This is a genomic window from Streptomyces sp. NPDC044984, assembly GCF_040646935.1.
Taxonomy (GTDB): domain Bacteria; phylum Actinomycetota; class Actinomycetes; order Streptomycetales; family Streptomycetaceae; genus Streptomyces.
Genome location: NZ_JBEZBE010000044.1, coordinates 1 through 55,338 on the forward strand (window position 1 = coordinate 1; position 55,338 = coordinate 55,338).

Genomic DNA, 55,338 nt, shown 5'->3' on the forward strand with positions numbered 1-55,338 from the left:
GGGCCAGGCGGCCGCGTAACCGATGATCCGTCCGTCCTCCTCGGCGACGCGCAGCTGATCGGCGAAGCACGGATCCGTGCGGCACCGCTCCCGTGTGTGCGGAGACCGTGTCAGCTGGGGTTCGTCTCGATGACGGCGACCCGGTCGGTCTTGCTGATCAGCGCCTGGCGGAGGGCCCCGTAGACGTCCTGGGGGGTGACCGGCGTCTTCTTGCCGTTGCCCCGGGTGATGAGGACGCCGTCGAACGCCTGGCCGTAGAGCTCCTCCAGGGCCTTCAGGTCGGGCTTGTCGACCAGCTTGCCGTTGACGGCCTGCACTCCGAGGAACTTCCACAGCGAGTTCTCGGGGCTCATCGGCACCGAGTGCGCCGCGTCGGTCTGCACGGTCACGTTGGCCGACATCGCAGGCTCGGCGAACTCCTTCATCATCCGGTCGACCTCGGCCTTGGTGACCTTCGGCTGCTGGTCGGCCGTCGGGACGTTCACCGCGGCGGACTTCCCGGTCTCGACCTGGGTGCGGTACGCCTCCGTCACCACGTCGGTCGCCTTGGCGACGTCTATGCCCTGACCGCCCTTGGGGTAGACCGGGACGGCCTTGCCGGACTTGAAGGTGATCGAGCCCTCGGTCACCGAGCCGGAGCCGCCGGCCGCGTCCTCCAGCGCGGCGTGCAGCTTCTCCTCGTCGACGGGCATGACCGGCTCGACGACGCGCTGGTTGCCGATGAGGGAGCCGATGACGTTGACCGGGTGGTAGTCGCTGCCGGTGGCCGCGTCGACGGTGGCGTCGGTGTCGAACTGCAGGCCCGCGTTGTCCGGCTCCAGCTCGACGCTCCTGCCGTCGACCGACAGCTTCAGCGGCTGGTTCAGCCGGTCGTCGAGCGCCGCGTCGAGCTTCTTGACGGCCTCGTCGCGGGTGCCGCCGCCGATGTCGACGCCGAGCACGGTGGTGCCCTTCGGGACGTCGGAGCGGTTCATCAGCAGTCCGGCGCCGTAGGCGACGCCGGCGAGGAAGACCACGCAGCCGCAGAGCAGGACGAGCTTGTTGCGCCCCTTCTTCTTCGCCGGCTTCGAGGAGCTCGCCGGGGGCGGGGAGGCCGGGTCGGGCAGCTTCGGGGGCGTGTGCGGCCGCGGGCCGTCGGCCGGGGCGCCGGGAGCGGTGAAGTCCGCGCCCGGTGGGACGACCGGGATGCCGCTGGTGACGGTGTGCCCGGAGACGTTGTCGTGGCGGGGACCGTAGCCCGGGGTGCCGGGCTGGGCGGGCCGCTGCGGGGTGAGGATCGCGGTGTCGTCGCTCAGACCGCCGCCGGGGACACCTGGAGCGCCGGGGGCGCCGGGATCGCCGCCCTGGTCGGCGAAGTCGGCGGGGGCGCCCTGGGCCGTCCGCTGGGCACCGGGGCGCGCGGGGGCGCCCTGCGCCGCCTGGGCACCGGGGCGGACCGGAAGGGCGGGGAGGCCCGGGCCACCGGGAGCACCGGGGCCCTTGCCCGCCTGGCGAGCGACCGGGCTCGAACCGGTCGCCGGTCCGGTGGTCGGGCCCGAGGGACCACGCTGCCCCTGCGGGCCACGCTGACCGGGCTGACCGGGCTGGGAAGCCCGGCCCGGCCGCCTGTCGCGGCCGCCCGGGGCCTCGTCCGTGAAGAACGGCAGGTCGTCGCGGCGCGGCTCGTCATCGTGCCCGGCGCCCGGACGCGTACCGGCACCCGCCGGCCCGGCGGCCAGCGCTTCGGTCACGTCGAAGGAGCCGGTGCCGCCACCGTGCCCGGGGGCCACGGGCCCGCCGGTCGCACCGGTGGGCCCGGAACCCTGCGCGCCACCGGGACGGGGAGCGCCCGGCGCGCCCGTGGAGCCGCCGGCGCCACCGGGACGCCCGGCGCCCGGCCGCACGCCACCGGACGCACCGGCGGGGGCGGAGGGAGCCTGCGGGGCGCCGCCCGCGGCGGGACCCGAACCGCTCGGCGCGCCCGCGCCGTTGGCGGATCCGCCACCCGGGCCGCCCTTGCCCCCGCCTGACTTGCGCGGCGCGAACCAGTCGCTGGCCGGCTTCTCCTCGGCCGTCGGCCGGTCGGGCTGGGCGGAAGGCTCGACCGCGTCGGCGGACGGGGCCGGGGCCGGCTCCGACGCCTCGGCATCGGCGGTGCCCTTGCTCTCCGCGTCCGTGACGGGCTTGCGCACGACGACCGGCGGAATGGGCCGCGATCCGGGGATGTTGATGCGGATCCGCGTCGTCAGTGTGGTCTCGGTCTTGCGTTCCTCCGGCCGCGCGGCCGAACGGCCCGCGTCCGTACCCTCGTCCGGAATCGCCGGAATCCCGTAGGGCGGCGTGCCCGACGGGTAGGCGGCTCCGCCGCGCCCGTTGGGCCCGGAGGACGGAGTGTCAGTTTCACGACTCAAGGCAGGTTCTCCCGGTTGGCTCCGCCGCCCGTCACGACCTCACGGTGGGAGTCCTCCCAGCTCGGGCGAAGCCGAGGGTTCGAGGGAGGCTCGGCGGCGCGCACCACCTTACTGGCCCTGTCCGGCCCGCATCCCAGTACCGCCGGGGAAACCCACACCGGACCCGCACGCCCATGACACGGCGAAGTGGTACGTCACTTGCCAAGTCGGACGGGAGGGCCGTCCGGTTGCCGTCCGGGAGCGAGGGTGGCACAGATCACAGCCACGGCGATGCCGCCGAGGAGGAAGAGATAGGAGCCGCCGGCGGCGGCGAACAGGAAGTCGCCCTCCGGCCGGCTGGCGGTGAGCAGGATGACGACGAGCATCCAGCCGCCGGCGGCCCAGACGCCCCCGGCCCGGCTGCGGAGCACACGGGTGGCCCCCAGGACCAGCCCGGCCTCACCGGCGAGGGCGAGCAGCAGACCGCCGGGGAACCACGCGGGCTGCACCAGCACCCCGGCCGCACCGATCACGGCGCCGAGCAGGAGCAGTCCCAGGCAGGCGGCGGCCCGTCCGGCGGAGGGCGGTCGCAGCGGCTGGGCGAGCGCGGAGGACGACCGGTCGCTCACGGCGCCTCCCCGATCCCGGCGAACAGGTCGCTCTCCCGCTGTTCCGGACGTGTGCCGCGTACCAACTCGTAGTACTCGGTGGTGAAGAGCGGCTGGGCGAGCTCGTTGGAGAGCACGAAGTACGGTTCGGCCACGGTGATCTGGGTGGCGTGCGCCCGCATCGCGGCGGCCTTGGCGGCGGCGTACGCGGTGCCGTCGATCGCGGTGGTGACCTGCTCGTCGTCGACGACGCCCGGTACGTCGCCGAGGGCGGCCGCCTTCTCGAAGGGCAGGCCGGGCAGGTCGCCGTCGAGGCGGGCGAAGGACTCCTCGGCGACGGACCGGGGCACGCGGTTCCAGTAGACCTTGGGGATGTCCCAGCCCTGCCCGGCGGCGAGTTCCACGGCGCGCATGGCGACGCGGTGGGCCTGGATGTGGTCGGGGTGGCCGTAGCCGCCGTTGTCGTCGTACGTGACGAGAACCTGCGGCCGCACCTCCAGGATCACCTCGACGAGCAGCCCGGCGGCCTGTTCGACGTCGGCCTGCCAGAAGCAGCCGGGGTCGTCGTTGTCGGGCAGTCCCGTCATCCCGGAGTCGCAGTACCGCCCGGCCCCGCCGAGCAGCCGGAAGTCCTCGACCCCGAGCGCCCGCATCGCATCCTTCAGCTCCCCGAGCCGGTGCCCGCCGAGCGCGGCCCCGCTCAGGTGGGCCAGCCCGGGCGGAATGACCTCGCCCCGCTCACCGAGCGTGCAGGTGACCAGCGTCACACGGGCGCCTTCGGCGGCGTACCGGGCCATGGTCGCGCCGTTGTTGATCGACTCGTCGTCCGGGTGTGCGTGCACCAGCAGCAGACGCCGGTCGGGCAGTTCCGTCATGGGTTCCACCCTATGAGGCCGCGTGCTCGTCCCGGTAACGCGGAAGGCCGTCCGTGGGGCGGACGTCGCTGAATGCCGAACACGGCAGCGGTGCCGAGTCCGGCACCGTCCGGAATGCCGGTGCGGCTCCCCGGCACCCGCCCCGTGACCTCACCGAGCGCGGTCGCCGGTCGGCCCGCCCTCCTCAGCCGGCTCACAGGCGGTACCGGGCAGGGTCATGGATTCCGGTGCCAGGCTGCCCTTCCGGTCGGCAACGGCGGCCCGCTCCCGGGTCCCGATGCGGACCTCACGGACCAGTCACCCACTGACGGAAGGCGCCCGATGCGCAAGCCGAAAGCCCATCAGACACCCCGTGGCCCCGCCTACCAGGGGCGCCTGCTACCGCACCCCGAGGAAGAGGTCGTCGACCAGGGACTCGGCTTCGATCTGGGCACCCTCTCCCGCAGGCGGGCCCTGTCCCTCCTCGGCGGGGTCGGCGGCATGGCGGCGCTGGCGGCGTGCGGCTCGGGCTCCGGCAGTACCGCCACGGGCAAGGCCACCGCCTCCGCGTCATCGTCGTCCGGCCTCGCCGAGATCCCCGACGAGACCAACGGCCCCTACCCCGCGGACGGCACCAACGGGATCAACGTCCTGGACAAGGACGGAATCGTCCGCCAGGACATCCGCTCGAGCTTCGGCGACTCGACGACGACCGCCCCGGGCATCCCCCCTCACCCTCGAATTCACGGTGCTGGACGTCGTCGAGGACGGCCGGCCGCTCGCCGGCGCGGCCGTCTACGCCTGGCAGTGCGACCGGGACGGCAACTACTCCCTGTACTCCAGCGGAATCGAGGACGAGAACTACCTGCGCGGCGTGCAGGTCGCCGACAGTGACGGCCGGGTCGCGTTCGTCAGCGTCTTCCCCGCCTGCTACCCGGGCCGCTGGCCGCACGTGCACTTCGAGGTCTACCCCGGCCTCGACTCGATCACCGACTACGACAGGCGCCTGTCGACGTCCCAGATGGCCTTCCCGAAGAACGTCTGCGACACCGTCTTCGCCACCGGCGGATACGAGTCCTCCGTCGAGAACCTCTCGAAGCTGACCCTCAGGACCGACAACGTCTTCGGCGACGACGGCGGGGTCCACCAGCTCGCCACCATGAGCGGATCGGTGAAGGCCGGCTACACGGCGAAGCTGACCGTTCCCATCGACACCGGCACCGAGCCCACCGGCGGCGACGCGCCCGGCGGCGGCCGGCCGCCCGGCTCCGCTCCCTCGGGCGGCCCGGAATCACCGGCGTCCGGCAGCTGACCGGGAGCGGCCGCCCGGCGCAGCACCTCCTCGTGCGGCCGGTGGGCGGCCCTCAGCTCGCCTTCGCCCCCGCCGCGCGGGCCGGCTTCCCGGCACCCCCGTCAGACGTCCCGGAGGCGCCGGAACGGCCGGTCCGCCTCCAGGGCGAACGCCAGCTCCAGCAGCGTGCGTTCCGCGCCCGGGCGGCCGGAGACCATGACGCCGATCGGGAGGCCGTCCGGCGTCGCGCTCGCGGCCGGTACGGAGATCGCCGGGGTGCCGACGACGTTGTTGACCGGGGTGAACGCCACGTAGGCGAGGAGCCGTTCGATCAGTGTGGCGTACGGGACCGTCGGGCTGAGGTGGCCGAGCGGTGGGGTGGTGTGGGCGAGGACCGGGGAGAGGATGACGTCCAGGCCCCGGAAGCCCGCCGCGTACGCCTCGCGCGTGCGCTTCAGTCTGCGCAGGACGCCGGGCGTGGTCCGCCACTTGCTCACGTACATCTCGCGCAGGCCCCGGCTCAGCCCGTCCATGCGACGGCGGTCGAAGTCCGCGCCCAACGTCCTGCCGGTGACGCCGATCAGGAACGACAGCAGGCCCCAGTAGGTGAGGAAGTCGTCCGTGAAGTGCGGGTCGATGGGCAGTTCCACCGGTTCCACGGTGTGACCGAGCCGCTCCAGGCGCCGGGCCGTCTCCGTCACCGCCGCGCGGGTGTCCGCGTCGGAGCGGACGCCGTTCGGGGAGTCCAGCAGGAGTCCGACGCGCAGGCGTCGGTCCGAGGGGCCCTCGACGAGGCCGACGGGCGGGAGCTTCGGGTTCCGCCAGTGCCGTTCCGCTGCCGCGAGGAACGCCGCGCTGTCGCGCACCGAGCGGCTGACCACGCCGTCGGTGACGAGGTCGATGGGGAGTTGGCGGCCCTGCGCGTTCGCCACCATCCGGCCGCGGGTGGGCTTCAGGCCGACGAGGCCGCAGCAGGCGGCGGGGATGCGGATCGAGCCGCCGCCGTCGTTGGCGTGCGCGATCGGCACCGCTCCGGCGGCGACGAGCGCCGCGCTGCCGCCGGACGAGCCGCCCGCCGAGTGGTCCGTGTGCCACGGGTTGCGGACGGGTTCGGCGTCCTCGTACTCCGTGGTGGGGCTGAACCCGAACTCGGGCAGCCGGGTCTTGCCGAGCACCGTGACGCCGGTGCTCAGGAACTGGCGGGTGAACGGGGCGTGCCGCCGGGCGGCGCGGGGCGCGAACGCGACGCTGCCGTGGCCCGTCGGCAGCCCCTGGTAGTCGGTGTTGTCCTTGACGAAGGTCGGCACCCCGGCCAGGAGGCCACCGGGCCCGGAGCCGTGCGCCGGGACGTCGAGGTGCACCTGGACCGCGTTGAGCCGGGACTCGACGGCCCTGACCCGGGCCGCCGCGTCGCGGGCGGCCTCGGCGGCACCCACCTCGCCCCGGCGGATCGCCCGGGCGAGGCCCACGGCGTCGTGGTCGCCGAGGGCGTCGTCCCGGAAGGCGTGGACCCTGGTCCGTTCCTCGAAAGTCGTCACCGGCGGCTCCGCCCCTGAACTCGTGGATGGTTGCCCGCCATCATTCCTTACCGACGAGTAACACGCGAGGGGTCGGCAGCCAGTTCCCAGTCGATCTCCCACACCCGCACGGTCCCGGCCGAGTCGCCGCAGACGACGTGGCGGCCGTCGGGGGTCGGTACGGCCACCAGCGGGCCGTCCCCCTTCGCGCCGGGCAGGGGGGAGCACCGGCCCGTGCGGACGTCCCACACCTCGATCCCTCCCCGGCTGTCGCACACCGCGAAGCGGCCGTCCGCCGTGAGGCGGGCGCCGGAGGAGGAGTAGCCGTCGAAGGTCCTCAGGCACTCTCCGGTCCTCGTGTCCCAGAGGCGCCGGGTGCGTTCCCGGTGGTCGCCGCCCGAGAGGGCGTGGCGGCCGTCCGGGCTGAGCCACACCGACGTCACGGCGCGGGTGTGGCCCGTCATGACGCGCAGGCACCGGCCGCTGTCGAGGTCCCACAGGCGGACGGCCCTGTCGTCGCCCCCGGTGACGGCGAGCCGGCCGTCCCCGGCGGTCCACACCGCGTTGACGGAGAGTTCCAGGCCGTCGAACGCGCGCAGCGGCCGGTCGTCCTCGACATCCCACAGCCGCAGCCTCCGGCCCGTACCGCCGATGAGCGCGCGGCGGCCGTCGGGGAGCAGCCGGGCCGACGAGCCGTAGGCCTCCTGGTCCAGCACCCGCAGGCACGTCCCGGAGGCCACGTCCCACAGGCGGGCGGTCCGGTCCCGGCCGAGCGACAGCAGGCGGCTCCCGTCGGGGCTGAGGCTGACCTCCTCCACCAGGTGCGCATGGCCCGCCAGCACGCCGACGCACCGCGCGCCCGCGAGGTCCCACAGCCTGACGGTGCGGTCGCCGCTCGCGGACGCGGCGAGCCGGCCGTCCGCGGAGAGGTCGATCCGGGTGATGTACCCGGTGTGGCCGGTGAGTTCGTGGGCCGGCCAGCCCGTGCGCAGGCCCACGCGCGTGGTGCGGTCCGCCAGCCGCCGCCAGTGGGCGAGGAGCCGCGGGGCGCGTTCGTGGCCGGGGACGGAACGGGCGAGGGCGAGCCGGTCGAGTGCGCGTGCCGTGTCACCGTCGGCCAGAGCCCGTTCCGCCTCGGCGACGAGGGCGTCGACCCGCTCGCCGAGGCCGGACAGTTCGACCGGGGGACGGGGACGGCTGAGGTGCGGAGGCGCCGTGTACCCGCCGGGCAGCGCCCACCGCCGCAGCGTGTTGTCCTGCGCGGCGGACAGACCGTGCCGGGCGTCGGGGGAGAACCGCACGGCGGTCACCGGACCGCCGTGCCCCTTGAACGTGCGCAGGCACCGGCCCGTGTCCAGGTCCCAGTAACGCACCGCGTGGTCGTCCCAGCCGGACAGCGCGAAGCGGCCGTCCGCGCTCATCGCCAGCGACCGGACGGAGCGCCGGGGCCCGTGGAGCGTGCGCAGCAGTCGGCCCGAGTCCACGTCCCACAGGTGGATCGTGCCGGTGCCGTGCCCGCTCAGCGCGCGGCGGCCGTCCGCGGCGAAGCAGACCGCCCACACGAACGAGGAGTCGCCGCCGTGCAGGAGGCGTACGGAGGCGTCGGTCAGGGAGACGAGCTGGAGTGTGCCGCCGGTGCCGCCGGCCAGCGCCCAGCGGCCGTCCGGGGCGGCCTCGAGCGCGTGCACCGGCTCGTCGGCCCGGCCCGACCGGTTGACGGACCGCAGCGTGCCGCCGCCGAGGGTGACCCCGACGACCGTCCCCTGGTTCGTCCCGAACAGGACCGCCCGTCCGGCCGGGGTCAGCCGCACCGGCGCCACCGTGAATCCGCCCTCCGCGGGCGGGGGGAAGTCGGCCGCGTACAGGCACCGTCCGTCGGTCAGGTCCCAGAACCGGACGTCGCGGTCCGCGCCGACGGACACGGCGACCCGCCCGTCGCGGCTCACGTCCACCGCCCGCACCGGCTTCCCGTGGGCCCGGACGACGCGCAGGCACGCGCCGTCGGAGGCGGACCACAGCCGCACGGTGCCGTCCCAGCTCCCGGTCAGCACGGTCGCCGCCCGTGGACCGAACCGGATCCGGATCTCCTTCGCGACGCGGTCCCGGTCGGTCATCCGCTCGCGCGGGTACGACTGCCAGGGCACCGGCGTCACCTCGACGCAGCGCGCGTCCACCACGCGTCCCGACCCGATCGCCCGGAGCGCGTCGGCCGCGTCCGGGTCGCCGGGCCGCTGCTCCAGCAGCGCGCGGGCGGCCGGCATGTCACCGCGTTCCAGGTGGACCTGGGTCAGCAGGCGGCCGGCGACGACGGCGGCGGGCACGGCGTTCGCGGCGTTCGCGGCGACGGCGGCAGCGGCAGCGGTGGTCCGGGCGGCCTCCAGGGTGGCGACCAGGTGCTCGTCGGTGATCTCGCCCCGTCGCCAGCGCAGCAGACCGGCGTTGTAGTGGGCGGCCGGATGGTGCGGGTCGGCGGCCGTCGCCCGCCCGAACGCCTCCTCCGCCTCGGCCGGGCGTCCGAGGTCGAGCAGCGACAGGGCACGGTTGTTCAGTTCGTCGGCGCGCAGCTCGGCCGGGACCGGCACGGGGCGGGGGTAGGGACGGCCGGTCAGCCGCTCGTACGACGCCACCAGCCCGGCGGCGACCTCGGCCGCCGAACCGGGCCGGTCGGCCGGGTCCGCCGCCAGGCACCGGGCGAGCAACGCCGCGACGTCCTCCGGTGGCCGGAGTACGCATCCGCCCGACACCCGCAGGCCGGCCAGGGTCTCCCCGGCGACCGGGCCCGCGAACCACGTGACGTCGCCGACGAACATCTCCAGGACGGACACGGCGAAGCTGTAGAGGTCGCTGCCCGGCCCGACCCGATGCCCCAGGAACTGCTCGGGGGACGCGTAGGCCGGTGTCATACCGAGACGGGTGACCAGCGTGCTCGCGGGGGGCACCCCGCCGGTCCCGGCCTCCTCCGTCGGCCGTTCCCCCTCGCTCTCCCCCGCCGCCCGCGCCGCGGGCACGCCCCGGCCGGCGCCCTGACCTGTGGTGCGCCGCCCGCCGCGCCACGACCGCGCCAGCCCGAAGTCCGTCACCTTCGCGACACCGTCCCCGACGAGGATGTTCGCCGGTTTGACGTCCTGGTGCACCAGGCCCCTGCGGTGCGCGTGCTCCAGGCCCCGCGCGCACTGCACGGCCAGGTCGAGGACCCGGGCCAGCGCCTCGCGCGGCGCCCCCTCGTACAGGCTCCGGTCGGCGATCCGGTCCCGCAGGCTGCCGCCGGACACGTACTCGGCGAACACCCTCGGCACCCCGTCCAGCGTGCGGACGTAGTGGCAGGCGCAGACGTTCGGATGCAGGCCCAGCGAGACCCACTCCTCGGCCTCGGCGACGAACCGCGCCCGCTTGTCCGCGTCCCGGTACACGTCGGGCCGCGGGCTCTTCACGGCGAGGTCGATGTCCCACTCCAGGTGGCGCACCCGGTGGACGAGCCCCATGGCCCCCTGCCCGTGCACCCAGGTGACCTGGTACCGCCCGTCCACGACGTCCCCGACGCGCCACTCCCCCACTGCCTCCCCCTTCCCGCGGCCCGCCCCTCCGGGCCGGCGGTGTCACGGCGTCCGGCCGCGACGGAGGGCAGGACGGAGCGGACACGCGCCCCCTCGGGCGGCGCCGGTCCGAAGCTTACGGAGCCCGATGCGGGGAAGCCGGAGGGGAGGACGGACGGGACGTGGACTCCGGCTGGGTCCCGGGACGTGCCTCGGGACCCGGCCGGAAGACGGGGCAGCCGCTCAGAAGTTGATGCTGCCGATCATCCCCGCGATGTTCGTCGTCAGCTCGCTGATGGTCGGGGCGATCGTCGACGAGGCGAGGTAGAAGCCGAGCAGCATGCACACCACGGCGTGCCCTGCCTTCAGGCCCGATTTCTTGATCAGCAGGAAGACGATGATCGCCAGCAGCACCACCGCCGAAATCGAGAGTGCCACGGCGGTTCACCTCCAAAGGTCCCAGGGCGCGGGGTAGGGGGACGTAGGAACATGGGGGCAGGTAAAGCGACACAGCAGCCAGCAGGTTCATACCCACTATGCGCTAACGATCATAACTATCCGTACGTGCGCATCGGTCGGCGCACGGCCGCACAAGGGGGCGCATGGCCAATATGGTCATGGCATGACGACCGAGGCTGACTCCTTCCCCCGACGGCACGCCCGTACCCTGCGCTTCACGCTCGGCGCGCCGCGTTCGTTCAGCGTGGCTCCCGACGGCTCGCGCGTCGTGTTCCTGCGCTCCGGTTCCGGTACGGACCGGGCCAATTCGCTGTGGGTCCTCGACACGGAAGGGGGCGGGGAGCGCGTGGCGGCCGACCCGCGCGCCCTCCTGGGCGGGGCCTCGGAGAACCTCTCCGCCGAGGAGCGCGCGCGGCGCGAGCGGAGCCGCGAAGGCGGCGCCGGCATCGTCGGCTACGCCACCGACGCAGCCGTCGAGTTGGCGTCTTTCGCCTTGTCAGGGCGGCTTTTCACAGCCGACCTGCGGGCCGGGACGGCACGTGAACTGCCCGTGCCGGGGCCGGTGATCGACCCGCGCCCGTCGCCGGACGGACGGTACGTCGCCTACGTCTCCCGGGGCGCGCTGCGCGTCGTGGGGGCCGAGGGGGCGGACGAACGGGCGCTGGTGACCCCGGAGTCGGAGGGCGTCACCTACGGCCTGGCCGAGTTCGTCGCGGCCGAGGAGATGGGCCGCTCGCGGGGCTTCTGGTGGGCTCCGGAGTCGGACCGGCTGCTGGTGGCGCGCGCGGACGACACGCCGGTACGGCGCTGGTGGATCTCCGACCCGGCGCATCCGGAGCGGGAGCCGCAGCGGGTGGCGTACCCGGCGGCGGGCACCCCGAACGCGGACGTCCGGCTGTTCGTGATCGGCCTCGACGGAGCCCGCACCGAGGTCTCCTGGGACCGTGCGCGCTACCCGTACCTGGCACATGTGCACTGGTCAGCGGCGGGTGCCCCGCTGCTGCTCGTCCAGGCGCGCGACCAGCGCGCCGCGCTGATCCTGGCCGTGGACCCGGCCTCCGGGGCGACCCGGATGGTGCACGCCGACGAAGATCCGATTTGGCTGGAACTTTTCCCCGGGGTGCCGTGCTGGAGCCCTTCCGGGCAGCTGGTGCGGATCGCGGACGAGGGGGGCGCGCGACGACTCGCCGTCGGTGAACGACCGCTCACCGGAGCTCAGTTGCACATCCGCGCCGTACTGGACGTCTCCGACGACGACGTGCTGGTCTCGGCCTCGGCCGGCGAGGAGGCGGCCGACCCCGAGATCGGCGAGGTGCACGTCTACCGGGTGAACGAACTCGGCGTGGAGCGCCTCTCGCGGGAGCCCGGTGTGCACTCGGCGGTGCGCGCCGGGGGCGTGACCGTACTCGTCTCCGCGACCCCGGACCGGCCAGGTTCGCGGGTCCAGGTGCTGCGTGACGGGAAACCGACGGCGACTGTCCCCTCGTACGCCGAAGACCCCGGTATGTCCCCCCGCGTGACGCTGACACAGGGGGGCGCACGCCGAATTCCGTGCGCCGTGCTTATGCCCCGGGACTACGCCGGTGACACCCCCCTGCCGGTGCTCATGGACCCCTATGGCGGCCCGCACGGACAGCGGGTGCTCGCCGCCCACAACCCGCATCTGACCTCGCAGTGGTTCGCCGACCAGGGGTTCGCCGTGATCGTCGCGGACGGACGCGGGACGCCGGGCCGCTCGCCGGCCTGGGAGAAGTCCGTCCGGGACGACATCGCCGCCGTCGTCGTCCAGGACCAGGTCGACGCCCTCCAGGCGCTCGCCGCCGACTTCCCGCTCGACCTGGACCGGGTCGCCGTCCGGGGCTGGTCCTTCGGCGGTTACCTGGCGGCCCTCGCGGTGCTGCGCCGCCCCGACGTCTTCCACGCGGCCGTGGTGGGCGCCCCGGTCACCGACCTGCGCCTGTACGACACCCACTACCAGGAGCGCTACACCGGCCACCCGGACGAGCAGCCGGAGGTCTACCGCCGCAACTCGGTGATCGACGACGCGGGCCTGGTCGACGCCGCCGGACCGCACCGCCCGATGATGATCATCCACGGCCTCGCGGACGACAACGTGGTGGTCGCCCACTCGCTGCGCCTCTCCTCCGCACTGCTGGCGGCCGGCCGCCCGCACGAGGTGCTGCCCCTGTCCGGCGTCACCCACATGACCCCGCAGGAGGAGGTCGCCGAGAACCTGCTCCGGCTCCAGCTCGGCTTCCTCAAGCGCTCCCTGGGGCTCACGAACGGGGACGAACGGCGTTAACACACAGGCAACTCCACGGAAGCGGTTCCGATATACGGACACGGCACGCTGATCAGCGTACGGCCGTGCGGGTGCCGTAAGCGGGCCGGGATGCGCCATGTCATCCCGGCCCGCCGCCGTGCCCCTCCACGGGGACCGGCACCACGGCCTTCTCCGCCGCGAAGTGACAGGCCGAGTCGTGCGCCGCCGGACCTCCCGCCGCGCCGAACCCGGCCGGCACCGCGAGCGCCGGCACCTCCCGCGCGCAGCGCTCCCGCGCCTTCCAGCAGCGGGTGCGGAAGCGGCAGCCGGAGGGGACGTCAGCCGGGGACGGGACGTCACCGCTGAGGACGATCCGCTCGCGGTGCTCGCGGGCCGCCGGGTCCGGTACGGGCACGGCGGAGAGCAGGGCCTGGGTGTACGGGTGCGTGGGGTGCTCGTAGATCTCGGTGTCCGTGCCGGTCTCCACGATCCGCCCCAGGTACATCACCCCGACCCGGTCGGAGAGGTGCCGGACGATTGACAGGTCGTGCGCGATGAACACGTACGCCAGGCCGAACTCGGACTGCAGCCGGTCCATCAGGTTGACGACCTGGGCCCGCACCGACACGTCCAGCGCGGAGACCGGTTCGTCGGCGACGATCACCTCGGGGCGCAGCGCCAGGCCCCGTGCGATGCCGATGCGCTGGCGCTGGCCGCCGGAGAACTGGTGCGGATAGCGGTTGATGTGTTCGGGGTTGAGACCGACCACGTCCAGCAGTTCCCGCACCCTCCGGCGCCGGTCGCCCTTGGGGGCCGCCTCGGGGTGGATGTCGTACGGCTCCCCGATGATGTCCCCCACCGTCATGCGGGGGTTGAGGGAGGTGTACGGGTCCTGGAACACCATCTGGATGTTGCGGCGCACGGCCTTGAGCGCACGGCCCGACAGGCGGGTGATGTCCTCGCCCCGGTAGCGGATCGAACCGGCCGTCGGGCGTTCGAGGTTGACCAGCATCCTCGCGACCGTGGACTTGCCGCAGCCGGACTCCCCGACGATGCCCAGCGTCTCGCCCCGGCCGAGGCGGAAGTCCACGCCGTCGACCGCGCGCACGGCGCCGACCTGCTTGCGGAACACGACGCCCCGCGTCAGCGGGTAGTGCTTGACCAGGCCGCTGACCTCCAGGACGCTCTCAGCCATCCAGGCACTCCCTCCAGAAGTGGCAGGCGCTCCCCCGCGTCGCCGAGACCTCGTACGGCGGTGGCTCGTCGGTGCGGCAGACGTCGCGGGCCAGCGGGCAGCGGGGGTGGAAGGCGCAGCCCGGCGGGAGGTGCGTGAGGCTGGGCGGCAAGCCCTCGATGGCGTGGAGCGCCCGGCCCTTGAGGTCCAGGCGCGGGACGGAGTCCAGCAGACCGCGCGTGTAAGGGTGCGCCGGGGCCTTGTAGAGGTCGTGCACCGGCGCCGACTCGACGATCCGGCCCGCGTACATCACGGCGATGCGGTCGGCGACGTCGGCGACCACGCCCAGGTCGTGGGTGATGAGGATCAGGCCCGTGCGCAGCTCGCGCCGGAGCTCCGCGAGCAGCTCCATGATCTGGGCCTGGACGGTGACGTCGAGGGCGGTGGTCGGTTCGTCGGCGATGATCAGGGCGGGTTCCAGGGCCAGCGCCATCGCGATCATGATGCGCTGGCGCATGCCGCCGGAGAACTGGTGCGGGTACTGCCCGGCCCGCTCCCGGGCGGCGGGGATGCGCACCCGGTCCATCAGCTCGACGGCCCTGGCCCGCGCGTCCCTGCGCGACATGCCCCGGTGCACGGTGAACATCTCGGCGAGCTGGTCGCCGACGGAGAGCACGGGGTTCAGGGAGGACAGCGCGTCCTGGAAGACCATCGCCATCTCGGCGCCCCGGACCCTGCGCCGCTCCTCCTCCTTCAGCTTCAGCAGGTCCCGCCCCCGGAACACGACCTCGCCGCCGGTGATCCGGCCGGGCGGGGTGTCGAGGATGCCCATGACCGCCTGCGCGGTCACCGACTTCCCGGAGCCGGACTCGCCGAGCACGGCCAGCGTCTCGCCCGCGTCCACGCCGTAGCTGACGCCGTTGACGGCCTTCGCGACCCCGTCCCGGGTGTGGAACTCCACGCGCAGGTCCCGCACTTCGAGCAGCACGGCGGCTCACCTCAGCTTCGGGTCGAGGGCGTCGCGCACCGCGTCGCCGAGCATGATGAACGCCAGGACGGTGACCGCGAGGGCCCCGGAGGGCCACAGCAGCGCGTGCGGGGCGTTGCGGACGTACGGGGAGGCGGCGGAGATGTCGATGCCCCAGGAGACGCTGGGCGGCTTCAGGCCGACGCCGAGGTAGGACAGGGTGGCCTCCAGCGCGATGTACGTGCCGAGCGCGATGGTCGCGACGACGATGACGGGCGCGACGGCGTTGGGCGCGATGTGCCGGAGCATCAGCCGCGCGGGGGAGGCGCCGAGCGCCCGCGCTGCCTGGACGTAGTCGTTCTGCTTGGCGGTGATGACGGAGCCGCGGGCGATGCGGGAGATCTGCGGCCAGCCGAGCAGCACGATGAAGCCGATGACCGGCCAGACGGTGTCGCTGGTGATGACGGAGAGCAGCACCAGTCCGCCGAGGACGACCGGGATGGCGAAGAAGACGTCGGTGATCCGGGACAGGACCGCGTCCCAGACGCCGCCGAAGAAGCCGGCCAGGGCGCCGAGCAGGCCGCCGAGGACGGTGACGCCCAGGGTGGCGAGGACGCCGACGGCGACGGACGTACGGGCGCCGTAGACGGTGCGGGTGTAGACGTCGCAGCCCTGGCCGTCGAAGCCGAAGGGATGGCCGGCCCGGGAGCCCTCCTGGGCCCTGGACAGGTCGCACGCGAGGGGGCTGCCGGAGGTGATCGCCGACGGCCACAGGGAGATGAGGACCAGGAAGAGGACGACCAGGGCGGAGACGAGGAAGACGGGGTCGCGGCGCAGGTCGCGCCAGGCGTCGGACCACAGGGAGCGGGGCCGGTCCGGCGGCCGGGGGCCGTCCGGGCCCGCCGGCCGCTTCCCCGGGAGCCCGGCCTCCTCGACGCCCAGGCCGATGGTGCCGCCGCCCGCGCCGGCTCCCGCGACGGCGGGCTCGGGTTCGTAGTGCTGCTCAGGCATAGCGGATCCTCGGGTCGAGGACGGCGTAGAGGAGGTCGACGACGAGGTTGGCGACCAGGAACACCAGCACGAGCACGGTGACGAAGCCGACGACGGTCTGGGTGTTCTGCCGCAGGACGCCCTGGTAGAGCTGGTAGCCGACGCCGTGGATGTTGAAGATCCGCTCGGTGACGATCGCACCGCCCATGAGGAAGCCGACGTCGGCGCCGATGAAGGTGACCACGGGGATGAGGGAGTTGCGCAGCAGGTGCCGCACGACCACCCGGCGGTGGGGCAGGCCCTTGGCGACGGCGGTGCGGACGTAGTCGGAGCGCCGGTTCTCGGCGATGGAGGTGCGGGTCAGCCGGGTGACGTACGCCAGCGAGACCGAGGCCAGCACCAGGCCGGGCAGGAGCAGCTCACCGAAGGGCGCCTCGGAGGAGACCGAGGGCCGGATCCAGCCCCACTCCACGCCGAGCAGCAGCTGGAGCAGCAGACCGGTGACGAAGGTGGGCACGGAGACGACGACGAGGGTGAGCAGCAGGACGCCGGTGTCGACGGGACGGCCCCGGCGCAGCCCGGTGACCACGCCGAGGGTGATGCCGACGGCGATCTCGAAGAGGACCGCGATCAGGGTGAGGCGGATGGTGACGGGGAACGCCGTCGACATCAGCTCGGTGACCTGCTGGCCGTTGAAGGCCGTGCCGAAGTCGCCGGTGAGGACGTTCCCCATGTACGTCAGGTACTGCCGCCAGACCGGCTCGTCCAGGCCGAACTCCCGCCTCAGCCGGGCGGCGGTCGCCGGTTCGCACTGGCGTTCGCCGCACAGGCCCGCGACGGGGTCGCCCATCACGTGGACCATGAGGAAGATCAGCAGCGTGGCCCCGGTGAACACCGGGACCATCTGGAGCAGCCGCCGGACGGCATAGCGCCCCATGGCCGGTCAGCCCACCTTGATCTGGTCGTACACGGGGACGCTGAAGGGGTTGAGCCTGACGCCGGACAGCCGTTCGGACCAGCCGGCGCTGCCGTTCTGGTACCAGAGCGGGATGGCCGCCATGTGGTCGCGGACGACCTCCTCGGCCTGCTGGAACAGGCCGACGGCCGTGGCGTCGTCGGTCTCCCGGTTGGCGCGGTCGACGAGGTCGTCGAACGCCTCGTTGGACCACTTGCCGTCGTTGGAGGAGGCGCCCGTGTAGTAGAGCGGCTGGAGGAAGTTCTGGATGAGCGGATAGTCCATCTGCCAGCCGGCGCGGAACGGGCCGCTCATCTCGCGGTCGGTGATCCGGCCGCGGAAGTCCGCGAAGGTGCCGACGGGTCCGGCGGTGCAGGCGCGCTCGTCGTCCAGCGCGTTGTTGATGGAGTTGCAGACGGCGTTGACCCATTCGCGGTGGGATCCGGTGTCCGCGTTGAAGGTGATCGTCACCTTGCCGCCGGGCAGTCCGCCGCCCTCCTCGATGAGCTTCCTGGCCTCGGCGGGCCGGTACTCGCAGGCCTTCCCGCACAGGCCCTTCCGGAAGCCGCCGTCCTCGCCGAGGACCGGGGAGGTCCAGTCGGTGGCGGGGGTGCGGGTCCCCCGGAAGATCGTGTCGGTGATCTGCTCGCGGTCGATCGCCATGGACAGGCCCGTGCGGACCTTCGCCGAGCCGGGCTTGTTCCAGGCGTCGTCGTAGTGGGGGAAGGCGAGGGTCTGGATGATGCCGGCGGGGGTGTTGAGGTAGCGGTCGCCGAGGTCGTTCCCGACGTTCTTCAGCTGGGCGGCGGGGACGTCGTCGACGAGGTCGAGGTTGCCCGCCATCAGGTCGGTGTAGGCGGTGTTGCTGTCGGTGTAGACCTTGAGGTCGACGCCGCCGTTGCGGGCCTTGTCGGGGCCGGGGTACTCGGCCCACCTGCGCAGGGCCATCCGTGAGCCGCGGGTGTACGAGTCGACCAGGTACGGGCCGTTGCCGACGGGCTTCCTCACCCAGGCGTCGTGGTCGTCGAAGAAGGCGCGGGGCAGCGGGGCGAAGGCGTTGTAGCCGAGGGTGTCGGGGAAGGTGGAGAACTTCTGGGTGAGCGCGACGGTGAAGGTGCGGTCGTCGACGACCTTCAGGCCGGACAGGGTGTCGGCGCGCTGCTTGCCGCCGTCCTCGGGGTGGACCTCGTCGTAGCCCTCGATGTAGCCGAAGAAGTACGCGTTGCGCTGGTTGTTCCTCAGACTCGCGCCGTAGTTCCAGGCGTCGACGAAGGACCGGGCGGTGACCTTCTCGCCGTTGCTGAAGGTCCAGCCGTCCTTGACGGTGATGCGGAAGTTCCGCGAGTCGGAGGTCTCGATCCGCTCGGCGAGCATGTCCTTCGCCTCGCCGGTGACCGGGTCGTAGCGCTTCAGCCCCCGGAAGATCATGTCGAGGACCTTGCCGCCCTGGACCTCGTTGGTGTTGGCCGGCTCCAGCGGGTTCTGCGGGTCGCCCCAGGAGGCGCTCAGGACGGCACCGGCGTCGCCGCTGCCGCCGCCCTCGCTCCCGCAGGCGGTGGCGGCGAGGGCGACCGCCACCGCGCAGACGGCCCATCGGGCGTGCGTGGCTCCGCGCATGGCTGCCTCCTCGTACATGGGCCGGGTACGTGCGCCGATCCTTCACGCCAATATCGAGGCAAAGGGTGCGTCGCGCACATGTACGGCACCTGTACGAGGGCGACTCCAGCCGTATGTACGTATGGGACGCCCGAACGGGCAACGGCTGCCGTCCTCGTCCGCGTCACGAGACGGGCAGCCGAAAGGGCACGGGTGCGGGAGTCCTGCGCTCCCGCACCCGTGCCCCGGGTCCCTTCTTCAGGGGGCCGGCGTCAGGCCTTGGCCACGCCGCCCTGCTCCAGGGCCTTCAGCCCCGGGTCCATCACCACGTCCTCGGCGCGGGCCTCGGTCGTGGGCTCCTCCGGGAAGTGGCAGGCCGTCAGGTGTCCCGGCTTGCTGCCCTCGATCCGGACCAGCGGCGGCTCCTCGGTCGCGCACTTGTCCTGCGCCTTCCAGCAGCGGGTGCGGAACCGGCAGCCGGACGGCGGGGCGATCGGCGAGGGCACGTCGCCCTCGAGGCGGATGCGCTCCCGCTTCTCCGCGTCGATGTCGGCGTCCGGCACCGCGGACAGCAGCGCGTGCGTGTACGGGTGGCGGGGCCGGTTGTAGATCGAGTCCCGGTCCGCGATCTCCACGATCTTGCCGAGGTACATCACCGCGACGCGCTGCGAGAAGTGCCGCACGATCGCCAGGTCGTGGGCGATGAAGACGAAGGCGATCCCCATCTCCCGCTGCACCTCCTGCAGCAGGTTCACCACCTGGGCCTGGATCGACACGTCGAGGGCCGAGACCGGCTCGTCGGCGACGATCAGCTTCGGCTCCAGCGCGATGGCACGCGCGACACCGATGCGCTGGCGCTGGCCGCCGGAGAACTCGTGCGGGAAGCGGTTGTAGTGCTCCGGGTTGAGGCCGACGATCTCCAGGAGTTCCCGGACGCGCTTCTCACGGCCGCCCGGCGGGTTGATCCCGTTGATCTCCATCGGGCCCGCGATGATCGTGCCCACCGTCTGCCGGGGGTTCAGCGAGGCGTACGGGTCCTGGAAGATCATCTGGATCTCGGACCTGATCGGCGCCAGCTCCTTGCGGCCGGCCCGGCTGATGTCCTTCCCCTTGTACTCGATGCTGCCCGTGGTCGGCTCGTACAGCCGGGTCAGCAGCCGGCCTGTCGTCGACTTGCCGCAGCCGGACTCGCCGACGAGGCCGAGGCTCTCCCCCGGGAAGACCTCGAAGTCGACGCCGTCGACGGCCTTGACCGCGCCGACGGTACGCCGGATCGGGAAGCCGCCCTTGATCGGGAAGTGCTTCGTCAGACCACTGACCTTCAGCAGCGGTGCGCCGTCACCGTCCCGCTGCTGCGGGGCCGTGTCGGCGACCGCCGTGGTCGTCTTGCTGTTGTCGCTCATGGTGATGCCCCAGTCGCCGGTTTCCGCTCAGCCCAGCCGGGGCTGAATCGTCTCGATGAACACCTGCTGCCGCTGCTCCGCCGTCAGGTGGCAGGCGGCGGCACGCCCCTGGGCGAGCAGCGGGCGCTCGCCCGAACAACGGTCCCCGGAGACCTTGTCGGTGAAGCCGCACCGCGGGTGGAACGGGCAGCCCGAGGGCGGGTTGAGCAGGGAGGGCGGCGATCCGGGGATCGGCATCAGCGGCTCGTCGACGGAGGCGGAGAGCCTCGGCATCGATCCCAGCAGGCCCCACGTGTACGGGTGCTGAGGCGTCTTGAGCACCTCGCGCACCGAGCCGCGCTCCACGGCACGGCCGGCGTACATCACCAGGATGTCGTCGGCCATGTTGGCGACCACACCGAGGTCGTGGGTGATCATGATGATCGCGGAGCCGAACTCCTGCTGCAGGTCCTTGAGCAGGTCGAGGATCTGCGCCTGCACCGTCACGTCGAGCGCCGTGGTCGGCTCGTCGGCGATGAGCAGGTCCGGGTCGCAGGAGAGCGCCATGGCGATCATGGCGCGCTGCCGCATACCGCCGGAGAACTGGTGCGGGTAGTCGTCGACCCGCTTCTGCGGGTGCGGGATGCCGACCTTCTCCAACAGGTCGATGGCACGCACCCGGGCGTCCCTCTTGGAGGCGCCGGTGTGCTTCATGAACGGCTCACCGATCTGGCGGCCGATCGTGTAGTACGGCGACAGCGCGGTCAGCGCGTCCTGGAAGATCATCGCCATCTTCTTGCCGCGCAGCGTCTCCAGCTGCTTCTCGCCGGCCGTGGTCAGCTCCTGGCCGTCCAGCGTGATCGACCCGTCGATGGCGGTCTTCTTGCGGTTGTGCAGGCCGAGCACGGCCAGGTTGGTCACCGACTTGCCGGAGCCGGACTCGCCCACGATCCCGAGGGTCTTGCCGCGCTCCAGGTCGAAGGAGAGCCCGTCCACCGCCTTGACGATGCCGTCGTCGGTGGAGAAGTGGACCTTGAGGTCGCGCACCGAGAGGAAGGCTTCCCCCGCGGCGGCGGCCGGAGCCTCTTCGGGCTTGGTCTGAGTGGTCACGGTGGGTTCTCCTAGGACAGACGCACGCGCGGGTCGATGACGGCGTACAGAGCGTCCACGATCAGGTTGAAGAAGATGATGAGCGCGGCACTGACCAGCATGACGCCCATCAGCATCGGCAGGTCCTTGTCGATGACGGAGTCCAGCGCGAGCCGGCCGAGTCCGGCCAGGCCGAACGTCAGCTCCGTCACCATGCCGCCCGACAGCAGCGAGGACAGGTCGATGCCGAGGATGGTGATGATGGGGATGAGGGAGCCGCGCCAGGCGTAGCGGAAGAAGACGAAGTTGCCCGACATGCCCTTGGCGCGGGCCGCCTTGACGTGTTCTTCCTGGAGCTGCTCGATCATCGAGGAACGGCTCATACGAGTGTAGTTGGCGGTGAAGATGGTCGCCATGACGACCCAGGGGATCAGCAGGCCCATGAACCAGCCGCCGAGGTCCTCGGAGAAGGGCACGTACTTCGGCTTGTCGAGCCATCCGGTGCTGTAGACCAGGCCGAGCAGCACCAGCGGGCCGAGGAAGTAGATCTGCATGGAGCTGATGACCAGCGAGCCGGAGCTGAAGGTCTTGTCCACCCAGGTGCCGCGGTACTTGGCGGCGAGCATGCCGGCGCCGAGGCCGACGACGAGGAAGACCAGCAGGCTGCCGACGGTCAGCGAGAGCGTCAGCGGGAAACGGTCGAGGATGGTGTCCCAGACGTTCTGGTTGTTGGCGAAGGAGACGCCGAAGCAGGGGGCGTCGCAGTGGCCGACGGCGAAGTCACGGCCGGCGAAGATGCCGATCAGGAAGTTCCAGTACTGGACGGTGACCGGCTGGTCGAGGCCGAGGTTCTTGTGGATGATCTCCAGCGCGTCCGGAGTGCAGTTCTTGCCACAGGCCAGCAGCGCCGGGTCCTGCGGGATCGCGAAGAACATGAAGAAGGTGAACGCGCTGATCAACACCAGGATCAGCGCCGCGCCGAATGTCCGGCGAATGAGGAATGGAAGCATGGCAGGAAGCTGCTCTCAGGACGGCGGCAATTCGGAGGGGGAGGCTGGGAGACGTCCGGGACCCGGTGGGGTGCGCTCCGCCGCGCGCCCCCACCGGGATCCCGGGCCGGCGGTTACTTCTTGAGGAAGACCCGGGTGACGTCCACGTAGCTCGAGTCGGAGCTGTAGCGGAGGCCGCCGACGTTCGAACCGAAGATCTGGAAGACCTTGGTGTAGTAGATCGGGGCGGCCGGGTTGACCTCCTTGGCGATGTACTCGCTCAGCTCCGTCCACGCCTTGGTGGCCTCGGCGGTGTCGGTGATCTGCAGGATGCGCTTGATCTCCGAGTTGACGTGGTCGTCGTTGATGTGCGAGTAGTTCGACGAACCGTCCTGGATCTGCGTGCCGTCGTAGAGCGGCGGGACGACCGTGGAGGCGGACGGCCAGTCCTGGCCCCAGCCGGTCATGTACAGGTCGTAGCCGTTCTTGACCTTGCCGACCTGCTCGTACCAGGTGGCGCTGTCGATCTCCTTCTTCTGGATGTCGAGACCGATCTTCTCCAGGGCGTCGGTGATCAGCACGGCCTGCTGCTGACGGACCGGGGTGTTGGCGTAGGCGTAGACGAGGCTCTTGCCCTCGAAGCCGCCTTCCTTGATCAGCTTCTTGGCGGCCTCGATGTCGCCGTTGGGCTTCTTCGCGCGGTTGAACGGGTCGAAGGCGTCGTTGTAGCCCGGAGTCGTCGGCGACGTCAGCGAGTTGGCGACCTCACCGCCGTAGGCACCGCCGTCGGCCTTGAAGACCGAGGTGGAGGGCATGGCGAGGGTGATGGCGTCACGGAGCTTCTTGTCCTTGACACGGTCCATGTTGAAGTTCAGCTGCCACACGTAGGGCGCGTAGCCCTGGATCGTGCGCTTCATGGCCTCCTTGTTGCTCACCACCTTCTGCAGCTGGGTGGTGGCGACCTGGCCCGTGAACATCATCGCGTTCTTGGCCTCGCCCTGGTCGGCCAGGAGGGTCTTGGTCTGGTCCTCGTCGTCGTGGTTCATCGAGATGTCGAAACCGTCGACGTACTGGTGGCGCACGGAGTCGGAGTTCGCGTCCCACTCGGTGTTCTTGACCAGCTTCATGGACTTGCCGGGCTTGAAGTCGGCGATCTTGTACGGACCCGTGGCGACCGGGTCGGAGTCGTACTTCTCCTTGGTGTCCGTCTCCTCCGGGACGATGCTGTAACCGGGCATGGTCAGCATCTGCGGGAGGTCGGGCTGCGCGGTCTTGAAGTGGAAGACGACCGTCTTGTCGTCCGGCGTCTCCAGGACGTCGTCCGGCAGGTGCTTGCCCTTGAACGGGCCCTCGTACGCGTCGCGGTAGGTGGTGCCGGCGCCGGACAGCCACTGCTGCAGGTAGGTCGGACCGTCGGTGATGAACGAGGCGTACAGGCGCTCGATCGTGTGGCGGATGTCCGCCGAGTTGATCGGGTTGCCGTTCTCGTCCTTCAGGTCGTCCTTGAGGGTGTACGTCCAGGTCTTGCCGCCGTCCGAGGCCTTGCCCGCGTCGGTGGCGAGGTCGCCCACGACGGTCAGGTTGCCCTGGTCGTCCTCGGAGTACTGGGTGAGCCCGCGGTAGATGAGGCGGCTGAGCAGCTTGCCGTCCGAGACGTAGATCTGACCCGGGTCCAGGTGGGAGAAGTCGTCCTCCTGGTAGACGGCCATGGTGCCGCCCGGCTGGGCGCCCGGGACCTCGGCGGCCGGACCGGTCGACGCCTTCACGTCACCGATCTGCACCGGCTTCGACTGCGACTTGGCGTCCTCTTTCTGCTTGCTGTTGTCCTTGGCCGGAGAGTCGCTGCCGCCGCCACCGCAGGCGGTGAGGGTCAGGGCGCCGGCGGCGACCGCGACGATCGCGGCCGTGGCGGCACGGTTACGGAAGATGCTCATGGGGACGGATCCACCTGCCTGTGAGTAGTGAGCACTGCTGGTACGTGGTCGGATCCGGGCCGTACGGCGCCGGGGACCGGCCGGGCGAGAGTGTGGGGGGACATCCCCTGTGGCTCAGCGCCCCGTCTTGGGATCGAAGGCGTCCCGCACCGAGTCGCCGAGGAGGTTGAAGGCCACGACGAAGATCACCATGGCCACTCCGGGGAAGAGCATGTAGTACGGGTCCTGCTCCACGGTGTTGGCGCCGATGGCGAACATCCGGCCCCAGTCCGGCGTGGGTTCGACGTACCCGACGCCCACGAAGGAGAGGAACGCGATGCTGAGGATGGCGGCGGGCAGCATGAGCGTCGCCTGCACCAGCGTCGGCGTGACGATGTTGGGCAGCAGTTCCTTGCGGATGATGCGCCAGGGCGAGGCCCCGGAGATCCGCGCCGCCTCGATGAACTCCCGGTCCCGCAGGGAGAGCGAGGCGCCCCGGACGATCCGCGCCATGCTCATCCAGCCCAGGAAGGACAGCACGATGATGATCGCGCAGGCGCGCACGTAGGTGGGCGTCTCCTTGTCCGGGGCGACGAACACCGTGGTGATGACGGGCATCGCGGCGACGAAGAACAGCTGGCTGGGCAGGGCCATGAAGAAGTCGGTGATCCGGCCGAGCCAGTAGTCGATCTTCCCGCCGAAGTAGCCGCCGGCGAGGCCGATCAGCACACCCAGCACCGTCATCAGGAGCGTCGCGGCCAGCGCCGTGGCGAGCGAGGTCCGGATGCCGTACAGCAGCTGCGTGAACACGTCACGGCCCAGACCCGGCTCGACGCCGAACCAGAACTCCCCGTCCATGCCGCCGAAGGGCTTCGCCGGCATGGTGAACATGTCGAGGAGCTCCGGGTTCTCCTGCCCGTAGAGGGTGTAGGGGTCCTTGCCGTACACCTTCGAGATCAGCGGGGCGCACGCGGCGGCCACGAAGAAGAAAATCACCACACACGCGGCGACGACTCCGGTACGGTCGCGCTTGAAGCGCTGCCACATCAACTGGCCGGGGGAACGACCCTCGGGCTGCTTGACGCCCTTGACAACCGTGTTTTCGGCGGTCGCCGCGAGCTCAGGGTCCAAGACAGCCGCGGACCCGGAGTCCTCGGCCTTGATTGGACTGGTCATCGTGTTCGTCCCCCGGGGGGTTGGAGAGTTGAGCGCAGCACAGATACCGGCAGGTTCTGTGGTTTGGGGGAACTTTCGCCAAGACAGTCAACGCGCGTCAAGGGCGGAAGGCATAGGGATCTCCCTACCGTTCATATTTTGAGCGAAAATTGCAAAGATTGACACCTACGCGCGCTTGACACCTTCAGAGGTAAACCGGCAATTCGGACAATTAGGTACAGCTTTTTGTTTACATGTCCGAAACGCGTTCGGGTGCACACCGATATCCGAACGGACCTTCACGGTTCCCGGGGGTAGCGGAGGGCCCGCGGGCTCGCGAGGACGGACCGCGCGGCGGCCCCGTACCATGGGGTGAGGCCGAGGCGTGTTCAGCCCGGCAGGGCCCGCACACCACAGACGCTCGTGCGGGGCATTCCTCAGCACTCCGGGAGTACGCCTTATATGGCCACGCGCCACGACATCCGCAACGTCGCCATCGTCGCCCACGTCGACCACGGCAAGACCACCATCGTCGACGGCATGCTCAAGCAGGCCGGCGCCTTCGCCGCGCACCAGCTCGACCAGGTCGACGACCGCATGATGGACTCCAACGACCTGGAGCGTGAGAAGGGCATCACGATCCTCGCCAAGAACACGGCGGTGAAGTACCACCCCAAGGACGGCGGGGAGCCCATCACCATCAACATCATCGACACCCCCGGCCACGCCGACTTCGGCGGCGAGGTCGAGCGCGGTCTGTCGATGGTCGACGGCGTGGTGCTGCTGGTGGACGCCTCCGAGGGCCCGCTGCCGCAGACCCGCTTCGTGCTGCGCAAGGCGCTCCAGCAGCGGCTGCCGATCATCCTCTGCATCAACAAGACGGACCGTCCGGACGCCCGGATCGACGAGGTCGTCAACGAGACCTACGACCTCTTCCTCGACCTGGACGCCGACGAGGACCAGATCGAGTTCCCGATCGTCTACGCCTGCGGCCGGGACGGCGTGGCCTCCCTGACCAAGCCCGAGGACGGCACGGTCCCGGGCGACTCCGACTCGCTGGAGCCGTTCTTCTCCACGATCCTGGAGCACATCCCGGCCCCGACCTACGACGAGGACGCCCCGCTCCAGGCCCACGTCACCAACCTCGACGCCGACAACTTCCTCGGCCGCATCGCCCTGCTCCGCGTCCACCAGGGCGAGCTGAAGAAGGGGCAGACGGTCGCCTGGATGAAGCGCGACGGGTCCGTCTCCAACGTGCGCATCTCCGAGCTGATGATGACCGAGGCGCTCACCCGCAAGCCCGCCGAGAAGGCGGGCCCCGGTGACATCTGCGCGGTCGCCGGCATCCCGGACATCATGATCGGCGAGACCCTGGCCGACCAGGAGAACCCGGTCGCGCTGCCGCTGATCACGGTGGACGAGCCGGCGATCTCCATGACCATCGGCACCAACACCTCCCCGCTGGTGGGCCGCGGCGGCACCGGCAAGGGCGCCGACAACAAGGCGGCCGTCAAGGACCGCAAGGTCACCGCCCGCCAGGTCAAGGACCGCCTGGACCGCGAGCTGATCGGCAACGTCTCGCTCCGCGTCCTGGACACCGACCGCCCCGACGCCTGGGAGGTGCAGGGCCGCGGCGAGCTGGCGCTGGCCATCCTGGTCGAGCAGATGCGCCGCGAGGGCTACGAGCTCACCGTCGGCAAGCCGCAGGTGGTCACCAAGGAGATCGACGGCAAGGTCCACGAGCCGGTCGAGCGCATGACCATCGACGTCCCCGAGGAGCACATGGGCGCGGTCACGCAGCTCATGGGCGTCCGCAAGGGCCGGATGGACAACATGTCCAACCACGGCTCGGGCTGGGTGCGCATGGAGTTCGTGGTGCCCTCCCGCGGTCTGATCGGCTTCCGCACGGAGTTCCTGACCCAGACCCGCGGCACCGGCATCGGCCACTCCATCCACGAGGGCCACGAGCCCTGGTTCGGCACGCTCACCACCCGTAACAACGGCTCCCTGGTCGCCGACCGCGCCGGCGCGGTCACCGCGTTCGCGATGACCAACCTCCAGGAGCGCGGCGTGCTCTTCGTCGAGCCCGGCACCGAGGTGTACGAGGGCATGATCGTCGGCGAGAACTCGCGCTCCGACGACATGGACGTCAACATCACCAAGGAGAAGAAGCTCACCAACATGCGGTCGTCCACGGCCGACGTGGCCGAGTCGATCGTGCCGCCGCGCAAGCTGTCGCTGGAGCAGTCCCTGGAGTTCTGCCGCGACGACGAGTGCGTGGAGGTCACCCCGGAGGCGGTCCGCATCCGCAAGGTGAACCTGGACGCCCGCGAGCGCGCCCGCGCCGCGAGCCGCGCCAAGCACGGCTGACACCGACAGGTGAGCGGCACATCCCCGGCGGGGGTGTGCCGCTCCCGCGTGTGCGCATCAGTCCCCGGCCGACGGCCCGGCGCTCCCGGCACCCGGCCCGCGCGCCGGTTTCCTCAGGAAGCCCATGTCCTCGTAGACCGGTGTGCGGAAACCGAACGCGCCGGCGTTGGCCAGGTTCTTGCGGGCGGCGGTGAGCTGGGGGCGCTGGTAGAGGGGGATGGAGCCGGCCGCCGCCCAGATGCGGGCGTCCGCCTTGCGGAGCAGGGCGCGGTGCTCGGAGTCGTCGAGCGTGGTGACGGCCTGGTCGAAGAGCTGGTCGACCTGGTCGGTGCCGACGCGGGTGTAGTTCTGCTCCACGTTCAGGGAGCCGTCGGCGGCCGGGACCGGTTTGGCGTGGACGGGGCGGGCGTCGGTGGCGGGGTAGGCGGTCGCGGGCCAGGAGTACAGGGCGAGGTCGTACTCGCCGGACGCGATGTGGTCCTTGAAGTAGCTCTCGTCGTCGACCTTGGAGATCTTCGTGCCGATGCCGATCCGCTCCAGCATCTTCGAGATCCGGCCGGCCACGGTGTGCAGCGTGTCCGAGCCCGGCCCCGAGGGCAGGACGAAGCGGAGGGTGAGCGCCTTGCCGTCCTTGGCGACACGGGCGTTCCGGGCCCGGGCCGGGGCGGCGGTGCCCCGGGGGGCGTAGGCGCCGGGGGCGCCGCCCTGCCTCAGCTGCCTGGTGCCGGTACCGGAGTCCCGCGGGGCCTTGCCGTCGTCCCCGCCGTCTCCGCTGTCCCTGCTGTCCCCGTTGCCCCCGTCGTCCTCTCCGACGATGTACGTGCCGTCGTCGCCGCCCTCGGACTCGCTCCCGGAGTCCCCTTCCGCGCCGGCCGCCTTCTCCCCCTTGTCCTTCTTCTTCTCCTTCACCGGACCGCCCGGCACCCAGCCGGCGTCCGCGAGCAGCGCCCGCGCCTCCTTGGCGTCCTGCTTGCCGAGGGCTCCGCTGCCGTCGGCGTAGGCGGCCTGGCCGGACAGCGCGAGGTGGCTGCCGAGGGGCTCGGCGGGCAGGCCCAGCGGCTTCAGGACGGCCTCGGCGATCTCCCGCCGGTCCAGGGCGCGGGCCACGGCACGGCGGACCCGCTCGTCGGCGAGGGGGCCGTCGGCGCCGTTGAGGGCGAGCTGGGTGTGGGCGGGCTCCAGTGACTTGCGCACCTCGAAGCCGCCGAGGGCCTTCTGCTGACGGGCGTACTTCGCCATCTTCTTGCGCAGCTTCTTGCGGGCGGAGATCTCCTCGTCGGCGGCGTCCTCGTCGGAGCCGTTGGCGACGGCCCAGGAGCGCAGCGCGTCCGCGGCGGACCGGTCCGCGCCGGGACCCGTCAGGGGGCTGCTCCCGCTCCGCGGAAGCGCGGCGGCGGTGATGCGGCGGGCGGCGGCCGGGTCGATCTCGGCCAGGTCGACCGTGCCGGCACTGAGCGCGGAGATCCGCTTGTCGTGGGGCACGGCCCGCAGCACGATCGTGGAGAGCCTCGCCGGGTCGCCCCACCAGCGCGTGCTGCGGGTGAGGGTGACCTCGTCCTTCCCGGTGTCGACCTTCTTCACCGTGAAGGGCCCGGCGGTGACCTTCAGCTTCTTGCGGGCGCCGTCGTTGAAGGAGTCCGGGGTGCCCATGACCTCCTTCGGGTACAGCGGCGTGAACAGCGACTTCCAGTCGGCGTAGGGACGGCTGAAGGTGACCTTGACCTCGAGGTCGTTCTCGCCCCGCTCGATCTTCTCGATGCGGTCGTAGCCGGCGTTGCGGGCGGTCCAGTAGGCGGTGTCCTTGCCGGACAGGGCGCGCCACTGGGCGGCGAAGTCGGCGGCCCCGATCTCGCGGCCGTCGCTCCAGACGGCCTGCTGGTTGAGCCGGTAGAGGACCACCTGTTTGGGCTCGGTGCCGATGACCTCGGCGGACTCCAGGTAGTCGGGGTTGCGCGCCGGCCGGCCCCGGCCGTCCATCCGGTACATCGACGGCAGGACGGCCTGGGCGATCCGGGTGGTGGTGGCGTCGGCGTCCGACTGGAAGGCGTTCAGGGTGTCCGGGACGGTGTCCACGGCCCAGCGCAGGGTGCCCCCGTCGGCGATCCCGGACCGGTCGGCACGGGCGATGTCCGCTCCCGCGAGAGGCCTGCCCGCCGGGTCGTCGGAGCCGCATCCGGCCAGCGCGGGCACCGCGAGCATGCCGGCGGTGAGGAAGGCGACCGATCGCAGAGCCGCGCGCGGGCCGACGCCGTCATGGGACATCTCTGGGTACCTCCGGGAAGCCGCGGGCGTTACGATCACTTTTGGCGGTATTTGGAGCTCATCCGATGTACGCGGCCCACTGAAGAGGAAAGGGTTCGGCAACCCGGGGCGACACGGCGGCCACGGACGGCAAGCCCACCCGTGCGGCGCAAAGCACCGTCCGGTGCATCCGTACGCCTCGGCCAATCGATGCACATCCCTTCACAGCACAAGGTGTGACGCGCAACACTCTCAGGCGCACGAACGTTGCCGCCTTGGGCCTGAAGGACCTGTGGAAGCGAGGGCAAGTCATGTCCGTGCACGACGAACTGGCATCGGTCCAGCGCTGTCTCGACGACCTGGTCCGGTCGGTGGGGCGGCTGGAGAAGCAGCTGGGCAGCGGCGGCCTGGAGATGCGCCGCGTCCGCACCGACACCGATCACCTGCGCGAGAGCGTCGCACTGCTGCGGGAGACGGCCGCCGCCGCGGCCCCGCAGAAGCGGCTCGATCTCGTGACCATCTCCGACACCCCGTACGACCCCTCGCTGTGGGTGGACACGGACGACGAGGGCCTCGGCGCCCGCGACCGTCGCGCCCCCTGACCCCCGCCGATCGCGACGCCCCCCGACCCCCTACCGGAGTGGACAAGTGGCCACTGGTACGGAACCTCCCGCCACAGAACCCCGTCCCCGAAGCGGCGGTGTGAGAGCCGGTACGCGCGCCGCGATCGCCGCCCCGCACCTGCGGACCGACCGCTGGTGGCTGGCCCCGGCCGCCACCGCGGCCGGGCTGCTCGCCTTCGTCGTCTACTCGACCTGGCGGGCCTTCGCGAACGCCGACTACTACGCGGCGCCGTACGTCTCGCCGTTCTACTCGCCGTGCCTCGCGGAGAACTGCGAACCGATGAAGGCGGGGCCGAACTGGGAGATCTTCGGCAGCTGGTGGGGCATCTCGCCGGCGATCATCATCCTGATCTTCCCGCTCGGCTTCCGGCTGACCTGCTACTACTACCGCAAGGCCTACTACCGGGGCTTCTGGGCGTCCCCACCGGCCTGCGCGGTCGCCGAACCGCACGCCAAGTACACCGGGGAGACCCGCTTCCCGCTCATCCTGCAGAACGTCCACCGGTACTTCTTCTACGCGGCGATCCCGGTCGCCGGCATCCTGACCTACGACACCGTGCTCGCCTTCCGCGACGAGCGCTACGACTGGGGCCACATGGGGCTCGGCACCCTGGTGTTCCTGGTCAACATCGCGCTGATCTGGGCGTACACCCTCTCCTGCCACTCCTGCCGGCACATCGTCGGCGGGAAGCTGAAGCACTTCTCCCGGCATCCCGTGCGCTACCGGATGTGGCAGGTGGTGGGCCGGCTGAACGCCCGGCACATGCAGCTCGCCTGGGCGTCACTGCTGAGCGTGGCGCTCGCCGACCTCTACGTGTACCTCGTCGCGTCCGGTGTCTTCGACGATCCGCGCTTCTTCTAGCTGGGAGCTGTGACTGATGTCCGTGGTCGACCGACAGGAGTGGGACGTCGTCGTGGTCGGGGCCGGCGGCGCCGGTCTGCGCGCCGCGATCGAGGCGCGCGAGCGGGGCGCCCGTACGGCGGTGATCTGCAAGTCGCTGTTCGGCAAGGCGCACACCGTGATGGCCGAGGGCGGCATCGCGGCGGCGATGGGCAACGTCAACGCCGGGGACAACTGGCAGGTCCACTTCCGCGACACCATGCGCGGCGGGAAGTTCCTCAACCAGTGGCGGATGGCCGAGCTGCACGCCCAGGAGGCGCCGCAACGGGTGTGGGAGCTGGAGACCTGGGGCGCGCTGTTCGACCGGACGGAGGACGGCCGGATCTCGCAGCGCAACTTTGGCGGCCACGAGTACCCGCGCCTGGCGCACGTGGGCGACCGCACCGGCCTGGAGCTGATCCGCACCCTCCAGCAGAGGATCGTCGCGCTCCAGCAGGAGGACTTCCGCGAGACCGGGGAGTACGAGTCCCGGCTGAAGGTCTTCCAGGAGTGCACGGTCACCCGGGTGCTGAAGGACGGCGGGCAAGTCAGCGGCGTCTTCGGGTACGCGCGTGAATCCGGGCGCTTCTTCGTGCTCGAAGCGCCCGCCGTGGTGATCGCGACCGGCGGGATCGGCAAGTCGTTCAAGGTGACGTCGAACTCGTGGGAGTACACCGGCGACGGGCACGCGCTGGCGCTGCTGGCCGGGGCCCCGCTGCTGAACATGGAGTTCGTGCAGTTCCACCCGACGGGAATGGTCTGGCCGCCGTCGGTGAAGGGCATCCTCGTCACCGAGTCGGTGCGCGGGGACGGCGGGGTGCTGCGCAACTCCGAGGGCAAGCGGTTCATGTTCGACTACATCCCGGACGTCTTCAAGGACAAGTACGCCGAGTCCGAGGAGGAGGGCGACCGCTGGTACGACGACCCGGACCACAACCGGCGCCCGCCCGAGCTGCTCCCCCGCGACGAGGTGGCCCGCGCGATCAACGCCGAGGTGAAGGCGGGCCGCGGCTCCCCGCACGGCGGGGTCTTCCTGGACGTGTCCACCCGGATGCCGGCCGAGGTGATCAAGCGGCGGCTGCCGTCGATGTACCACCAGTTCAAGGAGCTGGCGGACGTCGACATCACGGCGGAGGCGATGGAGGTCGGGCCGACCTGCCACTACGTGATGGGCGGCATCGCCGTCGACTCCGACTCGGCGGCGGCGCGCGGGGTGCCGGGGCTGTTCGCGGCCGGTGAGGTGGCGGGCGGGATGCACGGCTCCAACCGGCTGGGCGGGAACTCCCTGTCCGACCTGCTGGTGTTCGGGCGCCGGGCGGGCCTGCACGCGGCCGAGTACGCGAGCGCCGCGGGGTCCGAGCGGCCCCGGGTGGACGACGTACAGGTCAGCGCGGCCGCCGCGGAGGCCCTGCGCCCGTTCTCCGCGGAGGGCGGGGAGCCGGACGGGGGGCCGCCGGAGAACCCGTACACCCTGCACCAGGAACTCCAGCAGACCATGAACGACCTGGTCGGCATCATCCGCCGCGAGCACGAGATGAAGCAGGCCCTGGAAAAGCTCGCCGAGCTGCGGGTCCGGGCCCTCCGGGCCGGGGTCGAGGGGCACCGGCAGTTCAACCCGGGCTGGCACCTCGCCCTCGACCTGAGGAACATGCTGCTGGTCAGCGAGTGCGTGGCCCGGGCGGCGCTGGAGCGCACCGAGTCGCGCGGCGGGCACACCCGCGAGGACCACTCCGAGATGGAGCGCTCCTGGCGCAACGTGAACCTGCTGTGCGCGCTCACCGACCCGGCGGATGGTCGCGCGGGCACCGACCCGGCGGGCGGTCTCGCGGACACCGATCCGGCGCGCGGCCGGATCACCCTCACCCGCGAGACCACCGAACCCGTCCGTCCCGACCTGCTCGCCCTCTTCGAGAAGGAGGAGCTGGTCAAGTACCTCGCCGAGGAAGAGCTGGGAGAGGAGCTGTACGAGTGAGCAGCTACGAGGCCCGCTTCAAGGTGTGGCGCGGGGACGTCGAGGGCGGCGGCCTGGAGGACTTCGCGGTCGAGGTGAACGACGGCGAGGTGGTCCTCGACATCATCCACCGCCTCCAGGCCACCCAGGCCCCCGATCTCGCCGTGCGCTGGAACTGCAAGGCCAGCAAGTGCGGTTCGTGCTCGGCGGAGGTCAACGGGCGTCCCCGGCTGCTGTGCATGACCCGCATGTCGGTGTTCGAACGGGACGAGACGATCACCGTGACGCCGCTGCGGGCCTTCCCGGTGATCCGCGACCTGGTGACGGACGTCGGCTTCAACTACGCCAAGGCCAGGGAGGTCCCGGCCTTCGTCCCGCCGGAAGGGGTCGGTCCGGGCGAGTACCGGATGATGCAGGAGGACGTGGACCGCTCGCAGGAGTTCCGCAAGTGCATCGAGTGCTTCCTGTGCCAGGACACCTGCCACGTGGTGCGCGACCACGAGGAGAACAAGCCCGCGTTCGCGGGACCCCGCTTCCTGATGCGGATCGCGGAGCTCGACATGCATCCGCTGGACGCGGCCGGGGAGACCGGCCTGGACCGGAGCCGCACGGCCCAGGACGAACACGGCCTCGGCTACTGCAACATCACCAAGTGCTGTACGGAGGTCTGTCCCGAGGGGATCAGGATCACGGACAACGCGCTGATCCCGCTGAAGGAACGGGCGGTGGACCGCAAGTACGACCCGCTGGTGTGGCTGGGCTCGAAGATCAGGAGGCGTTAGGAGGCGTCGGGGCGCAGCCAGCCCTCCCGGTACTCCTTCCAGTTCGTCTCCGTCGCCGCGAAGTCGATGTACGGGGCGACGCCGAAGAGCTCCCGGTCGGGGTCCGTGCGGGAGAGGCCGAGGCGGGCACCGCGGACGGCGGCGGCGACGGTCTCGGCGTGGCCCCAGTGGTCGAAGTTGCTCTCGTGGTAGAAGGGCAGGCCGATCAGCAGGTGCGTGGTGGGCGGGGTGACCTCCAGGGCGAGGGAGGTCTGCTGGGCCACGAAGCCGCCGTAGGTGCCCTCCAGGGGCTGCGCGGTGTCGTACGACATCACGGCGATCTGGTCGACGCGCCGGGCGACCTGGCCGAAGAACTCCTGCGACCACCACTTGGGGTGTTCGGTGAAGAGGCCGAACACGGAGTGGAGGGCCGGGAGCGGGTCGATCTGGTGGGCGGCCACGGACAGTCGCGCGTCCTCGGCGCGGGTGACGGCGCGCAGGTCGTCCAGGAGGGAGAGGTAGTCCCGGTCGCCGGAGTGCAGGGGCTCCAGGTCGAGGTGGACGCCGTCGTAGCCGGTGTCCAGGACCTGACCGGCGCTGCGGACGACTTCCGCGCGGGTGGCGGCGCGGTCCAGGTGCAGGCCGTCGGGACCCCCGTTGGCGAGGACGTCCCCGAGGAAGGCCTGGACCCGGACGCCCGGCAGCTCCCGGTGCACGGCGTCGATCAGCCAACGGGCGCGCGGGTAACTGGACTTCGGCAGGGTCCCGTCGTGCTCCAGCGGCCCGGAGTGGACGTACAGGTCACGGATCCCGGTGCCCTCGAGACGGCGGGCGAGCGCGGTGACGTCGGCGTCCTTCTTCCGCCCGTCGACCCAGGCGTGCCCCAGCCACATGGCGTCCCGGTCACGGGTGTACGTCCCGTCCGCCGGGTCTCCCATGTAGTTGATCCGCAGGGCGGTCTCGGCGGCGAGGAGGGGGACGACCAGGAGGAGGGCGACCGCGAGGGCGGTACGTCCGACCCGGCGGACCCAGGGTCTGCGGCGTCCGGTCGACGGCTCATCGGAGGTCTCGGCGGCCTCGTCCGGCGCGGTCGCCGGCTCCTGCGGCTCTGCACGTTCCATGCCGGCTCCCCTTCGCCTGTCGGCTCTCGCCGGGCAGCCGCGTGGTCGATGTCGAGGGGAGGACGAGAGGAACGGGTGTTCCGGTTGCGCTCACGCGGTGGAGGGCGCCTGCCGTATGTGCCGGTGGCCGTCGAGGGGGAAGGCCGGCGGGGCGGCGGGGAGCAGGCCGGACAGCGCGAAGCCGCACTTCTCGGCGACGCGGCAGGAGGCCGTGTTGTCGACCTGGTGCAGCAGTTCCAGGCGGGTCAGGCCCTCGTGGGCGAAGGTGGCGAAGGCCCAGTCGGCCACGGCGGTCAGGGCGCGCGGGGCCACTCCCCCGCCCCGCGCGTGGGCGGCCGTCCAGTAGCCGACCTCGGCCGAGACGGCGGTCGTGGCCGACCGTTTGAGCACGACGTGGCCCGCCGGCCGGGCGTCGGACGCCCCCGCGTCCTGTACGGCGAAGGCGAGGCGTTCGCCGCTCTCCCAGCCGCGCCGCTGCTCGGCCACCCAGCGCGCCGCGCTCGGCTCGTCGTGCACGGGCGCGCTCGCCCAGCGGCGCATCGCCTCGTCCTCGTACAGCTCGGCCAGGACGGCCGCGTCCTCGGGCGCCCAGGGGCGCAGGGTGAGGGGGCCGGCCGTCAGGCGGACCGGGGCGATCGGAGCGGCGGGCATGGCGCGAGCGTATACGCGCCGCGCCGACGGGCCTTCAGAACAGGCTCAGCAGCGCCTCCGCCGGGTCGGTGAGGGTGGTGTCCGTGCCGGGCAGGGGGAGTTCGAACCAGACCGTCTTGCCCCGGGGGGTGCGGCGGGAGCCCCAGGCCGCGCTGAGCAGGCCGACCAGCTGGAGGCCGCGGCCGCCCTCGTCGGTGTCGCGGGCGCGGCGGCGGCGGGGCTGGACGAGACCCGAGTCCCAGACCTCGCAGACCAGGGTCCGGTCGAGGAGGAGACGGAGTCTGATCTCGCCCTCGCCGTACCGCAGGGCGTTGGTGACCAGTTCGCTGACCAGGAGCTCCGTGGTGTCGACCAGGGGTTCCAGGTCCCAGCCGAGCAGCTGCGCGCGGGCGTACTCGCGGGCCCGGCCGACGCTGCGGGGCTCGCGGGGCAGGGCCCAGTCGCCGACGGACTCGGCGGGCAGTCCCTGGACGCGGGCCATCAGCAGGGCGATGTCGTCCTCGCCGTGGTGGGTGTCGAGGGTGTTGAGGACGTGGTCGCAGACGTCCTCCAGGGGTGCGGAGGGGTCCCTCAGGGCGTGCACGAAGGCCTGGAGGCCCTCGTCGAGGGGGTGGTCGCGGCTTTCGACCAGCCCGTCCGTGTAGAGCGCGAGCAGGGCGCCCTCGGGCAGTTCGACCTCCACCTCCTCGAAGGGTTCGCCGCCGACGCCGAGCGGCATGCCGGGCGGCACGTCCAGCATCAGCGCGGGCTCGCCGGGTTCGACCAGGACGGGCGGCAGATGGCCCGCGTTGGCGAAGGTGCAGCGCCTGGTCACCGAGTCGTAGACGGCGTAGACGCAGGTCGCCAGGTAGACCTCGGAGAGGTCGGCCTCGCGGGGGCGACGGGCGGCGCGGGTGGCCTGCTGGACGCCTCCGGGAGCGCCGAGGCCCCGGGCGATCTCGTCCAACTGGGAGAGCACCTCGGCGGGTTCCAGGTCGAGCTGGGCCAGGGTCCGTACGGCGGTGCGCAGTTCGCCCATGGCCACGGCCGCGCGCAGACCGCGCCCCATGACGTCGCCGACGACCAGCGCGGTGCGGTGGCCGGGCAGTTCGATGACGTCGAACCAGTCGCCGCCGACCTCGCTGGGCCGGCCGGTGGCCACGTTGCCGGGCAGGTAGCGGCAGGCGATGTCGAGGCCGGAGGCCTCCGGGTCGCCCGGCGGGAGCAGCGAGCGCTGCAGTATCAACGCGCGTTCGTGCTCGCGCCGGTAGAGGCGGGCGTTGTCGATGCAGACGGCGGCGCGGGCGGCCAGTTCGACCGCGAGGTCGCGGTCGCGGTCGCCGAACGGCTCGCTGCCCTTGGTGCGGGCGAACTGCGCGAGTCCCACCACCGTGTCGTGGGCGACCATCGGCACGGCGAGCGTGGACTGCACCAGGCCGCCGTCCCCGCCGGGGACGCTCTGCGGACGGGCGGTGCGCAGCGCGTCCGCGCAGGGCGAGTTGAACGGGTAGTGGTGGACGGCGCCCAGCTTCACCGGCTCGCCGGTGCCGCTGAACGGCGCGTCGGACACGGCGCTGGCGAAGGCGACGCGCCGTACCTCCGCGCTGCCGTCGGCGAGGCCCGGCGGGGTCTCGTCGCCGGCCAGCAGCCCCTGGTACAGGTCGACGGTGGCCAGGTCGCAGAAGCCGGGGACGACGACGTCGAGGAGTTCGCGGGCGGTGGTCTCCAGGTCGAGGGAGTTGCCGATCCGGGCGCCCGCCTCGTTGAGGAGGGCGAGATTGCGCCGCGCGGCGGCGGCCTCCCGGGCGGCGGCGCGGCGGGCGGTGATGTCCGTTCCGAGCCAGGAGATGCCGATGGGCCGGCCGCTGCCGCTGTGCACGCGGTAGAGGTTGACGGACCAGTGGCGGCGCTCGTCGGAGCCCGGTACGAAGCCCGTGACGTGCATGTCCGTGATGGAGTCGCCGGTCTCCAGGACCCGGCGCAGGGTCGCGGCGACCCGCTCGGCCTCGCCGCGCGGCAGGTAGTCGTGGACGCCCTTGCCGCGGTGGTCGTCGGGGGTGCCGCCGAAGATGGACGCGAACCGCTGGTTGGCGCGGCGTACCCGCAGGTCGGGGTCGATCAGCAGGAAACCGAACGGAGATTGGCCGAATATGGCCTGCGAGGCGGCGAGGTCGGTCTCGATGCGGCGCAGGGTGCGGACGTCGACGACGATGCAGACGGCGGCCTTCTCCCCCTCCTCGGTCCGCGTCGGCATGACGTAGACCTCGGCGAGGCCCTCCCGCTCGCGCTCGTCCGCCGTCAGCGAGTCCGGCAGACGGAAGGGCACCACCCCGGTCCACTCCCGGCCGTCGAGGATCTCGGCCATCTTGCGCTGGCCGCGCTCCCGCCGCACGGGCTCGATGAACGCCTCGATGGGGTCCATGCCGACGGCACGCTCGGCGGGGATGCCGAAGATCTGCTCGGCGCGCAGGCTCCACTGGTCGACCAGCCCGTCCGGGCCGATGGAGAAGGAGGCGACCTTGATGTAGTCGTACATGGAGCCGGGCGGACTGCTCTGCCACATCGTGTCGCCGGACGGAGCGTCGCCGGAGAAGGGGCCGTCGGCGGCCCCTCTCCTCGCGCCGCCCGACGGGTCCTCGGACTCCGTGGCCTTCGCTGGTATCTCGCTCACGCGAACCGTCCCCTCCAGCTCACCGCGTCCGGCACCGGTCACCGGGGGCGGCTGCCCGCAGTATCCAGCACTACGGTGCCGCACAACACGGTGTTCACGATCACAGCACGGTCCCGATGCTTTTCGGTCCACACCGTGAGAACACTTCCAGTCTTCTAACCAGCGGACACGTCGTCGAATCCCCCTCTTCGACAACCTCCGGAGTCCTGAACCGGTCACTCGACGGAAGTGGCGGGCGCGTACACCCTGAACGGGCGTGCGATCCCTCATCTCGGCACCGCGAGTTCGAACCACACGGTCTTGCCGGGGGCGGCCGGCCGGGTGCCCCAGCGGCGGGAGGCGGAGGCCAGCAGCTGCAGCCCGCGCCCGCCCTCGTCCTCGGGCCGGGCGGCGCGTTCGTGCGGGGGCTCGGGGAGGGGGTCGGAGACCTCCACCAGGAGGACACCGCCGAGGTCCGTGGGGCGGGTCAGGCGTACGCCGATGGGGCCGGTGGCGTACCGCAGGGCGTTGGTGACCAGTTCGCTGACCAGCAGGGCCGCGAGGTCGCCGACGCTGTCGAGGTCCCAGATGCGCAGCTGGTCACGGACGGCGCGGCGGGCGGCGCGCACGGTTCCCGGGTCCGCGGAGAAGGTCCACGCGGCGCGGTCGCCGTCGGTGTCGATCACACGGATCACTTCCCCGCCGAGGGAGTCCACCCATGTCCGGTTTCATGGGGTTAATGGGCACATACCCGATATCCCGGACGGAGTACCGCGCTCGACGGCGCATCGTGGCATGAGCGGCGCGGGAAGGCGCCCACGCCCCGTCACTCCTGCCCCCGCGCGCCGGACCCGTACTTCACACGCCCTCCCGGAGGCCGAGGTGGGCGAGGGTGTCGCGGACCGCGGGCACGTCGTGGTCGAGCCAGTCGACGTCCCAGATCCGGTCGGGGGTGAGCCAGCGCAGCTCGTCGTGGTCCTCGAGGGGCCGGGGTGCGGCGGATCCGGGGCGCAGGCGCGCGGTCCACACCCGCATCACGTACGGCGTCCGCAGCGGCCACTCCCCCGGGACGCGCTCCGCGGCTTCGGCGTCGACGCCGAGCTCCTCGCGCAGCTCCCGCACGACGGCCGCCTCGGGGGCCTCCCCCGGTTCGACCTTGCCGCCGGGCAGCTCCCAGCGCCCGGCCAGTTCGGCGGGTGCGCTCCGGCGGGCGGCGAGCAGCCGCCCCTCGTGCCACAGGGCCGCACCGACCACCACGATCCGCTCGTTCATGCGCCGGAGCCTACGGGAGGGGCGGGCGGGGGACCGCCGGCGGTCCGGGTCAGTCGGCGGACGTTCCGTTCTGACCGATCCGCTCGACCCAGTAGAGCTGCTTGTGTCCACGCCCGTCGAGGCTCTCCGCGATCCTCTCGGCCTCGGCGCGGGTCGCGTACCTGCCCACTCGGTAGCGGTTGCCGTTGTCGTCCTGGCGCACGACGAGCCAGGGAAGAGTCACCGTGCCGTCGTTCATCGCTCCCCTCCACTTCCCGCCCGCGGCCGGTGCCGCGCCCCGCCCGATAAGGAAACCCCAGTCCGCATATGCCCGAGCCTACGCCTTACCTTCACTGAGCGAATACGCCTTTTCACAAAGAGGCACGCAACCAGCCAGAACACAGGGGGCGCACGGTGGCGGATGCGCCGTGCGGGGAGGCCGACGCGTCCGGTCAGCGGCATGGCGCCCGGTGCGCCGCGCTCCGGGGGCTACCTGGGAAAACGGCCAGATTGCTACGGCGCGGAGGCGACGGCGCCCTGGGGGACACGCCGGAGCGGAGGCGGTCCGGGGGCGCGGAAGGGCGCACGGCGGGTCGGTGGAGGAGCGTGACGATCACCGCCGGGGGGCGTGCGAGGAGCCACGGGGAGCACGAACCGGCCGGCTCGGGGAGCACCGACGGGAGGCGCGGGCAGCGCCTGGGACGCGGAGGTGCGGGGCGGGCCGCCGACGAGCGGCCGTGAGGAGCTCGGTGAGGGCCTGAGGGCCTGACGGTCGGCCGGCCTCCCGGGAAAGCCCGGAACGCGGGCGCGGGCCACCGGACCCGGACACGACGGGGCGGAGGGCCCGCCCCTCACCGCCGGGTCCGCTACTTCACCGGGAGGTGGTAGGCGGCTCGGTAGCGGTCGGCGGGGATGACCACGTCGGCGGTCTCGACCGGCCGCCCCGAGGCGAAGTAGGTGCGCTGGATGACCAGGACGACGTGCCCGGGGACGCCGCCCAGCAGCACCAGTTCCTCGGCGAGGCCGGGACGGGCGCCGACCTCCTCGGTGACGTTGTCCACGATCACGTCGATGGCGCGCATGCGCTCGACGACCCCCATGCCGCCGAGCGGCCCCTCCTCGGGCAGCATCACGGGGGTCCGGCCGGTGAGGGCGAGCGGCTCCCAGGAGGTGGAGAGCATCATCGGGTCGCCGGCCTCCCGGAAGAGGTACCGGGTGCGCATCACGCGGTCACCGGGCTCGATGTCCAGCCGCTCGGCGACGGCGCCGGTGGCCTCGGCCTGCTCGCTGCTGGACTCCCAGGTGCCCCGGACGCCCGCGTCGGCCTGCTCCTGACGGAACGGCGTGGCCCCGCGCTCCGGCCGGAACCCCGAGCGGGCGACCCTCCGGGGCACCGGCCGCTCGCGCACGTACGTCCCCGAGCCGGAGCGGCCCTCGACGAGCCCCTCCGCCATGAGGACCTTGCGCGCCTCCAGCGCGACCGTGTCCGAGACGCCGTACTCCTCGCGGATCCTCGCCTGGGAGGGGAGCCGTGTGTGCGGCGGCAGCCGGCCGTCGACGATCTTCTTGCGGAGATCACCCGCGACACGCAGGTACGCCGGCTGCTCACCGAATGTCACGGGCCGCTCCCATCAGGTTGTACAGACAGCAACAGCGTCGCAACCGTAGGTTGTGCCAGGCAAGCAAAGGCCAGAGAATCACTCGTTGTGATGACGCTGTCGGACGAGGGCTTTACGCAGGCACTTTCTCCCCGCTATGGCGGCCGTCACACCTTCATGTCCCCGCTCTCCGGCTCGCGCTCCGCCTCCTCGTCGTACCGGGGCGGGGACGCGGCCAGGCCCAGGGCCTTGCGTGCGGTGACGGAACCGTCGGGGTCGACGAGGTTCCATCCCCTGTCGGAGTGCTCGTGGTAGGTGTCCGCGTCACCGGCCCCGGCGGCCTTCGCCCACTCCTCCTCCGCCTCGTCCAGCTCGGCGACGAGCCCGCTCACCGGCTGCTCGGCACCGGCGGGCCACTCGTGCGCGCGCAGCATCCGGGTCTGCTCGGTGAGCGCCGCCGCCACCTCGTCCGCCCATTCCCGGTACCCCGGCAGGTCGTCCTCGACGAACTCGGCCTCGGGGGCCCCGTCCAGAGCGGTGTCGAGCACCCGGGCCGCCTCCAGATAGGCCAGCTGGTGCTCGTCGAGCGTGGTCCCGTCCCGGCGCAGCGACCCGGTGAGCGGCGACCGCGCGTCCCGGTCGCCGAGGACACAGACGATCTCGCGGTCGCCGTGGCGCCAGCTCTCCGAGGACGGGACGAGGTGGTAGACGTCCACGTGACCGGGCAGCGCCCAGGAATCCATGACGTAGTCGTCCCGGAGGCCGTAGCACCGCTCGTCCGCGGTGCCGGCGAGGCTGTCGTCGCCCGGGTAACGGCCGTCGGGGAGGGTGACGACGGCGAAGACCTCACCGTCGTGCTCCCGCGCACAGGGCACCAGGTCGGCGTCGGTGGCCCAGCCCTCCAGTCCGCCGGGCGAGTCGAAGCAGTCGCCCTTGCCCAGGGCGAGGACGCTGTTGCCGCGCGTCCCGTCCTCGATGCCCTCCCAGACGTCGGTCAGGACACCGGAGGCGAGGGCCGCCGCCCACAGCGCGAGCCCGAGCGACGACAGCACGGTTCCGGCGACCGCCATCCCCCGCCCCCGCTCCCCCCGCCGCTTGATCTGCCGCAACGCGACCAGCCCCAGCACCAGCCCGACGGCCGGCACCAGGAACAGCACGCCGAACACCAGGGCGGCGACGGCGACGCCGTTGACGACGGCCGGCGGCCGGGGCCCGTACGGCCCGTAGAGCCCGTACGGCGCGAAACCGGGCCGGCCTCCGTAGGTGGACTGCGGTGGCGGACAGGGGACCTGGCCCTGGGGAGCGGGCTGCTGACCCTGGGGGCCCTGAGGTTCCTGCGGGGGCCCGTAGGACGGAGGTATGGACACGAGCGGCATCGTAGGCGCGGGACGACGGGCCCCGTCCCCGGGCGCCTTCCCCGGGGACGGGGCCGTGGTGCGGTGAGCGGCGTCCGCCGGAGCTAGAACTGCAGCGCCCAGCCGTTCAGCCGCCCGGTGTCCCGCGTCGCGTTGTCGCCGACGCGCAGCTTCCAGGTGCCGTTGGCCGTCTCCGCGGAGGCGTCGACGGTGTAGGTGGTGGCGATGTCGTCCGCGCTGCCGCCGGTGCCGTACGGCTTCAGCGTGTACGCCGTGCCGTCCGGGGCGATCAGCTGGACCTGGAGGTCGCCGATGTAGGTGTGGGTGATGTCGACCTCGACGGCCAGGTCCGAGGGCGCGTTGCCCGGGACGCCGGAGACGGTCACCGGGGACTCGACGGTGGAGTTGTCGGCGATGGCGTGGTCGGCGGTGTTCTCGAAGCGGTCACCGGTCGGGGGCGGGGTGGTGTCCCCCTCACCCACGTGCAGCAGGCGGTTGGGCGAGCCGCTGCCCGGGTTGCCGACGACGCCGGTGGTGGCGGCGGAGGTCAGCGCGGAGGAGACCTGGGCGGGGGTGGCCGAGGGGTTGCCGGCCAGGTGGAGGGCGGCCGCGCCGGCGACGTGCGGGCTCGCCATGGACGTGCCGGAGATGGTGTTGGTGGCCGTGTCGCTGGTGCGCCAGGCGGAGGTGATGGAGGAGCCGGGCGCGAACAGGTCCAGGACGGAACCGTAGTTGGAGTAGCTGGCCCGCGCGTCACCGGAGGTGGTGGCGCCGACGGTGATCGCCTCGGTCACCCGGGCCGGGGACTTGGTGGAGGCGTTGGTGGACTCGTTCCCGGCCGCGACGACGAAGGTGACGCCGGAGGCGACGGCGCCGCGGACGGCCGCGTCGAGGGCGCTGTCGGCGCCGCCGCCGAGGGACATGTTGGCGACGGCGGGCTTGACCGCGTTCTGCGCCACCCAGTCGATGCCGGCGACGACCTGGGCGGTGGTGCCGGAGCCGGAGTTGTTGAGCACCCGGACGGCGACGACCTTCGCCTTCTTCGCCACGCCGTGGGAGCTGCCCGCGACCGTGCCGGCGACGTGCGTGCCGTGACCGTGGCCGTCCTGGGCGACGTTGTCGTTGTCGATGGCGTCGTAGCCGTTGGAGGCACGGCCGCCGAAGTCGCCGTGGCTGATGCGGACGCCGGTGTCGATGACGTACGCCGTCACGCCCTCCCCGGCCGAATCCGGGTAGGTGTACGAGCTGTTGAGCGGGAGGTTCCGCTGGTCGATCCGGTCCAGGCCCCAGGAGGGCGGGTTCGGCTGGGTGCCGGTGACGTGGAAGGTGCGGTTCTGCACCACGGAGGCGACGGCCGGGTCGGCGGCGAAGCGCTTCGCCTCGGCCTCGGAGGCCTCGACCTCGTAGCCGTTCAGGGCCTTGGCGTACGTGCGCTCGATGTCGGCGCCGTACTTCTCGGCCAGGGCGCGGCCCTCCGCGGAGCCGGAACGGGCCTCGTCCGCCTTCAGGGTCACGATGTAGCTGCCGGCGACGGCGTTCGCGGCGCCCGCGTACAGGACGCGACCTTCGGGGGCGGCCGGGGCCGCGCCCGCGGGGAGTGCGGAGACGAGGCTCGCGACGAGGGCCGCGGTGGTCGCGGCGCCGAGGGCGGCCAGTCTTCGCCGGGGGTGACGCATCACTGCCATGTGAGGGTTCCTCCTCGGTCGGTGGTGCGCGTGGGGACCGGCCGTTGACGTGATCATGTCACCTTTGACGGCCGAGTCCGGCGTCAGCCGAAAGATTGAGGGTTGCACAGGAATTGCACAAGGGGCCCCGCACGAACGCGTGGACCGGAGGTCCCGGCGGCACGACGGCGGATGACCCTCCGACACGACAAGCGGGCGACCCTGCGACACGACAACGGGCGACCCTGCGACACGACAACAGGTGACCCGCCCACGGGGCGGGTCACCCGGTTCCGCTCGGGCGGCGCTCAGTCGTCGAAGGCCGTGGCGCGGGTGCGCTTCTCCCAGGCCAGGACGTCCTCGCGGACCTGGTCGAGGTGGCCGAGGACCGCGCCGACGCCGTCGTCGCCGAGCGGCAGCCGCAAGGGGGTGTCCGCCGCCTCGAGCGCGGCCAGGATCAGGGCCGCCGCCTTCGCCGGGTCGCCGGGCTGGGAGCCGTCGCCACCGGCCACGGCGGAACGGGTCTCGCCGACCTTGGCGTACAGACCGCTGTCCGGGCTCACCCCGGCCCTGCTCGTCTCGAACAGGCCGGTGCGGAAGGCCCCCGGCTCGACGATCAGCACCTTGACGCCGTACTCCCGCACCTCGTCCGCGAGCGCCTCCGACATGCCCTCCAGCGCGAACTTCGTGCCGCTGTACGCGCCGAAACCGGCGACGGACATCTGCCCGCCCATGCTGCTCATCTGCACGATCGCTCCCGTGCGCCGCTCCCGCATGCCCGGCAGCGCGGCCCGCACCAGCGCGGCGGGGCCGAAGACATGCACGTCGAACAACGCGCGCAGCTCGTCGTCGGAGGTCTCCTCGAGGGCCCCCACATGGGTCCGTCCCGCGTTGTTGACCAGGACGTCGATGCGTCCGTGCCGTGCCACCACGTCCCGCACCACGGCCTCGGCCGCCGCGACGTCGGTGACGTCCAGGCGCAGCGCCTCCGCCTGGCCGGGGTGGGCGGCGACCAGGCCGTCCAGCGCCTCGGGCCGGCGGGCCGTGCCGATCACCACGTCGCCGCCGGCGAGGGCGGCCTCGGCGATCGCCCGGCCGAACCCGCTGCTCGCGCCCGTGATCAGCCACACCTTGTTCATCCCGGCTCCTCGCGCCTCGGCTGTCCCTCGATTACGTCAACCACCTTGTCTCCGGGGCCGGTTGCCCGTCCAAGACCTACGCTGACAACCGATGGCTATGAAGACGGACGTTCATCTGCGGGACCTGCGCTACTTCCTGGCCGTGGCGGAGGAACTGCACTTCACCCGTGCCGCGGAACGCCTGTACGTGTCACAGCCCGCCCTGAGCAAGCAGATACGGGCGCTGGAACGGCAGCTGGACACCGAACTGTTCCGTCGCGACCGGCAGGGCGTGGCGCTCACCGCCGCCGGTACGGCGCTGCTGCCCCACGCCCGGCACCTGCTGGCGGCGTGGGAGGAGGGGGCCGCGGCGGTGGAGCGGGCGCGGGCGGCACGGCGCGACACGCTGGTCGTGGGCATGAGCACCAGCCTCGGCCGCGGCGGCCTGCTCCCGGCGATCCGCTCCCGCTTCACCGCCGCGCACCCCGACGTCGAGGTGCGGCTGCGGCAGGTCAGCTGGGAGGACCCGACGGCGGGCCTCGCGGACGGCGGGGCGGACGTGGCGTTCGTCTGGCTGCCGATGCCCGACGCCGGCCGCTACGAGTGGACCGTGGTCGCCGAGGAGCCCCGCCTGGTCGCCCTCCCCGAGGCGCACCCCCTGGCCGTCCGCACGGACCTCACCCTCGCGGACCTCGCCGACGAGCCGTTCCTGGCCCTGCCCCCGAGCACGGGCGTCCTGCGCGACCACTGGCTCGCCCTCGACGAACGCCCCGGCGGCCCGCCCCTCATCGGCGCGGAGATCGCCGGTACGGAGGAGACGTACGAGGCCCTGGTGGCGGGCCTCGGCATCTGCCTGGTGGCCGCCGGCAACGCCCCCCTGATCACCCTGGGCGGCGTCACCACCCGCCCGGTCCACGGCCTCTCCCCGACCCGGTTCGCCCTGGCCTGGCGGACGCAGGACGGTGCGCGGCCCCTGGTCCGGGGCTACGTGGAGGCGTGCCGCAGGGCGACAGGACAGGCGCAGTCCGGGAGAGGGCCCGCCCGGACCACAGGAGACGCACGGACGTCGCCGACACCTGCGACCTCATGACGATCTCCCGGTCATCCGATCTCCACGCGTGGACCGAACGCGGGGACACCCCCACCGAGACGCACACCGGAGCGCGTGCGCCGGCCCCGGGCGATGCCGTGGGCAGCGGCGGGTGTCTGACCCACCACGCCCAAGTGATCCTCCACTCCTCATTCTGGCGAGTGGACGCCGGCAGCACATACGGCGTCTCCGGCCTCGCCCTGGACTGGGAACTCGACTGGACCACACCCTGGGAACACCTCGTCGAGGAGTCCCGCACCTGGTCCCCGCTGGAAGCCCCCGAAGCCCCCGTCGGCAACGCCGTCTTCGTCGCCCCCACCTGGATCGACCGTACCGACCTGCACCCGGAGAGGTGACCGATGCCGTTCCAGCACCCCGAGGAGATCGGCTACGGCCACGTGATCGAGCGCTACGTGACGAGGAAGGACTCGGACCGCCCGCGCTACCGCGAACTGAAAAGCCGTCGCCCCCTGCGGCCCGGATGGCCACACGCCGAACGCTTCACCCGTCACCTCGTCGACGACGCAGCCACGATCACCGACGCCGAACTGGAGGCCCTCCTCGGCTACGAGTGGCGCTCACGCCTCACCGCCGCCTGGCTGATCGGCGTCGACCGCCGCGAACGGTTCCGGGAACGTATCGGCGACCTGCTCCTGGCCAGCGAGTTCTGCTACTCCGGCGGCGCCTACTGCTTCGCCCTGGCCCGCTTCGGCACCCACGCGGACGCCGAGATCCTCACCGCCTACCTGGACCGCTACCTCCCCCGCACCGACCTCCGCTACGACCAACCCGCGGCCCTCGGCGCCCTCCTCCACCTCGACGCCCGCCTCGACACCCACCGCGCCGACCGCTTCACCCGGCCCGACGGCCTCTGGGACCAGTGGGTCAACGCCCTGGCCCACCTCCGCGACCACCCCGGTTACACCCCTGCCGAGCAGCGCCGCTGGACGGACCTCCACTGTGCCTTCGCCAACGGCTGGACCCGGCCGTAGCCGCAGCCGCCTGACCGCGGCTACGTGAAGTCCGCGTACGCCATGTGCCGGCCGCACGTGCGGCACACGAAGAGGTAGCCGGTGGGCTGACCGTCCTTGTCCAGGGCACCCAGAAACCTCTCCACCGCCCCGGCGGACCACCCCCACGCGCCGGCCTCGCTTCGCAGCTCCTCCATGGCATCCGGGAACGCGGCCAGCTCGGCCGCCCCCACCGCCCCCAGGAACGCCGTACCGTCACCGCAGTGAAAGAACCACTGCGGGTCCTGCCAGGAGGAGAAGCCCGGCGTACACGTGTCGACGGACCTCACGACCTCGGACGGGACATCGTCCCCGACCGGGTCACCGATGAAGTGCGCGTCGTACTTCGCAGCCGCACTGCCGTCCGCGATGCACCACGGACACAGCAGGTGGGAAAGTTCCTCGACCGCGTACACCGGGCCCGTGTAGACGAACCCCCGCGCTCTCCCGATCCCGAGGACGTCGACGTCACCTACCTCATACCTTCAGACGCATACGCCCGGGTGATGGCGGACGCCGACACGGTTGACTACCTTGACAATCTAGGTACCAAGGACGGGTGTACCCGCCATGCCATGCGAGTGGACGCATATGTCCTGTGCCTTCCCGAGACAGAGGACTTCCGCTCCCTGGGGGTGACTGGGGCCATGGCACCCGGCGACCACAAGGTCTTCGAGAGCCTCGGGGTCTACGACGAGGTCTGGCAGCGCTGCCGGAGTGGGCAGAACGGTATCCCCGAGAGGGCCCGGCGAGGGTATGTGGAGGTGCTGCTGTGAACAGTCCGCAGAACCTGCCCGATCCCTCGGACAAGGAGGCCCTGAGGGCCTGGATGCAGGCCAACCGTGTCAAAGCAGACGGTCGTCATCCGGTGCGGTCAGCAGATGAATTCGCTGCGGCACAGCGGCGCAAGCTGTTGGAGACCGTGGGTTGTGCGACCAGCGGTGCCGAAGCCGGTACGGCTCGGCGATCACTTCGGCTGGCCCTCGAAGGGACGCCCGTCCGGGAACATCGCGTGGAGTCGTCCGTACTCGGGCAGTGGCTGCCCCTCTTCCAGGAGGCCGTCACCACCGTCGCCCACGCCCTCGATGAGAGTCGCCCCACACACGACTACGGTCCGTTGCCGCAAGCCGTCCGAAAAGCAACACGGCTTTACGCCGCAGCGACCTTTCCCTCGTCGTACGGCATGGTCCTGGAGGAAGCACCGGCAGACGAGGTCGAGCTACCGCTACCGGAGGTGGCCTCGACGGAGTCATTGCTGGACCGCGCGATGGGAACCGTCCTTGACATCACCGACCGGGCGGAGGCAGGTCCAGGAGCCATCGACGCGGTGATCGAAACAGCACTGCCCCTGGGTGGGCGGGTCTTCAACCGTCTTGCCGACCTGACAGAGGTACTCGCTGACTCGGGCACGGATGTCAGCCTGACCTGGAGTTCGCCGTACAACGGTGTGCGTGCCTCCCGCCTCGGCTCAAGGAACGCCCAGCGGTGCCGGGACGCACTGCGCGCCGCGCAGCCCGAGGAACACGCGGAACGGTTGGCGGGCAGGCTCGTCGGCGGCAGCGTGCTACGGGGAACGGTGAAGATCGAGACGGCCGATCGGGGCGTGATCACGGCGCGCGTGGATCACGAAGTCACCAGCCTGTTGAGTGCCTACGCGAACCGTCGGATCACCGCTGAGGTCCTCGTATCAACCGTCCGCTCACCGCACGGGCGCGAGCACCACAGCTATGTCGTACTCAACTTGGCCCTGCACACAAGCCGACAAAGCCGCCCGACCCGCTCCGCCGCAGGTCGGACGGCCTTTCGCCGGACGTATTACACGTTGAAGCGGAACTCCACCACGTCCCCGTCCTGCATCACGTACTCCTTGCCCTCCATGCGGGCCTTGCCCTTGGCGCGGGCCTCGGTGACCGAGCCGGTTTCGACCAGGTCGTCGAAGGAGATGACCTCCGCCTTGATGAAGCCCTTCTGGAAGTCGGTGTGGATGACACCGGCGGCCTCGGGGGCGGTGGCGCCCTTCTTGATGGTCCAGGCGCGGGATTCCTTCGGGCCGGCCGTGAGGTAGGTCTGCAGGCCGAGGGTGCGGAAGCCGACGTGGGCGAGGGTGGCGAGGCCGGGCTCGTCCTGGCCGACCGACTGGAGGAGCTCGAGGGCCTCGTCCTCGTCCAGCTCGGCGAGGTCCGCCTCCAGCTTGGCGTTGAGGAAGATCGCCTCGGCGGGGGCGACCAGGGCGCGCTGCTCGTTCTTGAAGTCCTCGTCGGTCAGCTCGTCCTCGTCGACGTTGAAGACGTAGAGGAAGGGCTTCGTCGTGAGGAGGTGCAGGTCGTGGAGGAGTTCCGCGCGCTCGCTGCCCTGGACGACGCCCTGGGAGAAGAGCGTGTCGCCCTTCTCCAGGATCTCCTTGGCCTCCTCGACCGCCTTGACCTTCGGCGCGATGTCCTTCTTGATCCGCGACTCCTTCTGGAGGCGGGGAAGGACCTTCTCGATGGTCTGGAGGTCGGCGAGGATCAGCTCGGTGTTGATCGTCTCGATGTCGTCCTTCGGCGAGACCTTGCCGTCGACGTGCACGACGTTCTCGTCCTTGAAGGCGCGGATGACCTGGCAGATCGCGTCGGACTCGCGGATGTTCGCGAGGAACTTGTTGCCGAGGCCCTCGCCCTCCGACGCGCCGCGCACGATGCCCGCGATGTCGACGAAGTCGACCGTGGCCGGGAGGACGCGCTGGGAGCCGAAGATCTCGGCCAGCCTGGTCAGCCGGGGGTCGGGGACACCGACCACGCCGACGTTCGGCTCGATCGTGGCGAACGGGTAGTTGGCCGCCAGCACGTCGTTCTTGGTCAGGGCGTTGAACAGGGTCGACTTGCCGACATTCGGCAGACCGACGATTCCGATCGTGAGCGACACGTTGCGACTTCCCGTACGTGAGGATGGGGGCGAGGACCGGCCGACTGGGCTGCGTGGGCCGATCCACCAGTCTACGGCGTGCCCGCCCGCGACCCGGCGATGTGTCGAACGTCCGGCCGGACTCCGATCCCCGGCGTGTCTGACGGGCCGTTCGGCACATAAAACGACCTACGTTGGTGCAGTGGAGCAACACAGGACGCGACCCGCGCGGTACGGACGGTACGGACCGCGACGTGACAGCCCGGCCGGACCGGTCAAGCCGCCGCTGCCCGCGCAGGCGGGGCGGGCGACGGGGGGCGGGGCCGGGCGGCCCGCCCGTGTGCCGGAGGGCCGGCCCGCTCCCCCGCCCGCGGCCCGGCGGCTGCCCAACCCCCGGCTCACCGGGCTGGGCTCGACCCTGTTCTGCGGGCTGGTGATGCTCGTCCTCGGTCTGCTGACCGAGGCGCTGTTCGGGGCGTCGGGGACCGTGTACGGCGTGCTCTTCCTGCCGGTGTCCGTGCTGACCGCGCTGTGGGTGCGCGAAAGGGACCTGCTCGTCGCGCCCATCGTGGTGCCGATCGCCTTCGCCGTGGGGCTGGCCCCGGTCGCCGACGAGGGCGACGGCGACCTCCTCGACCGGCTGATGGGCATGGTGACGGGCCTCGCCACCCAGGCCGGGTGGCTCTACGGCGGGACGTTGGTCGCGGGGCTGATCGTGCTCTCCCGCAGGATGCGCCGGGTCCGCGCGGCCAACCGGCGCACCGCGCGGAACCGCCCCGCCCGGCCGTGAGCCCTACGCGCCCGTCGCCGCCCGCATCGCCGCGCCCACGATGCCCGCGTTGTTCTGCAGCCGGGCCGGGACGATCTCCGCCCTGATGCCCTGGATGTGGTCCAGGAACTTGTGGGACTTGCGGCTGACACCGCCGCCGATGATGAACAGCTCGGGCGAGAACAGCATCTCCACGTGGGCCAGGTACTTCTGCACCCGGTGCGCCCAGTCCTCCCAGGACAGGTCCTCGTCCTCCCTGGCCTTGCTGGAGGCCCGCTTCTCCGCGTCGTGGCCGTGCAGCTCCAGATGGCCCAGTTCGCTGTTGGGGACGAGGACGCCGTCCACGAACAGGGCGCTGCCGATGCCCGTGCCGAAGGTCAGCAGGATCACCGTGCCCCGGTGGTGACGGCCGGCGCCGAAGTGCATCTCGGCGACGCCGGCCGCGTCCGCGTCGTTCACCACCGTCACCGGCAGGCCACCGAGGCGGTCGCCGAGCAGCACGCGCGCGTCGGTGTCGATCCAGCTCTTGTCGACGTTGGCCGCCGTACGGATCGTGGTGCCGCCGGTGACGACACCCGGGAAGGTGACCCCGACCGGTCCGGTCCAGCCGAAGTGGTCGACGACCTGCTTCACGCCGTCGGCCACCGCGTCGGGCGTGGCCGGGTGCGGGGTGAGGACTTTGTGGCGCTCCTGCGCCAGGTCCCCCTTGTCCAGGTCGACCGGGGCACCCTTGATCCCGGAACCGCCGATGTCCACACCGAAGATCTGCATGGCCCTACGTTACGACGTACGACGGACAGTCACGCCAGTCGGCCTCCGTGACCGTCACATCCGCTCCACCGTCACCGCGCGGAATCCGCCCCGGACCCGCCGCGCTCGGCCACCAGGGCCGCCGCCTCCTCGCGCAGGTCGCGGCGGAGCTCCTTGGGCAGCGAGAAGATGATGGACTCCTCGGCCGCCTTGACGAGCTCGACGTCCCCGAAGCCGCGCTCCGACAGCCATTCGAGGACCTGCTCGACCAGGATCTCCGGCACCGAGGCGCCCGAGGTGACGCCGACCGTGGTCACGCCGTCCAGCCAGGCCTCGTCGATCTCGTCGGCGAAGTCCACCAGGTACGCCGCGCGGGAGCCGGCCAGCTTGGCGACCTCCACCAGCCGCTTGGAGTTGGAGGAGTTGCGCGAGCCGACCACGATCACCAGGTCCGCCTCGGCGCCCATCTGCTTGACCGCGAGCTGGCGGTTCTGCGTGGCGTAGCAGATGTCGTCGCTGGGCGGGGAGATCAGCTGGGGGAACTTCTCCTTCAGCGCGTCGACGGTCTCCATGGTCTCGTCGACGCTCAGCGTGGTCTGGGAGAGCCAGACGACCTTGGACGGGTCGCGGACCTCGACCTTCGCCACGTCGCCCGGCCCGTCGACGAGCTGGATGTGGTCCGGGGCCTCGCCGGAGGTGCCGATGACCTCCTCGTGGCCCTCGTGGCCGATCAGGAGGATGTCGTAGTCGTCGTTGGCGAAGCGGACGGCTTCCTTGTGGACCTTGGTGACCAGCGGGCAGGTGGCGTCGATGGTGGCGAGCCGGCCGCGCGCGGCCTCCTCGTGGACGACGGGGGCGACGCCGTGCGCGGAGAACATGACGATGTTGCCCGGCGGGACCTCCTCCGTCCGCTCGACGAAGATCGCGCCCTTCTTCTCCAGGGTCTGCACGACGTATTTGTTGTGCACGATCTCGTGCCGGACGTAGACGGGGGCCCCGTACTGCTCGAGGGCCTTCTCGACGGCGATCACGGCGCGGTCCACACCCGCGCAGTAGCCACGGGGGGCGGCAAGCAGGACACGGCGGCCAGGCGAAGCGGTCATGCGTCCCATCGTAAGGCCGCGTGCGGGGGCCCGGTCACGGTGTGTTGTCGGTGGGGCCCACTACGCTCGCGGACATGGCTCTCAACACGTCTGCGGAAGCGCCGCTGCCCGTCGGTGAGGTGTCGCGGCTCATCGGGGGGTGGATCGACCGGCTCGGCGCGGTGTGGGTCGAGGGGCAGATCACCCAGCTGTCGCGGCGGCCGGGCGCCGGGGTGGTGTTCCTGACGCTGCGCGACCCGTCGTACGACGTCTCGGTGGGCGTGACCTGTTACCGGCAGGTGTTCGACGCCGTCGCGGACGTGGTGAGCGAGGGCGCGCGGGTGGTGGTGCACTGCAAGCCGGAGTGGTACGCGCCGCGCGGGCAGCTGTCGCTCAGGGCCGCCGAGATCAAGCCGGTGGGGGTGGGTGAGCTGCTGGCGCGGCTCGAGCAGCTGAAGAAGTCGCTCGCGCGGGAGGGCCTGTTCGCGCCGGAGCGGAAGAAGCCGCTGCCGTTCCTGCCGCGGCTGATCGGGCTGGTGTGCGGGCGCGCCTCGGCGGCCGAGCGGGACGTGCTGGAGAACGCGCGGCACCGGTGGCCCGCCGTCCGTTTCGAGGTGCGCAACGTGCCCGTGCAGGGGGTGCACGCGGTGCCGCAGGTCGTCCAGGCCGTGAAGGAGCTGGACGCGGTCGACGAGGTGGACGTGATCATCGTGGCGCGGGGCGGCGGCAGCGTGGAGGACCTGCTGCCGTTCTCCGACGAGCAGCTGGTGCGGGCGGTGGCGGCGTGCCGTACGCCGGTCGTCTCCGCGATCGGGCACGAGCCGGACAACCCGCTGCTCGACCACGTGGCCGATCTGCGCGCCTCCACGCCGACCGACGCCGCCAAGAAGGTGGTGCCGGACGTGGGTGAGGAGTACGAGCGGGTACGGCTGCTGCGCGACCGCGCGCGGCGCTGTGTCCAGGGGCTGCTGGACCGGGAGGAGCGCGGGCTGGCGCACGCGCTGGCCCGGCCCTCGCTCCAGGAGCCGCAGCGGATGGTCGACGCGCGGGCGGAGGAGGTCACGGCGCTGCTGGAGCGGGGCCGGCGCTCGCTGCGGTACCAGCTGGACCGGGCCGACTCCGAGCTGACGCACACGCACGCGCGCGTGGTGGCTCTGTCCCCCGCCGCGACGCTGAAGCGCGGGTACGCCGTGCTCCAGCGGGCGGACGGGCACGCGGTGCGGGATCCGGCCGAGGTGGAGGCCGGTGAGGCCCTGCGGGCGCGGGTGTCCGAGGGCGAGTTCACAGTTCGAGTCGACGACATGAGGGCGGACGGATGACCGGCAAGACGGAGCAGACGGCGGCGGCGACGGCCGAGGCGCTCGGGTACGAGCAGGCGAGGGACGAGCTGATCGAGGTCGTACGGCGGCTGGAGACGGGCGGTACGACGCTGGAGGAGTCCCTCGCGCTCTGGGAGCGGGGCGAGGAGCTGGCCAGGGTGTGCCGGCGCCGGCTGGACGGGGCGCGGGCCCGGCTGGACGCGGCGCTCGCGGAGGAGGACGCCGGGGAGGAGGGGTCCGGGGCGGAGGACGCCGGGGAGGCCCGGGACGTGAAGTGAATCACCGGACTCCGCATTTAGTTGAGCATTGAACTTCATAGGCGTACGGTCGAGTCCGTCAACCGGTCCGTGGCCCCTGCACGGACAGACGGACCGACGTACCCCCGAGAAGGTTCACGCATGTCTCTCGCCCTTGACCCCGCCGCCCAGGACCTGCTGTTCCGCGAGGCGCGCACCGCCAACACGTTCACCGACGAGCCGGTGACCGACGAGCAGGTGCGGGCGATCTACGACCTGGTCAAGTACGGCCCCACCGCCTTCAACCAGAGCCCCCTGCGCATCACCCTGGTCCGCTCCCCCGAGGCTCGCGAGCGTCTCGTCCGGCACCTGGCGGAGGGCAACCAGGCCAAGACCGCCGCCGCCCCGCTGGTCGCCATCCTGTCCGCGGACAACGAGTTCCACGAGGAGCTCCCCGCCCTGTTCCCGCACTTCCCGCAGGCCAAGGACGCCTTCTTCAGCGAGCGCCCGGTGCGGGAAAGCGCCGCGGCGATGAACGCCGCCCTCCAGGCCGCCTACTTCATCGTCGGCGTGCGCGCCGCGGGCCTGGCCGCCGGCCCGATGACCGGCCTCGACTTCGAGGGCCTCCGCAAGGAGTTCCTGGACGACGACCACACCCCGCTGATGGTCGTCAACATCGGCCGCCCCGGACCGGACGCGTGGTTCCCCCGCTCCCCGCGTCTGGAGTACGAGCAGGTCGTCACCACCGTCTGAGCGTCACCAGCACGGACCACAGGGGCGGGCCCCGTCGGATCGGCCGCGCCACCGGTACCGCGCTCGCCCGCGGTGTCCATACGTGCGGCAATCGTTCACGGTTCAACCCTGGGCGCGAGGTTTTTCTTG

General features: G+C 71.7%; 46 protein-coding genes. 15 read left to right on the plus strand and 31 right to left on the minus strand.

Annotation, left to right across the window (positions count from 1 at the left end):
* Positions 1 to 110 precede the first annotated feature (110 nt).
* From AB0A94_RS33520 to mshB, 3 genes are all read right to left on the minus strand, one after another.
* Positions 111 to 2,390, minus strand: a complete 2,280-nt coding sequence (locus AB0A94_RS33520; RefSeq protein WP_361750045.1) for a hypothetical protein — start codon at positions 2,388 to 2,390, stop codon at positions 111 to 113.
* Between the two features lie 194 nt (positions 2,391 to 2,584).
* Positions 2,585 to 2,998, minus strand: a complete 414-nt coding sequence (locus AB0A94_RS33525; protein WP_361750047.1) for a DUF6113 family protein — start codon at positions 2,996 to 2,998, stop codon at positions 2,585 to 2,587.
* Positions 2,995 to 3,852 carry an N-acetyl-1-D-myo-inositol-2-amino-2-deoxy-alpha-D-glucopyranoside deacetylase gene (gene mshB, locus AB0A94_RS33530; protein ID WP_361750049.1) on the minus strand — a complete coding sequence of 286 codons (858 nt, stop codon included), beginning with the start codon at positions 3,850 to 3,852 and terminating at the stop codon, positions 2,995 to 2,997. The genes AB0A94_RS33525 and mshB overlap by 4 nt, the downstream gene beginning before the upstream one ends.
* 727 nt (positions 3,853 to 4,579) lie before the next feature.
* Here mshB and AB0A94_RS33535 point away from each other — a divergent pair.
* On the plus strand, positions 4,580 to 5,143 hold the full coding sequence (locus tag AB0A94_RS33535; protein ID WP_361750051.1) for a hypothetical protein: 564 nt from the start codon (positions 4,580 to 4,582) through the stop codon (positions 5,141 to 5,143).
* 101 nt (positions 5,144 to 5,244) lie between these two features.
* Here AB0A94_RS33535 and AB0A94_RS33540 read toward each other — a convergent pair whose 3' ends face one another.
* The 3 genes from AB0A94_RS33540 to AB0A94_RS33550 form a co-directional block, all read right to left on the minus strand.
* On the minus strand, positions 5,245 to 6,660 hold the full coding sequence (locus AB0A94_RS33540; protein ID WP_361750053.1) for an amidase: 1,416 nt from the start codon (positions 6,658 to 6,660) through the stop codon (positions 5,245 to 5,247).
* A gap of 47 nt (positions 6,661 to 6,707) precedes the next feature.
* Positions 6,708 to 10,193 carry a protein kinase gene (locus AB0A94_RS33545; RefSeq protein ID WP_361750054.1) on the minus strand — a complete coding sequence of 1,162 codons (3,486 nt, stop codon included), beginning with the start codon at positions 10,191 to 10,193 and terminating at the stop codon, positions 6,708 to 6,710.
* Between the two features lie 222 nt (positions 10,194 to 10,415).
* Positions 10,416 to 10,610: a hypothetical protein gene (locus tag AB0A94_RS33550; RefSeq protein ID WP_030860044.1), complete on the minus strand. Its 195-nt coding sequence runs from the start codon at positions 10,608 to 10,610 to the stop codon at positions 10,416 to 10,418.
* Positions 10,611 to 10,794: 184 nt separating this feature from the next.
* Between AB0A94_RS33550 and AB0A94_RS33555 the strand changes: the two genes are divergently transcribed.
* On the plus strand, positions 10,795 to 12,933 hold the full coding sequence (locus AB0A94_RS33555) for a prolyl oligopeptidase family serine peptidase (protein WP_361750056.1): 2,139 nt from the start codon (positions 10,795 to 10,797) through the stop codon (positions 12,931 to 12,933).
* Positions 12,934 to 13,033: 100 nt separating this feature from the next.
* On the opposite strand, the gene AB0A94_RS33560 is transcribed toward AB0A94_RS33555, so the two are convergent.
* The 10 genes from AB0A94_RS33560 to AB0A94_RS33605 all read right to left on the minus strand — a co-directional run bounded on the left by AB0A94_RS33560 (position 13,034) and on the right by AB0A94_RS33605 (position 25,125).
* Positions 13,034 to 14,089, minus strand: a complete 1,056-nt coding sequence (locus AB0A94_RS33560; RefSeq protein WP_361750058.1) for a dipeptide ABC transporter ATP-binding protein — start codon at positions 14,087 to 14,089, stop codon at positions 13,034 to 13,036.
* Positions 14,082 to 15,056: an ABC transporter ATP-binding protein gene (locus tag AB0A94_RS33565; protein ID WP_361750060.1), complete on the minus strand. Its 975-nt coding sequence runs from the start codon at positions 15,054 to 15,056 to the stop codon at positions 14,082 to 14,084. Before AB0A94_RS33565 ends, AB0A94_RS33560 begins: the two co-directional genes overlap by 8 nt.
* Positions 15,057 to 15,062: 6 nt before the next feature.
* Positions 15,063 to 16,046 carry an ABC transporter permease gene (locus AB0A94_RS33570; RefSeq protein ID WP_361750062.1) on the minus strand — a complete coding sequence of 328 codons (984 nt, stop codon included), beginning with the start codon at positions 16,044 to 16,046 and terminating at the stop codon, positions 15,063 to 15,065.
* Complete coding sequence (locus AB0A94_RS33575; protein WP_361750064.1) at positions 16,039 to 16,962, minus strand: ABC transporter permease; 924 nt, start codon at positions 16,960 to 16,962, stop codon at positions 16,039 to 16,041. Before AB0A94_RS33575 ends, AB0A94_RS33570 begins: the two co-directional genes overlap by 8 nt.
* A gap of 6 nt (positions 16,963 to 16,968) precedes the next feature.
* A complete protein-coding gene (locus AB0A94_RS33580; protein ID WP_361750066.1) occupies positions 16,969 to 18,597 on the minus strand; it encodes an ABC transporter substrate-binding protein in 1,629 nt (542 codons plus the stop codon).
* Between the two features lie 251 nt (positions 18,598 to 18,848).
* Positions 18,849 to 19,979, minus strand: a complete 1,131-nt coding sequence (locus tag AB0A94_RS33585; protein ID WP_361750068.1) for a dipeptide ABC transporter ATP-binding protein — start codon at positions 19,977 to 19,979, stop codon at positions 18,849 to 18,851.
* Positions 19,980 to 20,006: 27 nt separating this feature from the next.
* Complete coding sequence (locus tag AB0A94_RS33590; protein ID WP_361750070.1) at positions 20,007 to 21,068, minus strand: ABC transporter ATP-binding protein; 1,062 nt, start codon at positions 21,066 to 21,068, stop codon at positions 20,007 to 20,009.
* An 11-nt stretch (positions 21,069 to 21,079) separates the two neighbouring features.
* Positions 21,080 to 22,057 (minus strand): ABC transporter permease, encoded by a 978-nt coding sequence (locus tag AB0A94_RS33595; RefSeq protein WP_361750072.1) that lies wholly within the window; start codon positions 22,055 to 22,057, stop codon positions 21,080 to 21,082.
* Positions 22,058 to 22,170: 113 nt separating this feature from the next.
* Entirely contained in the window at positions 22,171 to 23,970 is a 1,800-nt protein-coding gene (locus AB0A94_RS33600; RefSeq protein ID WP_361750074.1) for an ABC transporter substrate-binding protein, read from the minus strand.
* Positions 23,971 to 24,084: 114 nt separating this feature from the next.
* Complete coding sequence (locus tag AB0A94_RS33605) at positions 24,085 to 25,125, minus strand: ABC transporter permease (protein WP_361750076.1); 1,041 nt, start codon at positions 25,123 to 25,125, stop codon at positions 24,085 to 24,087.
* Between the two features lie 441 nt (positions 25,126 to 25,566).
* Here AB0A94_RS33605 and typA point away from each other — a divergent pair, with 441 nt between their 5' ends.
* Entirely contained in the window at positions 25,567 to 27,474 is a 1,908-nt protein-coding gene (typA, locus tag AB0A94_RS33610; RefSeq protein WP_361750078.1) for a translational GTPase TypA, read from the plus strand.
* Between the two features lie 57 nt (positions 27,475 to 27,531).
* Here the strand turns inward: typA and AB0A94_RS33615 are convergent, their stop codons facing one another.
* Entirely contained in the window at positions 27,532 to 29,736 is a 2,205-nt protein-coding gene (locus tag AB0A94_RS33615; protein WP_361750080.1) for an ABC transporter family substrate-binding protein, read from the minus strand.
* A 290-nt stretch (positions 29,737 to 30,026) separates the two neighbouring features.
* On the opposite strand from AB0A94_RS33615, the gene AB0A94_RS33620 reads away from it, so the two are divergent.
* From AB0A94_RS33620 to AB0A94_RS33635, 4 genes are read left to right on the plus strand one after another with little or no spacing between them, the layout of a single operon-like run.
* Positions 30,027 to 30,317, plus strand: a complete 291-nt coding sequence (locus tag AB0A94_RS33620) for a hypothetical protein (protein WP_361750082.1) — start codon at positions 30,027 to 30,029, stop codon at positions 30,315 to 30,317.
* Between the two features lie 46 nt (positions 30,318 to 30,363).
* On the plus strand, positions 30,364 to 31,200 hold the full coding sequence (locus tag AB0A94_RS33625; RefSeq protein ID WP_361750084.1) for a hypothetical protein: 837 nt from the start codon (positions 30,364 to 30,366) through the stop codon (positions 31,198 to 31,200).
* A gap of 16 nt (positions 31,201 to 31,216) precedes the next feature.
* Positions 31,217 to 33,190 (plus strand): fumarate reductase/succinate dehydrogenase flavoprotein subunit, encoded by a 1,974-nt coding sequence (locus tag AB0A94_RS33630; protein ID WP_361750086.1) that lies wholly within the window; start codon positions 31,217 to 31,219, stop codon positions 33,188 to 33,190.
* Positions 33,187 to 33,951 carry a succinate dehydrogenase/fumarate reductase iron-sulfur subunit gene (locus AB0A94_RS33635; protein ID WP_361750088.1) on the plus strand — a complete coding sequence of 255 codons (765 nt, stop codon included), beginning with the start codon at positions 33,187 to 33,189 and terminating at the stop codon, positions 33,949 to 33,951. Before AB0A94_RS33630 ends, AB0A94_RS33635 begins: the two co-directional genes overlap by 4 nt.
* On the opposite strand, the gene AB0A94_RS33640 is transcribed toward AB0A94_RS33635, so the two are convergent.
* The 10 genes from AB0A94_RS33640 to AB0A94_RS33685 form a co-directional block, all read right to left on the minus strand.
* On the minus strand, positions 33,948 to 35,051 hold the full coding sequence (locus AB0A94_RS33640) for a glycoside hydrolase family 18 protein (protein WP_361750089.1): 1,104 nt from the start codon (positions 35,049 to 35,051) through the stop codon (positions 33,948 to 33,950). The genes AB0A94_RS33635 and AB0A94_RS33640 overlap by 4 nt on opposite strands.
* 90 nt (positions 35,052 to 35,141) lie before the next feature.
* On the minus strand, positions 35,142 to 35,702 hold the full coding sequence (locus AB0A94_RS33645; protein WP_361750091.1) for a GNAT family N-acetyltransferase: 561 nt from the start codon (positions 35,700 to 35,702) through the stop codon (positions 35,142 to 35,144).
* A 34-nt stretch (positions 35,703 to 35,736) separates the two neighbouring features.
* The gene (locus tag AB0A94_RS33650; RefSeq protein WP_361750093.1) at positions 35,737 to 38,352 is read right to left on the minus strand and encodes a SpoIIE family protein phosphatase; all 2,616 of its coding nucleotides are present in this window, start codon (positions 38,350 to 38,352) and stop codon (positions 35,737 to 35,739) included.
* Between the two features lie 266 nt (positions 38,353 to 38,618).
* Entirely contained in the window at positions 38,619 to 39,047 is a 429-nt protein-coding gene (locus AB0A94_RS33655) for an ATP-binding protein (protein ID WP_217129445.1), read from the minus strand.
* A gap of 142 nt (positions 39,048 to 39,189) precedes the next feature.
* Positions 39,190 to 39,603: a (deoxy)nucleoside triphosphate pyrophosphohydrolase gene (locus AB0A94_RS33660; RefSeq protein WP_361750095.1), complete on the minus strand. Its 414-nt coding sequence runs from the start codon at positions 39,601 to 39,603 to the stop codon at positions 39,190 to 39,192.
* Positions 39,604 to 39,652: 49 nt separating this feature from the next.
* Positions 39,653 to 39,841, minus strand: a complete 189-nt coding sequence (locus AB0A94_RS33665) for an SPOR domain-containing protein (protein WP_217129443.1) — start codon at positions 39,839 to 39,841, stop codon at positions 39,653 to 39,655.
* A 607-nt stretch (positions 39,842 to 40,448) separates the two neighbouring features.
* Entirely contained in the window at positions 40,449 to 41,201 is a 753-nt protein-coding gene (locus AB0A94_RS33670) for a GntR family transcriptional regulator (RefSeq protein ID WP_361750097.1), read from the minus strand.
* 146 nt (positions 41,202 to 41,347) lie between these two features.
* The gene (locus AB0A94_RS33675) at positions 41,348 to 42,547 is read right to left on the minus strand and encodes a DUF4190 domain-containing protein (RefSeq protein ID WP_361750099.1); all 1,200 of its coding nucleotides are present in this window, start codon (positions 42,545 to 42,547) and stop codon (positions 41,348 to 41,350) included.
* A 92-nt stretch (positions 42,548 to 42,639) separates the two neighbouring features.
* Positions 42,640 to 44,220 carry a S8 family peptidase gene (locus AB0A94_RS33680; RefSeq protein ID WP_361750101.1) on the minus strand — a complete coding sequence of 527 codons (1,581 nt, stop codon included), beginning with the start codon at positions 44,218 to 44,220 and terminating at the stop codon, positions 42,640 to 42,642.
* A gap of 287 nt (positions 44,221 to 44,507) precedes the next feature.
* Positions 44,508 to 45,338, minus strand: a complete 831-nt coding sequence (locus AB0A94_RS33685; protein ID WP_361750103.1) for an oxidoreductase — start codon at positions 45,336 to 45,338, stop codon at positions 44,508 to 44,510.
* Positions 45,339 to 45,429: 91 nt separating this feature from the next.
* Between AB0A94_RS33685 and AB0A94_RS33690 the strand changes: the two genes are divergently transcribed.
* The 3 genes from AB0A94_RS33690 (at position 45,430) to AB0A94_RS33700 (ending at position 47,399) form a co-directional block, all read left to right on the plus strand.
* The gene (locus AB0A94_RS33690; protein ID WP_361750105.1) at positions 45,430 to 46,407 is read left to right on the plus strand and encodes a LysR substrate-binding domain-containing protein; all 978 of its coding nucleotides are present in this window, start codon (positions 45,430 to 45,432) and stop codon (positions 46,405 to 46,407) included.
* A 161-nt stretch (positions 46,408 to 46,568) separates the two neighbouring features.
* On the plus strand, positions 46,569 to 46,763 hold the full coding sequence (locus AB0A94_RS33695) for a hypothetical protein (RefSeq protein ID WP_361750107.1): 195 nt from the start codon (positions 46,569 to 46,571) through the stop codon (positions 46,761 to 46,763).
* A gap of 3 nt (positions 46,764 to 46,766) precedes the next feature.
* Positions 46,767 to 47,399, plus strand: a complete 633-nt coding sequence (locus AB0A94_RS33700) for a DUF6000 family protein (RefSeq protein WP_361750109.1) — start codon at positions 46,767 to 46,769, stop codon at positions 47,397 to 47,399.
* Positions 47,400 to 47,419: 20 nt separating this feature from the next.
* Here AB0A94_RS33700 and AB0A94_RS33705 read toward each other — a convergent pair whose 3' ends face one another.
* Positions 47,420 to 47,833, minus strand: coding sequence for a CbrC family protein (locus AB0A94_RS33705; protein ID WP_361750111.1), 414 nt, complete (start codon positions 47,831 to 47,833; stop codon positions 47,420 to 47,422).
* Here AB0A94_RS33705 and AB0A94_RS33710 point away from each other — a divergent pair.
* Positions 47,807 to 48,193 carry a hypothetical protein gene (locus tag AB0A94_RS33710; RefSeq protein ID WP_361750127.1) on the plus strand — a complete coding sequence of 129 codons (387 nt, stop codon included), beginning with the start codon at positions 47,807 to 47,809 and terminating at the stop codon, positions 48,191 to 48,193. The genes AB0A94_RS33705 and AB0A94_RS33710 overlap by 27 nt on opposite strands.
* 1,039 nt (positions 48,194 to 49,232) lie before the next feature.
* On the opposite strand, the gene ychF is transcribed toward AB0A94_RS33710, so the two are convergent.
* A complete protein-coding gene (gene ychF / locus AB0A94_RS33715; protein WP_361750113.1) occupies positions 49,233 to 50,321 on the minus strand; it encodes a redox-regulated ATPase YchF in 1,089 nt (362 codons plus the stop codon).
* Positions 50,322 to 50,502: 181 nt separating this feature from the next.
* Between ychF and AB0A94_RS33720 the strand changes: the two genes are divergently transcribed.
* Complete coding sequence (locus AB0A94_RS33720) at positions 50,503 to 51,090, plus strand: DUF6542 domain-containing protein (protein WP_361750115.1); 588 nt, start codon at positions 50,503 to 50,505, stop codon at positions 51,088 to 51,090.
* A 3-nt stretch (positions 51,091 to 51,093) separates the two neighbouring features.
* Here AB0A94_RS33720 and ppgK read toward each other — a convergent pair whose 3' ends face one another.
* Positions 51,094 to 51,840 (minus strand): polyphosphate--glucose phosphotransferase, encoded by a 747-nt coding sequence (gene ppgK / locus AB0A94_RS33725; RefSeq protein ID WP_361750117.1) that lies wholly within the window; start codon positions 51,838 to 51,840, stop codon positions 51,094 to 51,096.
* A 71-nt stretch (positions 51,841 to 51,911) separates the two neighbouring features.
* A complete protein-coding gene (locus tag AB0A94_RS33730; protein WP_361750119.1) occupies positions 51,912 to 52,931 on the minus strand; it encodes a 4-hydroxy-3-methylbut-2-enyl diphosphate reductase in 1,020 nt (339 codons plus the stop codon).
* Between the two features lie 65 nt (positions 52,932 to 52,996).
* On the opposite strand from AB0A94_RS33730, the gene xseA reads away from it, so the two are divergent.
* From xseA to AB0A94_RS33745, 3 genes are all read left to right on the plus strand, one after another.
* On the plus strand, positions 52,997 to 54,220 hold the full coding sequence (gene xseA / locus AB0A94_RS33735) for an exodeoxyribonuclease VII large subunit (RefSeq protein ID WP_361750121.1): 1,224 nt from the start codon (positions 52,997 to 52,999) through the stop codon (positions 54,218 to 54,220).
* Positions 54,217 to 54,498: an exodeoxyribonuclease VII small subunit gene (locus tag AB0A94_RS33740; RefSeq protein ID WP_361750123.1), complete on the plus strand. Its 282-nt coding sequence runs from the start codon at positions 54,217 to 54,219 to the stop codon at positions 54,496 to 54,498. The genes xseA and AB0A94_RS33740 overlap by 4 nt, the downstream gene beginning before the upstream one ends.
* A gap of 120 nt (positions 54,499 to 54,618) precedes the next feature.
* Positions 54,619 to 55,209: a malonic semialdehyde reductase gene (locus AB0A94_RS33745; protein ID WP_361750125.1), complete on the plus strand. Its 591-nt coding sequence runs from the start codon at positions 54,619 to 54,621 to the stop codon at positions 55,207 to 55,209.
* Positions 55,210 to 55,338 lie beyond the last annotated feature (129 nt).

Excerpts from the sequence above, each read along its gene's own strand:
- ppgK (WP_361750117.1), bottom strand. The coding sequence starts at position 51,840 with ATGCAGATCTTCGGTGTGGACATCGGCGGTTCCGGGATCAAGGGTGCC.
- AB0A94_RS33605 (WP_361750076.1), bottom strand. The coding sequence starts at position 25,125 with ATGACCAGTCCAATCAAGGCCGAGGACTCCGGGTCCGCGGCTGTCTTG.
- AB0A94_RS33600 (WP_361750074.1), bottom strand. The coding sequence starts at position 23,970 with ATGAGCATCTTCCGTAACCGTGCCGCCACGGCCGCGATCGTCGCGGTC.
- AB0A94_RS33740 (WP_361750123.1), top strand. The coding sequence starts at position 54,217 with ATGACCGGCAAGACGGAGCAGACGGCGGCGGCGACGGCCGAGGCGCTC.
- AB0A94_RS33665 (WP_217129443.1), bottom strand. The coding sequence starts at position 39,841 with ATGAACGACGGCACGGTGACTCTTCCCTGGCTCGTCGTGCGCCAGGAC.
- AB0A94_RS33580 (WP_361750066.1), bottom strand. The coding sequence starts at position 18,597 with ATGCGCGGAGCCACGCACGCCCGATGGGCCGTCTGCGCGGTGGCGGTC.
- AB0A94_RS33560 (WP_361750058.1), bottom strand. The coding sequence starts at position 14,089 with ATGGCTGAGAGCGTCCTGGAGGTCAGCGGCCTGGTCAAGCACTACCCG.
- AB0A94_RS33570 (WP_361750062.1), bottom strand. The coding sequence starts at position 16,046 with ATGCCTGAGCAGCACTACGAACCCGAGCCCGCCGTCGCGGGAGCCGGC.
- AB0A94_RS33630 (WP_361750086.1), top strand. The coding sequence starts at position 31,217 with ATGTCCGTGGTCGACCGACAGGAGTGGGACGTCGTCGTGGTCGGGGCC.
- AB0A94_RS33620 (WP_361750082.1), top strand. The coding sequence starts at position 30,027 with ATGTCCGTGCACGACGAACTGGCATCGGTCCAGCGCTGTCTCGACGAC.
- AB0A94_RS33685 (WP_361750103.1), bottom strand. The coding sequence starts at position 45,338 with ATGAACAAGGTGTGGCTGATCACGGGCGCGAGCAGCGGGTTCGGCCGG.
- AB0A94_RS33640 (WP_361750089.1), bottom strand. The coding sequence starts at position 35,051 with ATGGAACGTGCAGAGCCGCAGGAGCCGGCGACCGCGCCGGACGAGGCC.
- AB0A94_RS33660 (WP_361750095.1), bottom strand. The coding sequence starts at position 39,603 with ATGAACGAGCGGATCGTGGTGGTCGGTGCGGCCCTGTGGCACGAGGGG.
- AB0A94_RS33700 (WP_361750109.1), top strand. The coding sequence starts at position 46,767 with ATGCCGTTCCAGCACCCCGAGGAGATCGGCTACGGCCACGTGATCGAG.
- AB0A94_RS33730 (WP_361750119.1), bottom strand. The coding sequence starts at position 52,931 with ATGGGACGCATGACCGCTTCGCCTGGCCGCCGTGTCCTGCTTGCCGCC.
- AB0A94_RS33555 (WP_361750056.1), top strand. The coding sequence starts at position 10,795 with ATGACGACCGAGGCTGACTCCTTCCCCCGACGGCACGCCCGTACCCTG.
- AB0A94_RS33585 (WP_361750068.1), bottom strand. The coding sequence starts at position 19,979 with ATGAGCGACAACAGCAAGACGACCACGGCGGTCGCCGACACGGCCCCG.
- mshB (WP_361750049.1), bottom strand. The coding sequence starts at position 3,852 with ATGACGGAACTGCCCGACCGGCGTCTGCTGCTGGTGCACGCACACCCG.
- AB0A94_RS33595 (WP_361750072.1), bottom strand. The coding sequence starts at position 22,057 with ATGCTTCCATTCCTCATTCGCCGGACATTCGGCGCGGCGCTGATCCTG.
- AB0A94_RS33615 (WP_361750080.1), bottom strand. The coding sequence starts at position 29,736 with ATGTCCCATGACGGCGTCGGCCCGCGCGCGGCTCTGCGATCGGTCGCC.
- AB0A94_RS33745 (WP_361750125.1), top strand. The coding sequence starts at position 54,619 with ATGTCTCTCGCCCTTGACCCCGCCGCCCAGGACCTGCTGTTCCGCGAG.
- xseA (WP_361750121.1), top strand. The coding sequence starts at position 52,997 with ATGGCTCTCAACACGTCTGCGGAAGCGCCGCTGCCCGTCGGTGAGGTG.
- AB0A94_RS33690 (WP_361750105.1), top strand. The coding sequence starts at position 45,430 with ATGGCTATGAAGACGGACGTTCATCTGCGGGACCTGCGCTACTTCCTG.
- AB0A94_RS33645 (WP_361750091.1), bottom strand. The coding sequence starts at position 35,702 with ATGCCCGCCGCTCCGATCGCCCCGGTCCGCCTGACGGCCGGCCCCCTC.
- typA (WP_361750078.1), top strand. The coding sequence starts at position 25,567 with ATGGCCACGCGCCACGACATCCGCAACGTCGCCATCGTCGCCCACGTC.
- AB0A94_RS33575 (WP_361750064.1), bottom strand. The coding sequence starts at position 16,962 with ATGGGGCGCTATGCCGTCCGGCGGCTGCTCCAGATGGTCCCGGTGTTC.
- AB0A94_RS33680 (WP_361750101.1), bottom strand. The coding sequence starts at position 44,220 with ATGGCAGTGATGCGTCACCCCCGGCGAAGACTGGCCGCCCTCGGCGCC.